The sequence below is a fragment of the Cupriavidus pauculus genome, from assembly GCF_002858765.1.
GTDB lineage: Bacteria > Pseudomonadota > Gammaproteobacteria > Burkholderiales > Burkholderiaceae > Cupriavidus > Cupriavidus pauculus_B.
Window position 1 is genome coordinate 56,638 of record NZ_PJRP01000013.1, and the last position, 57,671, is coordinate 114,308.

Consider the following 57,671-nt stretch of genomic DNA (forward strand, 5'->3'; position numbering starts at 1 on the left):
CCTGATCTGGCTGCGCGATCCCGCGGCGCTCATCGCCACGGGAGACGTGCCGGACTGGGCCGATGCGGACTGGCTGGCGCAGGCGCCGCTGGTGGTGCGCCGCGACCGGGACATCGCTGGGCGCATCGCCCGTATCCCGGTAGGCGTCCGGGGCCGCAGCCGCGCACAGCGGCACGCCGGCTGGATCGACGCCGACCAGTGCGCGACGGTGGTGTCGCCATTCGATATCGCGCGTGAAGGCTTCTGGCGCCTGCATCCACGCCGCGACGAGATTCCCGCGCTGCACGCACTGGACCCCATCGCCCGTCAACTCGGCGCACTTCCGCACCCGTGGGGCGTCACCGGCGCCGTGGGCTTCACGCTGGCCTCTGGCATCGACGTGCTTCACACCGGCAGCGATATCGACCTGCTGCTGGACGCCCCCGAGCGGCTTTCGGCCGCCACGCTGGCGGCGCTGCAATCGCTGATTTATACCGACACCGATGCCGATGTCGTGCGGCTCGACATCCAGGTGGCCACCCCGTACGGCGCCTTTGCGCTGCGCGAACGGCTGCGTACCGGGGGCCGCGTGCTGCTGAAGACCGACACCGGCCCCGTGCTCAGCGAAGACCCCTGGCGCGCCCCATGCCAACCCTGCTGACCTTTCCCGGCCAGGGCGCGCAACGCCCCGGCATGCTCCATATGCTGCCCGATCATCGGGCGGTGGCGCGCACGCTGGCCGAAGCCAGCGACGTGCTGGGCGCGGACATCCTGCGGCACGAAGATGCCGCCCATCTGGCGTCCACGGTATCGGTGCAGCTTTGCCTGCTGGTGGCGAGCGTGGCCAGCGCGCGCGCGCTGCTCGACGACGGCGCCACGGCCCATGCGGTGGCCGGGCTGTCGATCGGGGCCTACGCGGCGGCGGTCACCGCCGGCGTACTGCCGTTTGCCGATGCCGTGCGGCTGGTTGCGCAGCGTGGCAGGCTGATGGAAACCGCCTATCCCTCGGGCTATGGCATGACCGCGATCCTGGGCCTGGAACAAGGCCCGTTGGAGGCCGTGGTCGCCGCAGTGCATCGGCCCGGCATGCCGGTTTATATCGCCAACTACAACGCCGACACCCAGCTTGTCGTGGCGGGATCGGACGTCGCCATGGCGCGCGTGGCCGAGCTGGCACTGGCGGCGGGGGCTCGCACGGCGCAGCGGGTGGCGATTGCCGTGCCGTCGCATTGCGCGTTGCTGGACGAAGCCGCCGCGACGCTGCAGCGTGCGTTTGCCGACGTTCCATGCCGGCGTCCCACGCTGCGCTACTTCAGCGCCAGCGCGGCGCGCGAACTGCGCGACCCGGCCCGTATTGCCGACGACCTCGCTCGCAACATGGCGCTGCCAGTGCGCTGGCATGAAACGATGCTGCTGGCGCGTGCCTACAACATGCGGCTGGCGGTGGAAATGCCGCCCGGCAACGTGCTGACGCGGCTGTGCCAGCCACTGTTTCCACAGGCGGTGGCGCTGGCGGAAACGCGTGCGGACAGCGTGCGGCTGCTGATGGCGCGCGAGGCAGCAGACTGATCTTAGCGCCCTCTCCCACCTGCGGCTGATTGACGGTTTCTCCCCTCTCCCGCGCGGGAGAGGGGAGAAATCCAGGGCGCCTACGTACGCGGTGTCTTCAGCGTCGCCTCCACGGCCTCCCGTAGCGCCTGCAGCAGCCGGCTGTCCTCGTCCGACTTGCGCAGCACCAGCGACATCTGCAGCACCGGCGCGTCCGGCCCCAGGCGGATGCGGCGCACCGGGTAGCGGTCGACCACGGTGGGGTCCATCAGTTGCACCACCGACACCCCCAGGCCCGCGCTGACCATCGCCACAATGGCCGTCACGCTGTCGAATTCCATGGCGCTGCGCTTGTCCGGCAGCAGCCCGTGGACGTGGCGCGCCGCCATCGCCCCCGACACGGTGGCCCGGTCATAGCGAATCCAGTCGTAGCGCGCCAGCAGATCGGCCGGCGATTCGTTGCGGCTGCCCACGTCGGGCGGGGCGATCAGCATCAGTTCGCGGGTCGCCACTGGATACCAGCGCAGGCTGGCCACACGGCCCGATTCGGGGCGCGCCACCACTGCGGCATCAAGCTGGCCGGCCTTGACCATCTCCGTCAGGCCCGTGCTGCGGCCACGCAGCGGCTTGACCGTCAGACTCGGATAGCGCTCGCGCAGGTAGCGCAGCGTGCCGGGCAGCAGCACCGGCTGCATCGATTCGATCACCCCGAGCCGCACCGTGCCTTCCACCGCCACGCTGGCCCGCCGGCGCAGCGTGTTCAGATGCCGCAGCCCGCCTTCCATCGACGTCGCCACCTCGCGCGCCAGCGCATTGGGCCGCACCTGCAGCCCGGAACGGTCGAACAGCGGCTGCCCCAGGTACTGCTCCAGCTGCTTCATCTGCATGCTGACCGCGCTGGGCGTCAGGTGCATGGTGGCTGCCGCCGCCGCGAACGAGCCTTCCTCGATCACGGCCGCCAGCGTGGCGAAGGTCTCCAACTTCATCAAGATTCCTTATCAAGGACGTCAAACAACGTCACTTTTTCTTGTTGCCGGGCAAGCATAGACTGGCTTCACGACGTCGCGCAAGGCTGCACAGCCCCCGTTCAAACCCTGGCCTGACCCGATAAAGAAGACGATTCCGATGCCTGCACAACGCCCCCAAGCCTGGCTCGCCGCCGATGCCCAGCGCGACACCTCCTGGATCCTGCGCCTGACCGCCGCCGATGTGGCCAGCTTCGACCACGCCCTGGCGCACGCCAAGGCCGTCGGCAAGGCCCCGCTGGACATGAGCCGTGACGACTTTCCGCTCGACGAAGGCGCCCGCCAGGCGCTGGCACGCGCCGTCGACCTCACGCAGGGCCGCTGGGGCATGTGCCTGGTCAAGGGCTTCCCGGTGGATCGCTGGAGCGAGGACGACACCCGCCTGGCCTACTGGGGCATGGGCCTGCATATGGGCGTGGCCCGCACGCAGAACCGCGCCAGCGATTTCATGAACGATGTGCGCGACGTGGGCGCGGCCTACAAGACCACCAATGGCCGCGGCTACAACACCAACGCCGGGCTCGACTTCCATACCGATTCGGGCGACATCGTGGGCCTGATCTGCCGCCGCGCCGCCAAGTCAGGCGGCGAGAGCAAGGTGCTCAGCTCGATTGCCCTGCGCGATGCGGTGGCGCAGCGCCGCCCCGACCTGATCCCGGTACTGCAGCAGCCCTACTATTACAGCTACCAGGGCGCGCAGGACCCGTCGCAGCCGGACTACTACCCGCTGCCGATCCTGGGCAGCCACCCCTCGGCCTTCGCGTTCCGCATCAACCGCAAGAACGTGGTGGCCGCGCAGCGCGATTTCCCCGACGTGCCGCGCCTGACCACCGCGCAGACCGAGGCACTGGACCTGCTCGACACGCTGCTGAACGACCCCGAACTCTGCTTTGGCATGCAACTCGAACAGGGTGACATGCAGCTGCTGAACAACTACGTGACCGTGCATTCGCGCACCAACTTCGAGGACTACGAGGAATTCGACCGCAAGCGTCACCTGTTGCGCCTGTGGCTGGCGGTGCCCGGTTCGCAGCCGCTGCCCGATGACTGGGCCGTCTACTTCACCGATGTGCGCGCCGGCGCCGTGCGCGGTGGCCTGCGTGGCAGCGCGCGCAGCGCGGCGTTCGATACCTTCGAGAAACGCCAGGCCGCCACCCTGAGCATGCCACTGATGCCGTGGCCGGCCCATCCGGAAAGCCGCACCGCCGGCACGGAGGCTACCACCGCCTGACCAGGCAGCAAGACGGCCGGCGCCCTCCGGCCGCGACATATCCCGCACGGCGCCCGCCTGACGAGGCGCCGGCTTCAAAAAGAGAAACGGAGACAACCCATGCAACGACGCGACTTTCTGGCGCTGCTCTCTGCGGCGCTGGTGTTGCCCCCCGATCTTCACGCCGCCCCGTCCGTGACCAAGCTGCTGGTCGGCGCCACGCCGGGCGGCGGCACCGACATCGTCGCCCGCTCGCTGGCGGCCGACCTGGAACAACGCCTCAAGCACCCGTTCATCGTCGAGAACCGTGGCGGCGCGGCCGGCAATATCGCCGCCGTGGCGGTGGCCAAGGCCGAGCCCGATGGCGGCACGCTGCTGCTCAGCTACACCAGCCATGCCATCAACCCGGCCCTGTTCGAGAAGAAGCCGTTCGACCCGATCAAGGACTTCACACCGATCTCGCTGATTGCCAGTTCCCCGCTGATCTTGGTGGCGCGGCCTGGCCTGGAGGCGAACAACGTGCGCGAACTGATTGCGCTGGCCAAGGCCAAGCCCGGCAAGATCAGCCTGGCCGTGGCCGGCGTGGGCAGTGCCAACCATCTGGCCGGCGAGATGCTCAAGCACGAGGCCGGCGTCGATATCGTCAGCGTGCCCTACAAGGGTGCCGGCCCGGCCGTGGCCGACGTGGTGGGCAGCCAGGCCGACCTGCTGCTGGGCAATGTGGCGACCGTGCAGCCGCTGCTGCAGGCCGGCAAGATCAAGGGGCTGGGGGTCAGCTGCCCGCAGCGGCTGCCGGCCTTTCCGAACCTGGCGCCGATTGCCGATGTGATCCCGAATTTCGATTACCGGTCGTGGTATGGCCTGCTCGGGCCGGCCGGCATGGCGCCCGAAATGGTGAAGGAACTGGAAGCGGCCGCCGCCGCAGCCGTTGCATCGCCGGCCATGCGCAAGCGGCTGACCAGCGAAGGGCTCGACCCGGTGGGCAACAGCGCCGCGCAGTTCACCCAGTTCCTGCAGGGCGAGATCACGCGCTGGGCCAAGGTGGTGTCGGTGACGCACACGCGCCTGACCTGACGCCGCGCCAGCGCCCCTGCCGCCCGCGCGCCTGTATGCGGCGCGCAACTGCCCGTGCTTGAGCGGGATGCACGCGCTGCCATCGCGGTCGTATGATGGGGGCTTCCGTCGCCCCCGCCCTTGCCGCCATGCCACTCGGGTATCTGCGCAGTCTGACCGCCCACCGACGCAACCCAGTGTCCAACCGCCGGCTGGCACGGGTGCTCTGTTTCGTGGCCGGCGCCGCCAACGCGGGCGGCTTCCTGGCGGTGCATCAATACACCTCGCACATGTCCGGGGTGGTCTCTTCCATTGCCGACGAATTGGTGCTGCACCGCTACGGCATGGTGCTCAACGGCATTGGCGCGCTGGCGTCGTTTATCGGCGGCGCGGCCTGTTCCGCCATGCTGATCCACTGGGCCCGCCGCGCGCGGCTGCGCAGCGAATACGCCATCCCGCTGCTGTTCGAGGCGTTGCTGCTGCTGGGCTTCGGCCTGCTCGGCACGCATCTGGACGACATGGAATGGCTGTTCGTGCCCGCCACGGTGATGCTGCTGTGCTTCATGATGGGGCTGCAGAATGCGCTCATCACCAAGCTGTCGAATGCCGAAATCCGCACCACGCACGTGACCGGCATGGTCACCGACATCGGCATCGAACTGGGCAAGCTGTGCTACTGGAATGGCCTGGCGCGCACCGGTATGGCCACCGGACCGCGCTCCGGGCCGCAACCCGTCATGGCCGACCGGCAGAAGCTGCGGCTGCTGGCCGTGCTGGTGGGACTGTTCTTCCTGGGCGGGGTGGTGGGCGCGCAGGCCTTCAGCGCCATCGGCTATTCCGCCACCTTGCCGCTGGCGGCGCTGCTGCTGGTGGTGGCGATCATGCCGGTGGCCGACGACGTGCTGACGCGCGCCCTGCTGCGCGCGCACCGGCACCATCTGGTCAGGCGCGCGCGCCGCTGGGGCGCGCGACGCCAGTTCATCGGGCCGCCGCGACCACCTCGAGACTGACCAGGTTCGACACGTAGCGCCCCGCCTTGCCGTCGTTGGGGATCACCAGCCGGGCAAACCCGTTGGTGGTCAGGGGCGTGCCGTTCATCGCATAGGCCACGATATCGGGCTGGTTGCCGAAGTCGGGCGAGATTTCAGCCAGCGAGATCACGGTGCGATAGCCGTCGCTGCCCGTGGCCACCACGTAGAAGCCGAGCAGGTCGTTCTTGACCGCCGTATTGGTGGCGATGCCCGCCGCGTTGACCAGATCCCACAGGCCGACCCCCGTGTAAGTGTTGGCGCCGACCGTACGCGTGACCGGTGTCAGCGCCTGCAGCGCGGTCAGGTCGAACGTGGCTGGCCGGGCTACGGCGCCGCCCAGCTGGAACTGCGTGCTGATGCCGCCACCCGTGCCCGTGGCCGTCGACGTGGCGCTGCGGACTTCGAGCTTGACCAGCCCCGACACATAGCGGCCGCCCTTCACGTCTCCCGGCGCGGTGACGCGCAGCGGACCGTCCGGCGCAGCCAGCGCGGCGCTGGTGCCGTTGAGCGTCTCGGCGTAGACCACCTGGCTGGCGCGATTGCCGAAGTCCGGGCTCAGTTCGCCCATCGCGAACACCGCACGGTAGTTGTCGCTGCCCGTGGCCACCACGTACTTGCCCAGCATGTCGTTGTGGACCGCCGCGTTGACCTGGATGCCGGCCTGGTTCAGCACCGTCCAGAGGCTGGCGCCGGTGTAGGTATGGGTCTGCGGACCGCTGCCGCTGGAAAACGACACGGTCTGGGTGGTGGCCGGCATGGCCTGCAACTGCGAAAGCGTCAACGCGCCCGGCGTGTTCAGCTCGCCGGCCAGCCCCAGCGTGGCCTGCGGGGTGGCCGGCGTGGTGGTGGCGGGCGGGCTGGTGGACGCCGTGGCGTCATCCGATCCGCCACAGGCCGTGGCCACCGGCAACAGCGCCAGCCAGCACACGTTCAGCGCCAGTCGGCGCCAGCCAAAGACTTCCCCACGATGCAATGCCATCGAACCATCTCCTTCCCGTTGTGCGGAGCCATAGCCTTGCGGAAATATGTGGCGTGCCGCATACCGGCCGCGCCTTCTCGCAAATTGCCTCTGGTCCGTCGTTATGTAATCGTGTATATAGCGGTTAACGATGACAGAAGCTGCCCGGAAAGACAACGGGCCGCCACACGGAACCCCAACCAGGAACCCCCAGGAATCGCGATGCAAGCTGCCCCTGCCGCCCTCGATGCTGTCTCCGCCGACGACCCCTACTTCACCAAGCACACCCACTATTCCGACGCCATCGACATCCTGGGCGACCTGCCCGGTGCCCGCCGCTTCGACCGGGACGCGCTGCTGGTCATGTCACACACTTCGGTGGGCCCGGCCACGATCCAGTGCTTCACGGGCCGCCATATCCGCGACGTCCACCAGCAGCGCGGCGTGCTGCTAACCGACCTGCTGGACGTGGCCGGCATGAAGAGCCTGCCGCGCGCGCAATGCAAGCAGCTGGTCATCGCGGTGCATGCCGCAGATGGCTACGTGTGCCTGTTCACCTGGCACGAGCTATACAACTCGCCGGTCGGGCGCGGGGCAATGCTGGTGGTGGAGCAGGATGGCGAAGTCTTGCCGGCTGCCGGGGGCGGCGTGCAGCTGACCTCGCTGGAAGACCTGCGGCTGGGGCCGCGCAGTGCCGTGGCGGTCAAGGCCATCGAGGTGCGGCGCTGGGCAGCCGCGCCGCGATAGGAATCCTGTTTCGAGAAAGCCGGGCCGCTACAGCGGCTCGGATTGCGCCGTCTCCACGGCAGCGCGGATGCCGGCGGCCAGCCGCATCAACCGGGGCGCCTGTTCGCGCGCCACTTCCGCGACCGATGCGCGGGTGGACAGGCTGACGTTCAGCACATGTACGGGATAGTGTTCCAGCGCCAACGGTGCCGAGATGGCCACCACCTCGGGCTGCCAGCTGGCCGCACACCAGCCGTGCTGGCGCACGTGCGCCACGGCGGCCTCGATCTCGGCCCGCAGCGCGGGCCACTGCGCGGAGCGGCCGGATGCACGGCCAGACGCATGGCCGGACGCATGCCCGGAGAAATCCGCCATGCGTGCCGCATATTCGGCCTCGGGCGCCACTGCCAGCCAGGCGCGCCCCAGCGACGTCAGCGCCATCGGCACGCGCTGCCCCGCCACCACGCTGCGCAGCGACGCCTTGCGGCCATGACGGATCGATTCCAGGTACACCATCTCGTCGCGGTCGGCCATGGCCAGGCCCACGTTCAGATGTTCGGCCTGCGCCAGTTCGCGCATCATCGGCGCGGCCAGCTGAAGTACCGTCGAGCCACTACGCATGGCGTGCGCCAGGCTCAGCACCGGTACGCCCAGCCGATAGGCACGCAGCGCCGGGTCGTACTGCAGAAAGCCGGTGTCGACCAGGCTTTGCGTCAGGCGGCTGACCGTCGAGCGCGCCAGTCCGGTGCGCTCGGCCAGTTCACCATTGCCAAGCACTTCCGACCCCGGCCGAAACGCGCGCAGGATCTCGATGCCGCGCTCCAGCGACCGGTTGGCCAGCAGGTTGGCCGGGCGGCCCCGCGCCCGGCGCTGCGCATCGCTCGCCTCCACAGGTTCAGGCCGCCTGGCGGGCCAGCCAGTCCAGCAGCAAGGCGTTGATGGCGTCATGCGCCTCGTACTGGACCCAATGCCCGGCGCCATCGATCACCGCACCCTGACGGTGCGGCCGGCCATCGACCAGCGCCGCCAGCACGGCGGCAGGGTCGGCCGTCACATCGTGCTCGCCGTAGGCAATCAGCACGGGGCGGTTCTGGGCCTGTGTCTGAGTCTGTGTCTGGGCCTGAAAGCGGTCCAGCGCGGCGGCCAGGCCACCCGCGCGCGAAATCTGCTTGCTGCGGAAACGCGTGTGCCGGCAAGACTCGGTGTAGGCCAGCAGCGCCAGCGCATCGATCTTGTCCGGGTCCGCGATCATGAACGCCGCCACGTTGTGACGCATCGCCTCGGTCAGCGCGTCGGCATCGTCGGCGCGCCGCCAGTCCACCAGGTCGATGGTCTGGCGCCGCACGCCGCCGTGGCCACCCGGCCCCATCAGCGCCAGGCTGCGCACATTGGGCAGTGCGCTGGCCAGGTATGACGCGGTCAGCCCGCCGAACGAAAAGCCGACCAGGTCGACCGGCCCTTCCACCGGCAGTTGCGCGAAGCCGGCAGCCACGGTGGCCACCAGCGTCGACATCTCACCGGCGGCCGGATCGCCCGAGGCGCCAAAGCCCGGCAGGTCGGGGACCCAAACCGTATGCCGCGCGGCCAGCGCCTCGATATTGCGCGCCCAGTGCAGCCAGCTGCCGTGGCCGCCATGCACCAGCAGCACGTGCGGCCCCGCGCCAAAGCGGCGCCAGACGATGCGGCAGCCATCGACATCGGTGGTATGAATACGCCCGTGCTGGGTCAACTGGTGCACGAACCCGGCCGCCTGGCGCACATCCGGCGTGCCGGCGGCTGCAATGGTGTCGATCGAATCCGCTTCACTGGCCGCCACTTCCGTCATCCTGCTTTTCTCCTGTCTGTTACGCGTCGAGCACTGCCACGCCGTCCGCCGCGCGAACGCCCTGGCCCGCCGGCAGCACGAACACCGGGTTGATCTCGGCTTCCACCAGACGCGGCCCCAAGGCGGCCGCCATCCGCGAAAACGCCACGATAGCATCGACCAGCGCATCGACGTCGGCTTTCGGCCGTCCGCGATAGCCGTCGAGCAGTGGCCACGTCTTCAGCTCGCGCACCATCGACAGCGCTTCGGCAGCGGTAAGCCCGCCAGACTTCGGCAGCAGCCGCAGCGTGGTGTCCTGGAACAGTTCGGCGGTGACGCCGCCCATGCCAAGCAGGATCGCCGTGCCCAATGCGTCACGGTGCGTGCCTAGGATCAGCTCGACGCCGCCGCCCACCATCTCCTGCACCACGAAGCGGTCCGGCGACTCGCCGGTATGGCGTCGCACGTCGTCGCGCATCGCGGCCAGCAGTGCGCCGATGGTCTCCGGCGTCACGTTGACGGCCACGCCGCCGACATCGCTCTTGTGCGTGATCGACGCCGACAGGATCTTGAGCACGGCACGCCCGCCAAGATCGCGCGCGGCGGCTTCGGCACCGGCCGCGTCATGGACCACGATCTCGCGCACGCCCGGCACACCAAAACGTGCAAACAGCTGCTTGGCCGCGTGCTCGTCGAGCGATCCGGCCGGCAGGTTGCCCGGATCGACAGCCGCCCCCGTGGCATCGGGCGCAGCCGCCGGCCGCTCGCCAGCCGCCAGCATCGCCGCAAACGCCACCGCGCAGCTTTCCGGCGCGCTGAAGGCCGGCACGCCGCGCTGGTTCAGCACCGCCGCCACCTGCGGCGCGTGTGGGCTGACGTAGGCCAGCACCGGCTTGTCGCTCTCGGGCAGGCAATCGTTGATGGCGTCGGCCATCAGGTCGGGCATGGCCAGCCCGGACGATCCGACGATGATCGTCACCGCGTCGTAGCTGGGGCTGGCCAGCAGCGCGCGAATGGCGCCGCGCAGCAGGTCCGGTTGCAGACCGGCCAGCGTGACGTCGATCGGATTGCGGTCCAGCGCGGCGTGGTCGCCCTTCTGCAGCGCGCGCAGCCGTTCGGCCGTCGGTTCGTCGGGCGCGGGCGTCTCGAAGCCCGACACGCCCAGGCTATCGGACACCAACGTGCCGGCACCGCCGGTGGACGTCAGCACCGCGATGCGCCGGCCGTGCAGCACGCGCCCCGTGGCCAACGCCGCCGGGATGTCGATCAGGTCCGAGAATGTCTGCGCGCGGATCACGCCAACCTGGCGGAACAGCGCGTCGTACATGCGATCGGCGCCAGCCATGGCACCGGTGTGCGACACCGCTGCCCGCGCGCCGGCCTCGGAGCGGCCGATCTTGAACGCCACCACCGGCTTGCCGGCGGCGGCGGCCTTCAATGCGGCCGCGCGGAAGCGGTCGACGTTGCGTACGGTCTCCACGTAGAGCGCAATCACGCGCGTGGCCGGATCGTCCGCCAGATAGTCGATGAAATCAGCCAGCTCCAGATCGGCCTCGTTGCTGGTCGACACCAGCTTCGACAGCCCGATACCGCGCGCCGCAGCCCGCGACAGCAGCGCACCCAGGATGCCGCCGCTCTGCGACACCACGCCGATGCTGCCCGCCGGAAAGTGGTCCATGGCCAGCGCGCCGCTGGCCGACAGCGGAATGTTGTCGGTCAGGTTGACCAGCCCGATCGTGTTCGGCCCCAGCAGGCGCATGCTGCCCGCGGCCGCCACCAGCTCGGCTTGACGCCGGGCGCCCACGTCGCCGGTCTCCGTATAGCCGCTGGCCAGCACGATGGCCGCACCGGTGCCCCGTTCGGCCAGTTCGCGCACGGCCTGGTGCGCGCGCTCGGCGCCCAGCAGCACGATGCCCACGTCCGGCACCTGGGGCAGCGAGCCGATATCGGGATAGCAGCGGATGCCGTCGATGGCATCGACTTTCGGATTGACCGGGTAGATCTCGCCGGCAAAACCGTGGCGTGTCAGGTACGACACCGGGCGGCCAGCGGTCTTGTTCGGATCGGCGGACGCGCCGATCACGGCCACGCTGCGTGGCTTGACGAGGCGCGCGATGGCTTCGGTGGCACCGGCGGAAAAATGTGCGGCCATGATGCTCAACCCTTGTTGGCGGTCTTGGCCAGGAACGCCAGAACCGATTCGCGATGCTCGCTGCTCGTGTAGCAGATGCCCTGTGCCTGGCTGCCCTGCGCAAAGACCTGGTCTGCCGTCAGCTCGAAGGTCTGGTTCAGGATCGACTTGCCCAGCCCCAGCGCCGTGGCCGAGCCGTGCGACATCTCCGCCGCCCAGGCCACCGCTTCATCAACCAGCGATTCCGGCGACGTGCTGAGCCGGTCTGCGATGCCGAGCTTGAGGGCCTCGTCGGCCTCCACCTTGCGGCCGCCGAAGATCAGCTGCTTGGCATTGGCCAGGCCCACGCGGCGCGGCAGAAAATACATGCCGCCGCCATCGGGAATCAGGCCGCGATGGATATAGGACCACGTGAAGCTGGCGGCCGACGACGCGATCACCAGATCGCAGGCCATCGCCAGGTCAGCGCCCAGCCCGTTGGCACCGCCGTTGACCGCGGCAATCACGGGCTTGGGCATGTTGTGCAGCAGGGCCACCGAATGATGCACGCGCTGCTGGCGCGTCCAGCCGTTGAAGCCGACCTCGCCCGGCGGCGCGTCCATGCGGCGCTGCATGCCGGCCACGTCGCCGCCCGCGCAGAAGCCCTTGCCGCTGCCGGTCAGCACCAGCGCGCGGATCTTGCGGTCGGCCGTCACGCGCTCCAGCGCGTCGATCAGTTCAGTGCGCATGTCGTCGCTGATGGCATTGCGCTTCTCGGGGCGGTTCAGGGTCAGCACGGCCACGCCGTCGCGCACGTCGAGCTGGATCAGGGTGTATTGGGTCATGATGTGTTGCGAATGGGTTGCAGGGGATGGGTATCGATGGCGATCAGTTCAGCGTGATGCGGGCGTCCTTGACGACCTTGCTCCAGCGCGTTTCCTCGCCACGCACGTAGCGGCCGAAGTCGTCTGGCGTGCCCGGGCTGACGATCAGCCCTTCGGCGTCAGCGCGCTTGCGGAAGGCGTCGGCGGTGACGGCCTTCCTGGCGGCCGCGTTGAGCCGCGTCACCACGGCCGGCGGGGTGCCGGCGGGTGCGAAAAGGCCGTACCAGCTTTCTGCCGCGTAGCCGGGCACGCCGCTTTCGGCAATCGTCGGCACCTTTGCCAGGTCGGGGCTGGTGGAGCGCTGCGAGGTGGTCACCCCCAGCGCGCGCAGCTTGCCGGCTTCCAGCAGGTTGCCCACGGCCGACGCGGTGGCGAACATCATGTCCACCTGTCCGCCCAGCAGGTCGGTGATGGCCGGGCCGGCGCCTTTGTACGGAATGTGGTTCAGATCGACCTTGGCCAGGCTCTTGAACAGCTCGCCGGCCAGGTGCGCCGAAGTGCCGGGGCCTTGCGACGCAAACGAGATGGCGCCCGGCTTTGCCTTGGCCGCGGCGATCACGTCGCGCACCGACTTGTACGGGCTGTCGGCGCGCACCACCAGCACATTGGGCGAGCGGCCCACGAGCATCACCGGCGTGAACGCCTTCTCGGTGTCATAGGGCAGCTTGGGCTGCAGGCTCGGATTGACGGCATGGGCAAACGTGGCCATCACCAGCGTGTAGCCATCGGCCGCGCTCTTGGCCACGTTGTCGGTGCCGATGATGGTGCCGCCGCCGGGCTTGTTGTCGATGACCACGGGCTGGCCCAGGTCCTGCGCCATGGCCACGCCCATCGCACGGGCAATCAGGTCGGTGCCACCGCCGGGCGAGAACGGCACGACGATGCGGATGGGCTTGTCAGGGTAGGTGGCGTGCGCCGGCGTGGCTGTCACGGCCATGGCCGACAGCGCGGCGAGAGAGAATACCAGCGCGGCCAGGCGGTGCGCGGCACGGATTGCAGCGATTGCCAAGGTTGTCTCCTGTCTGTGTTTTCGTATGACAGGAGGTTAGGCCGATGGCCGGCCTGGCGCAGCCGGTTAATTCCGCTGTATGGAAATGGCTGGGAGGCAACTCCCCTCTCCCAGTTGTGGGGAGAGGGGTTGGGGGAGAGGGCAGGCTCTTCGAGATACGCGGTCGATCGACTGAACCGCTGAACCCTCTGCCCCGGCCCCTCTACCGACTTGCGGGAGAGGGGAGACAACCAGAGCGACTGGCGAAAAAGGCTTAAACTGCCGACGCTTCCTTGCCCTGCTTCACCTTGGCGTCGAGCACCGGCGGCGCGGTGACGATCGACGTGAGCGCCGGCTCGGCCGGCTTGAGCGCGGCCAAGTCTGGCAGCGGGCGACGCAGCGACGGGATCACCGCAAACGCCTGCTCCATCGCGTAGGACACCCCCAGCGTCTCGTGGTCCTTGCGGAAGCCGCCCACGATCTGCAGGCCAAACGGCATGCCTGCGTGATCGCGGCCGCACGGCAGCGACAGCGCCGGATGCGTGGTCAGCGTGACCACGTACGTCAGCGACAGCCAGCGGTAGTAGTTCTCCTGGCGCACACCGTTGATCGATTCGGCGTAGAGCGACGTCCACGGGAACGGCGACACCGGCGTGGTGGGCGACAGGATCACGTCGTAGTCGCGATACAGCTGCTGGAAGCGCTGCAGGATGCGCGTCTGCTCGGCCTGCGCCCAGGCGCTGTCCACCAGCGACATCCGCGCGCCCATCTCGTAGTTGGCCCGCGTGTTCGGGCCCAGCTTCGACGGATCGCGCTCGTAGGCGTCGCGCATGCCGGCCACGAAGCTTTCCGCGCGCAGCACGTCGAAGCAGCGGTGCGTTTCGCCCAGGTCGATATCGATGGCGTCGCAGCTGCGGAACAGGTGGCGCATCGCGGCGATCTTCTCGCGGAACGTGCGACGGATGCCGTCGTCCACATCGCAGCAGCCAAAGTCCTCGGTGTACGCCACACGCAGGCTGCCCAGGTCCACCGGGATCGGCGTCAGGAACGACAGCGGATCGAGCGGGTACGTCAGCGGATCGCCGGCCGATACCCCGGCGGACGCCGCCAGTTGCAGGCAGGCATCGGCCACGGTGCGGCCCATCGGCCCCACCACCGAAATCGGCGTCCAGCCCAGCAGCTTGCGCGAACTCGGCACCACGCCCGGCGACGGCCGAAAGCCCACCACGCCGCACTTGGCCGCCGGGATGCGCAGCGAGCCCCCGGTGTCCGAGCCCGTGCAGACCGGCAGCAGGTCTGCCGCCAGCGCGGCAGCCGAGCCGCCCGACGACCCGCCCGCATTGAGGTTCGGATTGAACGGATTGCCCGTGGCGCCCCAGACATCGTTGCGCGAATTGGCACCGGCCCCCATCTCGGGGATGTTGGTCTTGCCCGCCACGATGGCCCCGGCGGCGCGCAGGCGCGCCACCAGCACGTTGTCTTCGGCCGGCACATTGTCGCGATACAGCGGCGATCCGTAGGTGGTCAGCAGGCCGGCCGTCGCCTCCAGGTCTTTCACGCCAAGCGGCAGGCCGTGCAGCAGGCCCAGCGGCTTGCCGTCGAGCACGGCACGTTCGGCGGCACGGGCTTCTTCACGTGCGCGGTCGAAGCAGGTGGCCGTGACCGCGTTCAGGAACGGGTTCACCTGCTCGATCTGCGCGATGCAGGCGTCCAGCAGTTCGACCGGCGAAACTTCCTTGCTGCCGATCATGCGCCGCAGCTCGGTGGCCGGGCGTGCCACCAGCGTCTTCTGTGCTTCGTTCACAACTGTCTCCAGAGACCTTCTCAATCGGCCGTAATATTCGCACGCTGCGCCGTGGCGCGCATCAGCGGCAGTTCCTTGGCAATCTGCGCCGACACCGCCGCGCCGTTGCCGTCCAGCGGCTCGAAGCCGGCGTTGGTCAGCGCCTTGCGGGTTTCGGGATCGGCCATCACTTCGGCCAGCGCCTTTTCCAGCTTCAGCTTCACGTCGGCCGGCAGGCCACGCGGCGCCACCAGCGCCAGCCAGGTGTCGGCGTCGATGCCGGGATAGCCGGCTTCGGCGGCCGTGGGCACATCCGGCAGCAGCGTGGAGCGCTTGGCCGTGGTCACGGCGATGGCCTTGACCTTGCCCGACTTCACCTGCGGAATCGCGGCAGCCACGGTATCCACGGTGAACGGAATCTGGCCGCCGATCAGGTCGGTCATCGCCGGCGCGCTGCCTTTGTAGGGCACGTGCAGCAGCTTCACGCCGGCCAGGTTGAACAGCATCTCGCCGGCGAACTGCGCCGTGGTGCCGCTGCCGAACGACCCGTACGTCAGCTTGCCCGGCTGCGCCTTGGCAGCGGCCACGAGCTGCTTCAGGTTGCTGACGGGCTGGTCCTTGTTGGCCAGCAGGATCAGGCCGGTGCGGCCGGCAAACCCGATCGGCTCGAAACTCTTCACCGGGTCGTACGGCAGCTTGGCGTGGATGGCCGGGTTGACCGTGAACGTGGTGCCCGAACTGGCCAGCAGCGTATAGCCGTCCGGCGCCGCCTTGGCGACGTAGCTGGCGCCGACGATGGTGCCCGCGCCCGGGCGGTTGTCGACCACGACGGTCTGGCCAAGCTTGTCGCCAAGCTTCTTGCCGACCAGGCGGCCGATCACGTCGGTGGCGCCACCGGGCGGGAACGGAATTACTAGCTGGATCGGCTTGGACGGGAAGGTGTCCGCAAACGCCAGCGAGGCACCGGCTGCGAGGCTGCACGCCACCACGGCGTGGGCGATTCGGGAAGGCAAACGGGTCATGATGAGGCTCCGCAACGATGCAATCGAAAGATTCGGATTCGGTTCAGGGGGTCAATCAGGCGGCCAGCGCCGCGCCATGCTCGGCAAAGCGCGCGTATTCCTCGGGCGGCACGAACAGGCCGCCGGTGGTCCAGACAAGCTGGGTGGCATGGGCCATCGCGCCGTCCAGGTGGTGCTGTGTCAGGTACGCACGCCCGGCTTCGGTGCCGGTCAGCATGCCCGGGCCGCTGAAGCCGGCGGCGGCGGAAGGCTCGATGCGCAGGCCTTCGGCTTCACGCACGCGATGCAGGTCGGCGAACAGCGTGTCGTCGGCCACGGTACAGACCCCGGCCAGCAGCGGACGCATGGCCTGCGCGGCCAGTTCCGACGCTTGCGGCACGGCCAGTCCGTCGGCTTCCGTCCGGTTGGTCAGGCCCACGTCGTACACCGATGCACCGGGCGCCAGCATTTCCACGAGGAAGCACGGCGACTGCGTGGGCTCGACAAAGACCGGATGCACGTTCGGGCCATAAAGCTGGCGCAGGCCGAAGGCGATGCCGGCCGGCGCGCCGCCCACGCCGCATGGCAGGTAGACGAACAGCGGGTGCGTGGCGTCCACGCGCACATCGGCCTGGGCCAGCTGGTCGTGCAGGTGCAGCGCGGCGGCGCTGTAGCCCAGCATCAGCGACAGCGACCGCTCATCGTCGACGAAATAGCTGTACGGGTCGGCATCGGCCTCGCGCCGGCCAGCCGCCACGGCGGCGGCATAGTCGCCCGTGTGCTCCACCACGGCCACGCCGCGCGCCCGCAGGCGGGCCTTCTTCCATGCCTTGGCGTCGGCCGACATGTGAACGGCCGCACGGAACCCAAGCGCCGAAGCCATCACGCCGATGCTCAACCCCAGGTTGCCGGTGGAACCCACCGCCACCTGGTAGCGGCCGAACAACGCGCGCGCCGGCGCTTCCGCCAGCACGGCGTAGTCCGCATCGTGCGTGACCAGGCCATATTCGAGCGCCAGCGATTCGGCAAATTCCAGCACTTCGTGAATGCCGCCGCGCGCCTTGATGGAGCCGGCCACGGGCAGGCTGTGATCGGCCTTGATCCACAGCGCGCCGGCCGAGGACGGCAGGCCGAGCGCCTGCTGCATGGCCGGTGCGGGCAGCAGATCCGATTCGATCCGCCCGGCGCTGCCCTGCAGTTCGGGAAACAGGCGCGCCAGCAACGGGGCAAATCTGTCGAAGCGCGCCCGGGCGGCTTTCACATCAGCTAGACTAATGCCGCGTCCGTCTACGACGGTCGATACGGTGGCCGCGTCGCTGCGGTCGGGATTGCCCCAGAAGACCGGACGGGCGGCCTGCAGATCGGCGAGCAGTTGTTGCGGCAGTGCGGAAAAATCGGTCGGCATGAAGCAAGGGATGCGGGATGGGGTGACCCCATTCTTGTCCCATTACACCGTCGTGACAAACCATTTGTACTGATCCAAGCATTAGCCTGACTAATGGCCAATACGCTTTCTGCCTCATTATTGGGCTGGCTGCGCTGTTTTGAGGCGGCGGCCCGACATTGCAACTTCACGCAGGCTGCGGCCGAACTGTGCGTGACCCAGGGCGCGGTCAGCCAGCAGGTCAAGCAACTGGAGCAGTGGCTGGACCGGCCGCTGTTCCTGCGCACGCCGCGCGCGCTGGTGCTGACGCCGGAAGGCGAGCGCCTGCGCTTTGTGCTGCGTGAGTCGTTCCAGGCCATCGAAGGGACGCTGACCCAGCTACGCAAGCCGCGCGACAAGCAGCCCATCGCGCTGTCGTGCTCGCCGTCGTTTGCGATGGTGTGGCTCACGCCGCGGCTGGGCGGCTTTTTTCGCCAGCATCCGGACATCGGCCTGCGCGTCTATGGCGAATTTCACGCGCTCGACCGTTCGCGCATGCTGCGCGACGGCACCGAGGCCGCCGTACGTTTCGACCCCGGTGGCTATCCGGACCTGAAGGCGCACCAGTTTCTGGAGGAATGGCTGATCCCGGTGGCCAGCCCTGCCTACCTGGACGCGCACCCCGCGCTGCAATCGCCCGAGGGCCTGCGCGCCAGCATGCTGCTGCACGACGTGAGCCCGTGGGATGGCGCCGGCGAGTTCGAGGAATGGCAATGCTGGCTGCGCCACGCCGGCCTGACCCTGCCCGATGAATCGGACGGTCAGCGCTTCAACCTGTCGCAACTGGCCATCAACGCCGCGCTGGCCGGACAAGGCGTGGCCATGGGGCGCTCCGCACTGGTACTGGAAGACCTGGAATCGGGCCGCCTGGTGGACCTGTGGGGCATCCATGCGCGCAGCCACGCGTCGTATCACTTTGTCTGCGCGCACGGGCAGACCGCCCAGGTGGCCGAGGTGGAAGCCTGGCTGGTGGCCGAAGGCGCGGCGTTCGATGCCGCGCGCCGGCGTGTGCTGGGGATTGGCTAGGGCGTGTCCTGGGCGTGGCTAGGCCTGCCGCGTATCGATGCGGACTTCGGACTGCAGTGTGCGATGCACCGGGCATTTGTCGGCGATGGCCATCAGCGACGCCTGCTGCTCCGCCGTCAGCTCGCCGCTGATCGCGATGCGCCGCTCGATCCGATCCACCATGCCCACGGTGGTCTCGCAGGCAGCGCAGTCCTTCGCATGGATTTTTTCGTGCCGCAACTGCACGGCCACGTGCTCCAGCGGCAAGGCCTTGCGTTCGGCATACATGCGCATCGTCATCGACGTGCACGCCCCCAGCGCCGACAACAACAGTTCATAGGGATTCGGGCCGGCATCGTCGCCGCCCAGCGCGGCGGGCTCGTCGGCAACGAATTCATGGCCGCCCACGCGCACGGTCTGCTGGTATCGGCCCCGGTGGCGCTCCGCCACCACCACTACGCCGGGCTCGGGAATCTCGGCCTGCACGTCCTCGGCCAGCGTGGGCAGGTAGTGCTGCGACCACGCGGCAATCATGCTGGCCGCATAGGCCGCGCCGGCGCGGTTCTGCAGCAGGTGGTCGGCGCCCTCCAGCGCCACGTAGCTCTTGGGCTGCGCGGCGGCCTCGAAGATCTCCAGCCCGTTCGCCACCTCCACCGTATCGTCGGTTGGCGACTGCAGCACCAGCAGCGGCTTGCCAAGGTGGGCCACTTCATCGAGCAGCGTATGGCTGGACACATCGTCGATGAACTGCCGCGCGATGCGGAACGGCCGCCCCGCCAGCTTCACCTCCAGTTCGCCCTCGGCGCGAATGCGCTCGACGTTGTCGCCCAGCAGCCCCAGCACATGGCGCGGGTCGCTGGGCGCGGCGATCGTGACCACGGCCTTTAGCTCGGGCAGGCGGCGGGCCACGCCCAGCACGGCGGCACCGCCCAGGCTATGACCGATCAGCAGCGTGGGCGCCTGGCCGCGTGCGCGCATGTACATGGCCACCGCTTCCAGGTCGGCCAGGTTCGACGAGAAATTGGTGCTGGCGAAATCGCCCTCGCTGGCGCCGATGCCCGTGAAATCGAAGCGCAGCACGGCAATCCCCTGGGCCGTCAATGCCCGCGCGATGCGCGTGGCGGCCAGGCTGTCCTTGCCACAGGTAAAGCAGTGCGCGAACAGCGCGTGTGCGCGGACCGTGCCATCGGGCCACTCCATCCGGCCGGACAACGTGCCGCCCTGGCTGCCGGGAATTTCGATCTTTTCGACGCTCATCACCGCCCCCTCGAAACGCGTTGCGCGAACTTCCGAAGCATAGTCCACGCGCCGGCTTCGCGTGAGGGGCACCTTCGGCGTGGTGGCCTGACGCTTGCGGCTCAGGCCATGTCGACCAGGGCCGGGTCCATATAGCGCTCGGCGTAGGTGCGGTGGATGCCGGCCGCGATGAACAGGTCGAACAGCTCGGCATCGATATGCTGCTGGTCGCGCAGCCGGGTCATGATGCCCACGGCATCCGACAGCGTCTTGGCCTTCTTGTACGGGCGATCGGCCGCCGTCAATGCCTCGAAGATGTCGGCGATGCCCATCATCCGGGCCAGCGGGCTCATCTGGTCGCGCTTGAGGCCGCGCGGATAGCCGGTGCCATCCATCTTTTCATGGTGCCCGCCCGCAATCTCAGGCACGTCGCGCAGATGCTTCGGAAACGGCAGGCGCGACAGCATGATCTGGGTCTGCACGATGTGGTCCTCGATCTTGAAGCGCTCCTCGGCGGTCAGCGTGCCGCGCGATATCGTCAGGTTGTGCAGTTCGCCACGATCGTAGAGATACTGGGGGGTGCGAAGCCGGAAGCCCCAGGGATTGATGTCGGCGATGTGGTCCCGTGCGACACGTTCGATCCGGTGATCGGGCCGGTCGGCCAGCAATGGCTCCAGCACCGGCAGCGGTGCGGCGGGGACGCTGCCCCGGCGGGCCAGTTCCTCGTGCGAGACGCCAAGCCGGTCATCAAGCGTGCGCCGCCAGGTCCGCGTGGCGATCTGCCGCAGGCGCGCCTGGTCTTCGGCATCCATCTGCTCGCCGCCCACATTGCACGACGCCACGAACGCGAATTCCTCGTCGAACTGACGCAGCAGCGCATCGCGCCGCGCGCGTGCGGCCTGCGGGTCCTCGCCACCGGCCGCGGCCTCCAGGCAGTCGATCTCCGCATCGCGCTTCAGCACCTCGAAGCGCATGCGCACTTCGTGGATGCGGTCGTGCAGCGTTTCAAGCTTGGTGGCCTTGTCGATCACGTAGTCGGGCGTGGTGACCTTGCCGCAATCATGCAGCCAGGCGGCCACGTGCAGCGCCTCCCATTGGGCATCGTTCAACTGGAACGACTGGTACGGCCCGTCCGTGGCATCGCACGCGGCCCTGGCCAGCATCTTGGTCAGTTCCGGCACCCGCGCGCAGTGGCCGCCGGTGTGCGGGCTCTTGGCGTCGATGGCGCCGGCCAGCAGGCGGATGAAGGCGTCGAACAGATCGCGCTGCGCCGTGGTGAGTTCGCCCACTTCCAGCGCGCCAGCCGACAGGCTGGCCATGGTGCTGGCAAACGCCAACTGCGCGGCCTCCATCGGCGTATCGCGCAGCACCAGCACGACGCCCAGCAGCGCGTGCTGCCGGTTGATCAGCGGAATGACGGCGGCGTGTACCGGCGCGGGTCCCGACAAGACCTCGAGCCGTGCGGCGGCCACGTCGGCCGATGTCAGATGGCCGGCGCGCGCCGTGCCTTCGCGCACGGCCGTGCGCACCAGCGCCAGGGTGTCCTGCGGCAGCGTCGCGTCCATCGTGGTCACCTCGGCGCCGCTGCGGTCGAAGCCCACGGCGGGGTTCAAGCCTTCGTCATTGACCGCCAGGTACAGCGCCCCCGCCTGCCCGCCCGCTGCGTTAAGCGTTTCCTGCAGCAACAGCGGCAGCAGCCGGTCCAGGCGATGCTCGGCCGATACGGCCCGCATCACATGCAGCATGCGCTGGATGGTGCCGCGCATCTGGTCCATCGTCGCGGCCAGATCGTTCACTTCGCCAATATGCGAGCGCACCGAAACGGGCCGCACGAAATCGAAGCGGCGGATGGCGTCGGCCTCGGCGGCCAGCGATTGCAGCGGCCGCGCCACGCTGCGCGCCACCAGCCAGGTGACCGGCAACGCCAGCAGCAGCACCAGCCCCGTCAGCGCCATGCCCCAGGCGGCCTGCTGCCGGGCGTCGTGCAGCAGTTCCGCCTGCGGAATGGCCGACACCAGCAGCAGGGAATTGGGGTCCTTGACGTCCAGCACGTCAATCGACGTGTACCAGTCTTCGCCATCGGCACGTTCCAGCAGCATGGGATGCGCGGCGGCGTGCGAATCGCCGGGCGCCGCCACCTTGGCGGCAATGCCGGTGAGCACGGATAGACCGTAATCCTCGGGGCGGCCCGCAGGATTCAAGATCACCGTATCGGGCGCGGCCACGGATTCGGGCGTCGTGCGATTGATGGCCACGAGCGCGCCCTTCCGGTCGAGCAGCGCCAGCACCGCGCGCGGCGTCAGCGATTCGTGGTTCAGCAGTTGCCCCAGCGCGTCCAGCCGGAAATCGCCGCCGACCACGGCCTGGCGGTCAGCGGAGCGCACGGCCAGCGTGGCGCCGGACTCCCGGTCGGAATAGAACATGTACGGATCGGTGCGCACCACCGTTTCCGATGCCATGGCCGCGGTGTACCAGGGCCGCGTGCGCGGGTCGTAACGGGCAGCAAAGTCGGCGGCGTCGGCTTCGCCGATCAGGCGCAGGTCCGCGCCCAGATACAGGTAGCGTCCAACCACGCGCCTCGTGTCGCGTTCCACACTCTGCACCAGGAATGCCGCGCTTGGCGGCGCCTTGTAGGCGGCGCGCTCGCCTTCGTCGCGCAACGGGCGCATATAGAAGAAGCTGCCGTCCGCGTAGCCAATGAACAGGGCTTGCAGGATCGGCGAGCTTTCCAGCGCGTCGCGCATCAGCGCCATGCGCTGCTTGCGCTGCGTCTGCGACGTGGCATCGGCCAGCGAACTGTGGCTGAGCAGCCTGACGGCCATCTGGGCGGGCCGCAACAGGTTCTCGACTTCCTCCAGGCTCTCGCGGCTGACGCGTTGGGTGGTGTCGGTCACCGACCGCTCCAGCGCGGCCTTGGTCATCGCGTAGTTGATGCCGCAGACCAGCGCCCCCACCAGCAGCACCAGCGAGCCAAACCACGTCCAGATATGGAGATGGAGCGGCACGCTCCGTCGCACTGCCGTTGCCATACAGCCCTCCCGATGTGGGGTGCTTCGTGAAATGACAGTTCAGCGTCCGTCGAATCTGCGTGCCAGGCCCTTGCGCTGGAAAGCATCGACGATGAATTCGATGAACACGCGCGTCTTGGGCGGCAGCAGCTTGCGGTTGGGATAGTAAAGCGCAAGTGGGCCGTTGTCAGCACACCAGCCCGGCACCAGGCGCACCAGGGCGCCGCGTTCCAGCCACGGCGCGGCGTGCGGCATCGGCAGCAGCGCCACGCCCAGCCCCTGCATCGCGGCATGGGCCATGGCTTCCGGGTCGTCGAAGATCAGTCGGGTACGCGGCTCGGCCAGGGCTTCCTCGCCAATCTGGTTGCGCAGATTCCACAGCCGCAGGCGGCCGGTGGAGGCAGACCGGCGCACGATGCCGTCGAACGCCGACAGGTCGGTCGGATGCTTCGGCAGCGTCCGCCCTTCCAGATAGGCCGGCGAGGCTACCGCCACCACGTACGTTCGCGCCAGTTCGCGCGCCACCACGCCCTCGGTCAGTTCAATGCCGCCGCCGATGGCCGCATCAAAACCGCCGGCGATCAGGTCCACGCTCCGGTTCTCGAAATGCCAGTCCGGAACGATGGCCGGATACATCGCCAGAAACTCGCCGAGCAACGGCACCAGGTATTCGCGGCCAAACGCGACGCCCATGCTGACCTTCAGCACACCAGCCGGCTTGCCGTCGTCCTGGGCGGCGCTGGCAAACGCATCGCGCAAGGTGGAATAGGGGTCGGATACCTGTCGGAAGAACTGCTCCCCGCCCAGGGTCAGCGTGAGCTTGCGCGTGCTGCGCTGGAACAGCCGCAGGCCGAGATGGTCCTCCAGCCGGGCCACGTTCTTGCTGACCGCGGCGGGCGTCAGACCGAGCCGGCGGGCCGCAGCCGAAAAGCTGCCGCTTTCGGCACTCTGGATAAACGATTCGAGCAGGTTCAGGGCTTCCATGGCCGCAAGCTTATACCAACGGTTGAAAAAGTTGATCCGTATTTATGACTACCGGTAGGGGATCGCAAAAACCATACTTCGCTCATCAACCCCTCACCTGAAAGGAAATCGATCATGACCTCGCTCTCCAACAAAGTTGCCTTCGTTACCGGCGGTTCACGCGGCATTGGCGCCGCAGTGGTGCGCCGCCTGGCCCGCGACGGCGTTGCCGTCGCCTTTACGTACCAGAGTTCCGGCGCCGCCGCGCAGGAACTGGTGGAATCGATCCAGGCGGCCGGCGGCCGGGCCAAGGCCTACCGCGCCGACGCGGCCGACGCCGCCGCGCTCACCGGTGCCATCAACGATGCTGCCATCCATTTCGGCCGGATCGACATCCTGGTGAACAACGCCGGCGTGCTGTTCCTGGGCGCGGTCGAGGATTTCTCGCTGGATGACTTCGACAAGACGCTGGCGGTCAACGTGCGCGCCGTGTTCGTGGCTAGCAAGGCCGTGCTGTCGCACATGGGCGAAGGTGGCCGCATCATCAACATTGGCAGCACCAACGCCGACCGCATGCCGTTCGCCGGTGGCGCCGCCTACGCCATGAGCAAGTCTGCCCTGAAGGGCCTGGTGCAAGGCCTGTCGCGCGACCTCGGCCCGAAGGGCATCACGGTCAACAACGTGCAGCCCGGCCCGGTCAACACCGACATGAACCCCGAGAACTCGGACTTCGCCACGTCGCTGCACGGCCTGATGGCCTTGCCGCGCCACGGGCACCCGGATGAAATCGCGAGCATGGTCGCCTACCTGGCAGGCCCTGAGGCCAGCTTCGTGACCGGTGCCAGCCTGAACGTGGACGGCGGCTTCGCAGCGTAATACCGGTTACCGGCCGTGCAGCCCGATCAGCCCCTTATCGCCATGCGAATAAGGGGCTGACGGCCGTCATCCGGACGAGCCTCGTTGATGCCGCAATACAACAGGACAGTCCTCCGGTACGGTTACCCGTCGTCCGGCCACGACACGCAGCGCCACAAAGTTGCGAACAACAAGCGGTGTGAGACAATCGCAGGCGTTTTCCGGGCAATTTCCCGGCATACTTTTTGGCGCCCCGTACATGTCAAGCACCACCCAGCACACTCCGGTTACCCACGAAGGCATCGATCCCTGGTCGCATCTCGACGAAGCCGGCACCGGTCTGAACGTCAATGACTTCCTGACCACCATGCTGAGCCAGCTGGTGACGGCCTTGCGCAGCAGCGTGACCGAGCCCTATGCGACGCAGTTCGAGCTGACCGTGCCGGAATGGCGCATCCTGGCGCTGTTGGCGCACGGCGAGTCGATGTCTTTCGCGGAACTGGTGAAGCAGTCGACCTCGGACAAGGCGCTGGTCAGCCGCACGCTGCGATTGCTCGAAGACCGTGGCCTCGTCACGCTGGAATCGGAGGGCACGACGCCACGCAAGCGCCTGTCCTGCAAGATCAGCGATGCCGGGGCGGCCCTTCATGCGCAGGTGATTCCACTGGCGCGGCGCGGACAGGCTTCCGTAATCCGGCTGTTGACGCCCGAGGAACGGCAGGGGCTCTATACCGGCCTGCGCAAGCTGCACGGGATCTGCACCGGCGCCGGCAAGGACTAGCAGCGCGGCACCCGGTCAAGGCGCCGGCCGCGTCGACGGTCAGCGACGCCTGGTGACATGCTCCAGCACGCGATCCAGCTTGGCGTCCATCGTTGTCAGTTGCACCTCTACCTTGTTCAGGCGCTCGTCGGTTCGATCGGCTCGCACTTCCAGGCGCTCCAGCCGTTTGTCCATGGCAGCGAACATGCCGCCATAGCGCTGGTCCAGCGCAACCAGTTGGCCAGTGAACCGCTTGTCCATCTCGTCGAAACGCACATTGACCCGCTTGTCCAGTTCCTCGATGCTCCGCGTCACGGCAACCAGCTTGTCCGCCGTTGACGCGTTGATCGTGGTCGTGATGTAAAGCACGAACGTCACCCCCGCCCCAACCATGGCAAGGACGGGCGCCCACTCCGCCATGCCGTGGCGCCCGGGCCGCGGCCATTTTGTATCGCCAGATGCACGCGCCTTGCCGGCATACCGATCCGCATTGACGGCGTCGTGCGTACCGTCAGCTATCGCTGTTGCCGCTTCAAAAATCCCCATGATTGACCCCTGAACGAAGTTTGCCTGTCGGTGGCCCGCTCTGTTTTGGGCGGACTTCATCACACGGGGCAACCATACCGCAGCACCCGGCAATCCGATATCGTATTTGTCTCATCGCGCCCAGATTCAGATTGCTCTCATACGACGCACAGGCCGCAAAATGCAAGTGCGATCGTGGACTCCGAACCACCGTGCGCAAATTACAAAGGGCGGTAAGGCAGCGCTGCCATTGGCCGGATCAAATGGGCACGCGCCGCCCGCTGTCGAGCATTGGCCGCTGGTATGAAACCTGCGCCAGCAGATGTCCGCATACGCACCCAGCCAGGAGACGCCCATGGATGCCCTTGACCCCAACGACATCAACCCGTCCAACGCCCAGCAGAAGCTGCAGGCCGATACCCGGCAACTGGCCAAGGACCTGGACGATCTGCTGGCCCAATTGCCGAACCTGACCGGCGAGGCCATCCAGTCTGCCAAGCAGACCTTCCTGGCAAAGGCTGCCCAGGGATCCGACAAGCTGGCATCGATCAAGGCGTCGGTCACCGACAGCATGTCGCGTGGCCAGGAATGCGTGACCGACTATACGCACCGCGAGCCGATCAAGGCGCTGGGCATGGCCCTGGGCCTGGGCGTCCTGCTGGGCGCATTGCTATGCCGGCCGACCCGTCACGGCTACCACTACGACGAATGACGCGCGACGAATGATGCGCGACGCATGACGCGCAGACCATGACGCCAGCCTGACTCAGGCTGCCAGGGCGTCCTGCACCGGCGCGCCGGGCAGGGCGGCGCGCAGGATATCGGCAAGCCGCTCGACCTCGGGTGGCATCGCCGCCGACGCCCGCACCATGGCCAGCGACATCGACGGCAGCGCAGGCAGGCCATATTCCCCGGCCTGCAGCGCTCGCACGCCAGCGGGCAATCCGTAGCGCGACCGCACCGTCAGGCCAAGCCCCGCGGCAGCGGCGGCCCACAGTCCGCCAAGATTCGGGCTCGAAAACGTGATCCGCCAGGGAATGCCGGCGCGCTCCAGCGCAGCCATGGCGGCCGAATGAAACTGGCACGGGCGGTCGAAGGCCACCAGCGGCAGCGGTTCACCATCACCCGGCTGCCAGGGGAGCATCGCCGCCCCCTGCGCAGCGCCTACCCAGCACATCGGCACCTCGTCGATCCGTTCCACATGCCGATGCCCCATCGCATACCCGGCCAAGTCGTCGGACACGGCGGGATGCATGTCGGCCCACACCAGCGCCAGATCGCAGCGGCCGGTGTCGATCCGTTCGAGCAGGTCGGCGTTGCGTGACACCACGGCCTCGATCCGAACCTTCGGGTGGGCCCGCGCAAAGCGGCCCAGCACTTCGGGCAGCAAGCCTTCGCCGAATTCCTCCTGCAACCCCAGACGGATGCCGCCCGACAGGTCCACGCCGCGCACCGCGCTGACGGCTTCGTCATTCAACTCCACCAGGCGGCGCGCGTAGCCCAGCATCGCCTCGCCAGCGGCAGTAAGCGCCAACCCGCGCCCTGCCTTGCGAAACAGCGGCGTGCCAGCCTGTTCTTCCAGCTTGCGGATCTGGGCACTGATGGCCGACGTGGAACGACCGACGCGATCCGCCGCGCGGGCAAAGCTGCCCAGTTCCATGCCAGCCAACAGGCTGCGCAGCGCAGCCAGGTCGAGATTGGTTCGGGACATCGCAACCATCCTGTTTTATCGAACGAATCGTGAAGAATTTTCCGATTTTCAGGATGGATTCTCGGTGACAGACTGGATCGCGTCAAACGGCTCTGCAATCATCTGTCACCCATGACTTCACACACTGTTCCGCTTTCCGTACCGCCGGCCCGGCGCCTGACACCTTCCCATCGCTGGAAGGTATTGGGTGTGGGCGTGGCAGCCAACGCCAGCGTACTGGCCGCCGTGAGCGGTCTTCCAGCCACCGCAGTCTGGATGCGCACCGGCTATCAACTGGACACCGCGCAAGTCGGCCTGGCCGTCGGCGCAATCGGCCTGGGCACCGCGCTGTCCGAACTGCCCTGGGGCCTGGCCGCCGACCGTTGGGGCGACCGCCCCGTGTTACTCGGCGGACTGGCCGCGACCAGCGCGGCGTTGCTGGTGATGGCCCTGTGGCTGGCCCCCGCGCTCGGGCCGGCCTCGCACATCCCACCGCTGTCGTGGCTGGTGATGGCCATGACGCTGGTGGGGCTGGTGGGCGGCAGCGTCAACGGCGCCAGCGGTCGCGCCGTCATGCGCTGGTTCCATGAAGGTGAGCGCGGGCTTGCGATGAGCATCCGCCAGACCGCCGTGCCAATGGGCGGCGGCATTGGCGCGTTGACGCTGCCGTGGCTGGCATCGACATGGGGATTCGCCTGGGCCTACGGGTGGGTCGCGCTGCTGTGCGCCGTCTCTGCGGTGCTGACCTGGTGCTGGCTTCATGAACCGCCTGACTTCCAGGCCACGTCGGCGGCGCCGTTGCGCAGCCCCAATCCGCTCGGCCGGGCAAGCGTCTGGCGCATCGTGCTGGCCATCGGCCTGCTTTGCGTGCCGCAATTCGCGGTGCTGACATTCGCCTCGATCTTTCTCCATGACTACGCACATGCCGGGCTGGGTGCGATCACGGCCACGCTGGTCACGATCCAGGCGGGCGCCATGGCCACGCGCGTATGGAGCGGTCGGTGGACGGACCGGCATGGCAACCGCCGGGCCTATCTGCGTAGCTGCACACTTATCACTGTGGTTGCCTTCCTGTTGCTGGCCGCCTTCGTGCAGGGCAGCGCGACGGATGCCCGGCTGATGGCGCTGCTGCCCGTGGCGCTGGCGCTTGCGGGTATCGCGGTTTCGGCGTGGCACGGCGTGGGCTACACCGAACTGGCGGCCATGGCCGGCGCCGACCGCGCGGGCACCGCGCTGGGCATGGCCAACACCGTGGTGTTCTTCGGATTCTTCCTCACGCCGCTCGCATTGCCGCACTGGCTGGCGCTGACATCCTGGCCAGTGGTATGGGCTACGACGGCCGTCGTGGCCCTCGGCGTCTGGCCGCTCTTTCCACGGCCATCTGCCCGCTGAACCCGCCCTCTCCACCCCGCGGCGGCGGACCCAAAAAAAACCGGGGCGATTGCCCCGGTTTTTCTTGCTGGTTCACGCGTCCTGCTCAATTCGCCATCGAATCGTTCAGGCGGTTGTCGTGGTTCGACTGACCTTCCTCGTCCGGCCAGTTGCGGCCCACCATCCACTCGTAGAGCGTCGGCAGCACGATCAGCGTCAGCAGCGTGGCGGTAATCAGGCCGCCGATGATGACGATGGCCAGCGGACGTTGCGTTTCCGAACCGATGGCGCGCGAGATGGCCATCGGGAACAGACCCAGCATGGCCAGCATGGCCGTCATCAGCACCGTGCGCAGGCGGTCCATCGAGCCGGTCAGCACGGCCTGGCGCACCGGCATGCCTTCCTGGCGCAGCTGATTGAAGTAGGTCACCATCACCACCCCGTTCAGCACGGCCTGGCCAAACAGCGCAATAAAGCCGATGGCCGCCGACACCGACAGCGGAATGCCGGTCAGGAACAGCGCGAACACCCCGCCAATCAGCGCGAACGGGATGTTCGAGATGATCAGCGCCGCGCTCTTGAACGACTGGAAGGCGTTGAACAGCAGCAGGAAGATCAGCAGCACCGACAGCGGCACCACGATCGACAGCCGCGCCATCGCCCGTTCCTGGTTCTCGAACTCGCCTGACCAGCTGATCTTGACGTCCTCGGCGTTCACGTTCTTCTTCACCAGCGCCTGCATGTCCTTCACCACGCTGCCCATGTCGCGGTCGTGGATGAAGATGCCGATCGACGTGGTGCGCTGACCGTTTTCGCGGCTGATGTTCATCGCGCCGGACGCCGCCCGGAACGTCACCAGTTGCGACAACGGCACCTGCGCTCCATCGGCGGTCTGCATGAAGATGTTCGGCAGGTTCGGCAGTTCGCGCTCGCCCGGCTTCAGGCGCACCACCACGCTGAAGTGCTTCTCGCCCTCCCACAGTTCGGTGGCGGCCTTGCCGGCCAGCGCGCTTTCCATCAGGTCCTGCACGTCCGCCACGTTGATGCCGTAGCGGGCCGCCTGGGCGCGATCGAACTCCAGCACGTACTGCGGCAGTTCACCATCGCGGTCGATGAACGCGCGCATCACGCCCTTGACCGACTGCACGTTCGCCAGGATCTGGTCGGCCACCTTCTTGTTGTGTTCAAGGCTGTCGCTCTGCACCTTGATCACGATCTGGCCCTTGATCTGCGAGATGCTTTCCAGGATGTTGTCGCGCACCGGCTGCGAGAAGTTCGGCTCGATGCCCGGCAACTCGCGCAGGTTGTGGTTGATCTCGTTGATGATCTTGCGCTTGTCGAAACCCGCGCGCCATTGCTTGTCGGCCTTCAGGTCGACCAGGATCTCCACCGTGTTGATCAGCTTCGGATCGGTGCCGTCGTCGGGGCGGCCCACCTTGGAAATCGTGGTGTTCACTTCGGGCGTCTTGCGGATCACGTTGCGCAGGATGCGAGCCTGGTCGCGTGCCTCGTCCAGCGACACCGAAGCCGGCAGGTCGAAGCTGACCCACATCGAGCCTTCGTCAAGCTCGGGCAGGAATTCGCTGCCCAGGAACTTGCCCACGCCCACGGTCGCCACCAGCAGGCCCAGTGCAATGCCCACCACCGTCTTCTTGTTGTCCAGCGCCCAGGCCAGCATCGGCTCGTAGATGCGCTTGCAGTAGCGCACCACGAAATTGTCGTCGTGGGCGATGTTCTTGGTCAGCAGCAGGTGGCACAGCAGCGGCACCACGGTCAGCGACAGGATCAGCGAGCCGATCAGCGCCCCGGTCACCGTGTACGCCATCGGCGCGAAGATCTTGCCCTCGTGGCGCTGCAGCGTGAAGATCGGGATGTGCGCCGCGATGATGATGATCATCGAGAACACGGTCGGCCGTCCCACTTCGGTGGTGGCCTGCAGGATCGCGTAGAGCCGCGCCTTGTTGTCCTTGATCTGATGTTCCTTGAGTTCGCCCAGCCGCTTGAAGATGTTCTCGACGACGATCACTGCGCCGTCGACGATGATCCCGAAGTCCATCGCACCCAGCGACAGCAGGTTGGCCGGAATGCCCACCCACGTCAGGCCGATGAACGTCGACAGCAGCGACAGCGGAATCACCAGCGCCACGATGGCCGCCGCGCGCACATTCGCCAGGAACAGGTAGAGCACGGCCAGCACCAGCAGTGCGCCTTCCACCAGGTTGCCGAACACCGTGTGCAGCGTCTTGTCGATCAGCGTGGAGCGGTCGTAGTACGGCACGATCTTCACGCCCTTGGGCAGGATCTGCGTGTCCAGCAGCTCGATCTTCTGCTTCAGTGCCTCAAGCACCACCGACGGGTTCTCGCCCTTGCGCATCACCACGATGCCCGAGACGATGTCGTCCTCGTTGTCCTGGCCCATCAGGCCCTGCGGCGGCGCCGAGCCGATCTTCACCTCGGCAATGTCCTTGACCAGGATTGGCGTGCCGTTGTTCTCGGCCACCACCACGTTGGCGATATCGGCGGACGAGCGGAAGCTGCCCAGCGAACGCAGCAGGTACTGCTGGCGGCCATGCGCCACGGCCCCGCCGCCGGCATTCGAGTTGCCGCGCTGCAGCGCCGTGAACAGTTGCGACAGCGAGATCTTCGCGTCGCGCATGCGGCCCAGGTTGGGGTTCACCTCATACTGCTTGATCGAACCGCCAATCGTCACCAGGTCGGCCACGCCCGGCACCTGGCGCAGGTTCTTTTCCACCACCCAGTCCTGCAGCGTGCGCAGTTCCTGCGCCGTATAGCCCTTGCCGGTCAGGCGGAAGCGGAAGATCTCGCCGATGGCGGTGGACAGCGGCGCCAGTTCCGGCTGCACGCCGTCGGGCAAGTCCACGCTGCGCAGCCGTTCGATGATCTGCTGGCGCGCGGTGACGTCGGTGGCCTTGTCATTGAAGGTCACCATCATGAACGACAGGCCGAACTGGGTGTGCGAGAACACGCGCACCGAATTCGGCGTGCCGGCCAGGGCCGTTTCGATCGGAATCGTGACCTGGCGCTCCACTTCCTCGGCGGCGCGGCCCGGGTACAGCGTGATGATGTTGACCTGGATGTCCGAGACGTCCGGGAACGCCTCGATCGGCAGGTTCTTGAAGGCGGCCAGGCCGCCCGCAATAAAGATGATCAGGCCGAGCCAGACGAACAGCTTCTGGTGCAGCGCGAAATGAACGATACGTTGGATCATCGGGCCGCCCTTATTGCTTGGCGGTCGCGCGCGCGGCATTCACCGCGGTGGCGTCGCGCAGGATGTCCTGCAGATACAGATTGCCGTCCGTGATGACCACGTCGCCGGCCTTCAGGCCCGACACCACCTCGGTCGTGCCCGGCAGCGACACGCCCAGCTTGACCTCGCGGCGCTCGAACACGAACGGCGTGGCCGACGTGCGCACGAACACGTAGTTCTTGTTGTCGGCCAGGAACACCGCCTTGGACGGCACCGCAATGCCCTGGAACGACGCGGCCTGAAGCTTGGCCGTCACAAACATCTCGGCCTTCAGGCGACGGTCGGCGTTGGGCACCGCCAGGCGCACCTTCACGCTGCGCGACGCCGGATCGACATAGTCGGCGATCTTGACCACGGTGCCCGTGAACGTCTCGCCGGGATAGGCGGCGCTGACCAGCTGGACGTTGATGCCCGGCTTGAACAGGCCAAGGTCGGCCTCGGCGGCATCGAGCTGGGCCCACAGCGTGCTGGGATCGGTAATCAGGAACAGCGGCGAATTGGGCTGCTGGTCCGGGCGCACTTCCATGCCCGGGTTGATATTGCGCTCCACCACCAGGCCTTCGATCGGGCTGCGCAGCGCAAAGCGCTGGTTCACGGCATCGCCGCCGCCCGCGCCATACATGCGCAGCGCGGCCTGGGTGCGCGCCAGGTCGGCGGCGGCCCGGGCGTTGTCGGCCTGCGACTGCTCCAGGTCCTTCTGGGCGATCACGCCAGCCTGGTACAGCTCGCGCTGGCGGGCCAGGGCCTTGGCGGACACGGCGCTGTCGGCCGCGGCCTTGCGGGCGTCGGCCTGGGCCACGCCGTAGTCGGGCGACGTCAGCATGGCCAGCGCCTGGCCGGCCTTCACCGTGGCACCTGGCTGCACCATGATTTCCATCACGCGGCCCGCGAAGGGCGTGGCCACGCGCACGGTCTTGTCCTCGTTCCAGACCAGACGACCCGGCAAGCTCAGCATGCGGTCGCCACCGCTTTGCACGGGCTGCCCCACAACGCCGGACAGGGCCTTGACGCTGGCCGGATACGCGACGGTCTGGCCGCTGATCTTCGGCTCGTCATCGTTTTCCGGGACTTCCTTCTTGCCACAGCCGGCCAACGCCAGCGCGCACAGCGACACCACGGCGGCCATGCGGAAACGGCCGGAGAGAGACGGGAAATTAAGGGCGCGACGCATCAGTACGAACCTGGGGAAGCTTGTTGATATCGGATTGGGTGGATTGCAGCGCGGTCAGGTAGGCCGACAGGGCCTTGGCATAGTTGCCCTGCGCTTCCACGGCATCCACACGGGTCTGGCGCAGCGCGCGGCGTGCGTCCAGCAGGTCCAGCACGCCGCTGGCCCCCTTGGAATAGGCGAACTCGGCACTGTTGGCCACGCTCTCGGCGGCCGGCAGCACCGATTCACGCATCTGCTGCAGCGACGCCCGGGCGGCGTCCAGCTGCGCACGCAGCCGGCCGATCTCGTTCTGGGCTTCAAGCAGGATACGGTTCCGGTCATCCAGCGCGGCGTAGTAGTCGACCTCGGCACGGCGCGCCTCGCCACCGAAACTGTGGCGTACGAACAGCGGGATCGACACGAACGCGCCGTAGCTGTTGCCGCTCCCGGTGGTGTTGGCCTCCGAGACCGGATAGTGCTCGTACTGCACCCCGACGGTCACATCGGGCACGCGGCCGGCACGGGCCAGGTCGCGCTGCGACGCCGCCGCGGCCAGTCGGGCTTCGGCGGCGGTCACGTCCGGACGGCGCTGCAGCACCTCGGGATCGAACGGCGGCACCGCTGCATCGGGGGCCGGCCAGTCCGCCACCAGGCGGTTATCCATCAGCGTGCCGGGCACACCCATGGCCGCGGCCAGTGCGGCCTTGTCGCTGCTGTGGTCGGCAATCGCGGCGCGCAGGTCGGTCTGGGCGCGCAGCGTTTCAAGTTGAAGCTTGGTCACGTCGGCGCGCGACACATCGCCCGCCTTGAGCCGCGTCTCGTTGGCCTGCTGCGTCCGGCCGTAGAGCCCGACCGTCTCGGTCAGCACCTCCACGCGGGTCTGGCTGACCACCGCTTCGTACCAGGCCTGGTCCACGGCACCCAACTGCTGGGCCACCACGGCCTGGGTCTGTTCGCCGGCGGCGGCGCTGGCCTTGCGGGCAGCCTCGGTACGCAGGTTGCCCTTGTTGGCCGTCTCGATGACCTGGTCCACGCGGACAGTCGAATCCACCGTCTTGCTGCGCGGACTGCCAGCGCCCACGCCCAGGTGCGGATTGATATTGGCCACGCCCAGGCTCAGCACCGGGTTGGGCCGCTGGGAAGCAATCTGGATGTCGGCCTGGCTGGCCTCTTCGTTACGGCGCGCGGCGATGATGTCGCGGTTGCAGCGCAGCCCGTCAAGCCGGGCCTGCGCCAACGTCAGGGCAGCCTTGGCCGGCGGTGGCACGCAGGGGCCGTCTGGCGGCATCGGCTCGCTGGCGGCGTGAACAGCACTGGCCACCAGGGCAAGCAGCGTTGCCGCGGCGGCACGGGAAACAGGAAAATGCACGATCGGTCTGGCTCAATTCGACTTGCGGTCTGCAGTAAACGACCGTGCCAGCCGAATGGTGGACCGGGTAAGTGACTTTTATCGTTCTGTTTTACCCGGTGACCAGCCAATGATTCCCGCATGCATGGCGGCGCACGATCTCCCATGCGCATTTGACAGCAACCTGATTACAAACGGCTTTCATCCTGCCGATAAATTTCGACATTTGCATCGAACCCACCGGTCAGGGAAAACACCGATTGGCGCATTACCGATGCAAATGGCTGCATGGATGTTTTATTAACGGAACATTAACGAAGTGCCGCCGCGACAATACGCTGCGCACGTTCCAGCACCGGCCGGTCGACCATTTTCCCGTCCACCGCAATCGCGGCGCCCTGCGATGCGGCTGCCTGCTCCACCACGCGGCGGGCCCATGACAATTCGGTGTCCGACGGCGCCAGCGCTTCATGCACGCCGGCCACCTGGTTCGGATGGATCAGCAGCTTGGCGCCAAACCCGAAGCGACGCCCACGCAACGTATCGGCGGCCAGCGCCGCGGCGTCGCCAATGGCCGTGCAGACGCCATCCACCGGGGCCGGCAGGCCAGCCGCGCGGGACTGGAGCACCAGCGCACTGCGGCAGTAATGCAGCGGCAGGTCGTCGTCGCCCACGTCCAGGTCGAACATCAGGTCGATGCTGCCGAAGAGCAGGCGGGTGACGCCTGCCGCACGCGCCACATCGGGCAGGTCGGCAAACCCGGCGGCGGTTTCCAGCAAGGCGTGGCAGGGCGTATCCGGCAACACGGCACGAAGTGCGTTAAGCGACGCATTGCCGGCCTTGGGCAGCACGACGGTCTGAACCCCCTGCTTCCGGCAAAACGCCAGATCGTCGGCAAAGTACGTCGTATCCGCGCCATTCACGCGCAGCAGCAGCGCCACGCCAGCCGCGTCGGCCTGTTGCTGAAGTGCGTGCCAGGCATCACGCAATCCGTCACGCGCCGCTGCCTTGGCATCGGGGGCGACGGCATCTTCCAGATCGACGATCACGGCGTCGGCAGCCGCCGCGATGGCTTTGCCGATGCGCTCCGGCCGCGACGCCGGCACAAACAGATAGGTGCGCGGGACGCGCGCCTGGGCAGGAGTTGCGCTCATGGGCCCTCCCTCCTCAGACCACGCCATCGGCGTGCAGGCTGGCGATCTGCGCCGCGCTGCAGCCCACTTCGGCCAGGATGGCGTCGGTATGCTGGCCGACCCCCGGCACGGCATCCATCCGCGCATCGGTCATGCCCGGCGGCAGCAATGCCGGAATCGGTCCGGCCGGCGTGTCCACCTGGCGCCAGCGCTCGCGGGCGGCCAGTTGCGGGTGATTCCAGACATCGGCCATGGTGTTGACGCTGGCGTTGGCGATCCTGGCCTCTTCCAGGCGCTGCACCACCTCGGCGGCGCTGAGCCGGCCGAAGGCCTCGACGATGCGGGCGCGCAGCTGGGCGCGGTTGGCGCTGCGCAGGCTGTTCGTGGCAAACGCAGGTTGCGTGGCCAGATCCGGCTCCTGCAGCACCACCTTGCAGAACACCGCCCATTCGCGCTCGTTCTGCAGACCCAGCATCACGGTCTTGCCGTCGCCGGTCGGGAATGGCCCGTAAGGATAGATCGTGGCGTGGGCGGCACCTGCACGCGGTGGCGGCTCGGCACCCTCGAACGCGTAGTACATCGGAAAGCTCATCCATTCGACCATCGATTCGAGCATCGACACGTCGATGCGCTTGCCGCGCCCGGTCTGGCCCCGCTCGATCAGCGCCGCCAGCACGTTGCTGTAGGCGTACATGCCGGCGGCAATATCGGCCACCGAGGCGCCCGCCTTGACGCCTTCGTCCGGGGTGCCGGTGACCGACACGAAGCCCGACTCGCTTTGCACCAGCAGGTCGTACGCCTTCTTGTCGCGGTAGGGGCCGTCCCCGCCGTAGCCCGAAATATCGCAGACGATCAGGCGCGGATAGCGTTTCGACAGCGTTTCATAGTCAAGCCCCAGCCGCGCCGACGCCCCGGGCGCCAGGTTCTGCACCAGCACATCGGTCTTTTCCAGCAGCGCCTCCAGCACCGGCCCGGCGCCGGGCGCCTTGACGTCCAGCGTCAGGCTTTCCTTCGAGCGGTTGGTCCAGACGAAGTGCGACGACAGCCCTCGCACCCGGCCATCGTAGGCACGCGCGAAGTCGCCGGGGCCGGGACGTTCGATCTTGATGACGCGCGCGCCCAGGTCGGCCAGCTGGCGGGTGCAGAACGGCGCGGCAATGGCCTGTTCGAGCGAGACTACGGTGATGCCTTCAAGCGGTCTGGACATGGCAGTGTCGGGGGCGAAAGATGCGCATGGCGCGATGCCGACAATCTACCTGCCGGCGCCAGCCGTGTGAAATAGGGATTGCGGAAGGCACCATAAGTAGAATCAATACCCTGGCGTTTTCATATCTGATAAGTCGAGGGGGAGATCCGCAATCATGGACATCCGCGCCATGCGCTATTTCGTGGCCATCGTCGACCACGGCAGCCTGACCCGGGCCGCCGAGGTGGTGTGCGTGGCACAACCCGCGCTGTCACAGCAGCTGGCCGCACTGGAGGACGAGTTCGGCGTGCCGCTGGTACATCGCGGCGCCAAGGGCGTGCGCCCCACCGAAGCCGGCAAGACGCTCTACCGGCACGTGCGCAATATCCTGCGCCAGATCGAGATTGCCGGCGCCGACGTGCGCGTGGCCGGCACCGAGGTTTCGGGCACCGTGGCCATCGGGCTGCCCACCACGGCTGCCGCCGCCTTCGGCATGGCCCTAGTGCGTGCCGTGCGGCAGCGCTATCCGCAGGTGCGGCTGCAGCTGTTCGAGAGCATGAGCGGCTATATCTCCGAACTGCTCAACCAGAACCGGCTCGACTTTGCCATCCTGTTCCGCGACACGCCGTCGCGGGCGGTGGAACCCGAACCGCTGGCCAGCGAACCGCTCTACCTGATCGGCACGCCGCCCGGCCCGGCGCCGCGCGGCAAGGCCGCCGAGACGGTGGCGCTCAAGGCGCTCGACGACGTGCCGCTGGTACTGCCCAGCGGATCGCAGGGCCTGCGCGAGGTGGTGGAGCGGCGCTTTGCGCAGGCCGGCATCGGCCTGAACGTGGTGGCCGACCTCGATTCGTTGCCGTTCCTGCTGGCCGCCGCCCGCGAGGGGCTGGCCTGCACGATCCTGCCGGCCTCGTCGCTCGACGAAAGCGACGCCACCGTGCCGCGCCGGCGCATCGTGCCCGAATTGCGCCGCACGCTGTCGCTGTGCTGGCCGCGCGCGCTGCCACGCTCGAACGCGGCGGAAGCCGTTGCCGACGTCCTGCGCGACATCGTCAAGGAAAGAATTGCAGAAGGCGGTTCGTTGGCGCCACCGGCATTGCCATCCCGCTAGCACCCGGCGCCCGCCCGGCACAGCGCCCCCGGCCCCGCGCTTGCCACGGGCCGGTTCCTCCCGCATCATCGCCACATCCCACGTCGTTCGTCGACTGCCCGTTCGTCGCCTACCCAGTCAGCCATGGCAACTGCCAGCTACGAGTTCAAGCCGCATGAACGGCCGTCGATGCCGGGGTCGCCCGCCACGCCGGACCACCCCACGCCACGGCGCGTGGCGTACTTCTGCGTCGGGGTGCTGATCGGACTGACCGGCGGCTTCGGCAACGCGCTGGTGGTGGCCAACCTCAACAACATCCAGGGGGTGTTCGGCCTGTACAGCGACGAGGCCGCGTGGTTGTCCACGGTCTATGTCATGACCAATGTCTGCATGTCGATGCTGGTGATCAAGTTCCGCCAGCAGTACGGCCTGCAGCGGTTCACCAAGGTCTTCCTGCTGTCCTACGCGCTGATCACGGGCGCGCACCTGCTGACCCACACCTTCGCCACCGCCCTGCTGGCGCGCGCCGCCAATGGCATCGCCGCCAGCGGCATGTCCACGCTGGCGCTCTACTACATCATCCAGTCACTGCCGGCGCGGCATCGCATGCGTGCCGTGGTGATCGGCTTCGGCGTGCCGCAGCTGGCCACGCCGCTGGCGCGGACGTTTTCCACGGGCATGCTGGAAGCCGGCAACTGGCAGACGCTGTACCAGTTCGAGTTCGGCCTGTCGCTGCTGTCGCTGGTGACGGTGGCCCTGCTGCCGCTGCCGCCCAGCGAGCGGACCAAGGCCTTCGAGCCGCTCGACTTCGTCACCTTCGCGCTGTTCGCGCCCGGCATGGCGCTGCTGTGCGCGGTGCTGGGCCAGGGGCGCATCCTGTGGTGGACCGAGGCGCCCTGGCTGGGCTATGCGCTGTGCGGCGCCGTGATCCTGATCGCGGCGGCGCTGTGGATCGAACACAACCGCGTGAATCCGCTGCTCAATACGCGCTGGCTGGGCAGCATGGCGATCATCCGCTTTGCCGTGGTGGCCACCTCGGTTCGCATCCTGCTGTCCGAACAGCCGTATGGCGCGGTGGGCCTGCTGACGGCGCTGGGCATGGGCAACGACCAGCTGATTTCGCTCTATATCGTCGTGTCGATGGCCACGGTGGCGGGCATCGCCGCCAGCGCCCTGACCCTGAATCCGCAGAACCTGGGGCGGCCGATCCGCATCTCGCTGATCCTGATCGCCATCGGCGCGTTCATCGACGCCGGCGCCACCAACCTGACGCGCCCGCAGAACATGTACTTCACGCAGTCGCTGATCGCGTTTGCCGCGGTCTACTTCCTGGGGCCGACGCTGCTGATCGGCATGGGCAGTGCGCTGCAGCGTGGCATGAGCCATTTCGTCAGCTTCTCGGCGCTGTTCAGCATCACGCAGTCGCTCGGCGGGCTGGCCGGGTCTGCGCTGCTCGGCACGTTCCAGACCTGGCGCGAGAAATTCCATTCGCATGCGCTGGTGCAGGGCATCAGCCTGTCCGACCCGCTCGACGCCGCGCGCATACAACTGCTGGGCAACGTCTACAGCCGCGTGCTGGCCGACCCCGTGCTGCGCCAGACCGAGGGCGCCATGGTGCTGGCGCAGCAGATCACGCGCGAAGCCAACGTGCTGGCGTTCAACGACGTGTTCCTGGTGATCGGCATCCTGTCCACCGTCACCTTTGTCTGGCTGCTGGCGCTGTACCTGAACAGGGTGGTGCCGGGCCATGTTCCAGAAAAGAAGCCACCGCCACCGTCGTCATCCACGGAGAAAGGCACTTGACCCCACCGCCCGACTCGCCCGGTCCGTCCGACGCTTCACGTCCGCCGGGTGCTCCCGACCGGCCGGATCCGCCCGATCGTCCCGCCGCCCCGCCGCCTGGCCACAAGCCCGAACGGCTCGAAGACCCGGTGGAAATCGAGGCCGCACCCAAGGGCTGGGCGCCGCCGCGCGGGTCGCGCCGGCTGACCGTGCTGATCGTTGTCGGGGCACTGGTCAGCGTGCTGATCATCCTCTACGCATGGGGCCTGCCGCCGTTCTCGCCGTCGATCCAGAGCACCGACAACGCCTATGTGCGCGGCCAGACCACGATCATCAGCCCGCAGGTGAGCGGCTATGTGACCGAAGTGGCGGTGCATGACTTCGACCTGGTCAAGACGGGCCAGGTACTGCTGCGCATCGACGACCGCATCTACAGTCAGCGCGTGGCACAGGCGCGCGCATCGCTGAACACCCAGATCGCCAACCTGGCCAATGCAGACCAGACCCAGCGCGCCCGCGAGGCCACCGTGAAGTCGCAACTGGCCAATGCCGACAACGCCCGCGCCCAGTTGCTGCGCGCCCAGGCCGACATGAAGCGCGTGGACGAGCTGGTGGCCGACGGATCGGTGTCGCTGCGCGAGCGCGACCAGACCCGTGCCGCGCTGCGCCAGGCCGAAGCCGCCGTCGAGCAGTCGCGCGCCGCGGTGGAGATTGCCCGCCAGGACGTGGAAGCCATCATCGTGGGCCGCGAGGGCCTCAAGGCCGCCGTGGAGCAGGCGCGGGCCGCCCTGCAACTGGCCGGGATCGACCTGTCGAACACCATCGTCAACGCGCCCCAGGACGGCCGGCTCAGCCAGATTGGCGCGCGCCTGGGCCAGTACGTGACATCGGGTACGCAACTGATGTTCCTGGTGCCGCCGCAGCGCTGGGTCATTGCCAACTTCAAGGAAGCCCAGACCGCTCACATGGCGCCCGGCCAGCACGCCACATTCCGCGTGGACGCGCTGGACAACGCGCGCCTGACTGGCCGCGTGGAGCGCCTGTCCCCGGCAGCCGGTTCCGAATTCGCGGTGATCGTGGCCGATAACGCCACGGGCAACTTCGTCAAGGTGGCGCAGCGCATCTCGGTGCGCATTACCATCGACCCAGACCAGCCGATGGCGGAGCGCCTGCGTCCGGGCATGTCGGTGCAGGCCGAAGTCGACACCAGCACCAACCGGCCGCCAACGCGATGACACACTGGCCCAGCCCGTCTCGTTGCACCGCGCTGCGCGTCACGCGCCGCGTCGTGCTGCCCGCCATCGCCCTGCTGCTGGCCGGATGCATGGGCCCGCGCCCGCCCGTGCCGGAGCCCCTTGCGCCGCCGCTTGCCTGGCGCGTGGACCCGGGCCCCACCGCCACCATCGAGCGCGAATGGTGGCAGACCTACGGCGACCCGGCGCTGACCGCGCTGGTGGCCCAGGCGCTGGGTCAGAACGACGACATCGCCATCGCCGTGACGCGCGTGCGCCAGGCCGATGCGCAGGCGCGCATCGCACGTGCCGAGCTGTTCCCGACGCTGGACTTCACGGCCGGCGGCACGCGGGCCCGGGCCATCAACGCATTCGGGGTGGCCGGCACGGTCAACACCGGGCAGCTGGTGTTCGATGCCTCCTACGAGGTCGACCTGTTCGGCCGTATCCGCGATGCGGTGGGCGCCGCGCGCAACAGCCTGCTGGCCAGCGAGGCGGCGCGCGACACCACCATCCTGTCCGTGTCGGCCGCCGCCGCGCGCGGGTATATCACGCTGCGGGCGCTCGATGCCCAGCTCGAAGTAGTGCGCCAGACGCTGACATCGCGCGCCGACGCGCTGCGGCTGGCGCGCGACCGCGCCCGGTCCGGCTATACGTCCCAACTCGAATACGAACAGGCGCGGGCGGAATATGAATCGACCGCCCAGGCGGTGCCTCAGGCCGAACTGGCCGTGGCACGGCAGGAAAACGCGCTGGGCGTGCTGGTCGGCAACCCCGATGCGGGCGCCATCGCGCGCGGCCTGCCGTTGCAGGCGCTGCAGCAGCCGTCCGTACCGGCGGGCCTGCCCTCCGAACTGCTGCGGCGGCGGCCCGACATTGCCCAGGCCGAATACACGCTGGCGGCTACCGATGCCAGCCTGTCCGCCGCCCGCAAGGCCTACCTGCCGCGCATTCCGCTGACGGCCTCGGGCGGACTGGTCTACGCGACCGGGCTGGCCAATCCGATCCGTATCTGGACGCTCGGCGGCAGCGTGCTGGCACCGCTGTTCGAGGGCGGGCGCATCGTGGCCGGCGCCGACGCCGCCGCCGCGCAACGCGACGAGGCCGCCTATGCCTACCGACGCGTGGCGCTGACCGCCTTCCGCGAGGTCAATGACAACCTGGCCGCCGTGCAGAAGCTTGGCGAGCAGGAAGCGCGGCTGCGCGAGCAGCGCGACGCACTGGCAGCCGCGCTGCGCCATGCCACCAACCGCTACCGCGCCGGGTACTCGCCCTATCTGGAACAGCTCGACGCCCAGCGCCAGCTGTTCAGCGCGGAACTGAACCTGATCCAGACCCACGCCGACCGCCTGAATGCCAGCGTGGCCTTGTACCAGGCCATGGGCGGCGGCTGGCAGCCGGCACAGGACGCCACCGCCACACAGTAGGGCGCGCGGCCAGCCAATAAGAAAAGCTTATGGCACCAGTCGCCGATTGAATTTCTCCTGCGTGCGGGGCTGGGCTAGAGTGAGCGCCACAACACCCGGCAAAACCCCATAACACCGGCCGGGCCGCATTCATCAGGAGACAGCATGACCCGTACCCTTCGCGCCCTGGCAGGCCTGGCGCTGGCGGCAGCCGCCATCGGCCACGCCCAGGCAGACACTTATCCATCGAAGCCGATCCAGATGATCGTGCCGCAGGCACCCGGTGGCTCCAACGACATCGTCGCGCGGCTGGTGGCGGCCGACCTGTCGCAGCGCATCGGCCAGCAGGTGGTGGTGGAAAACCGCCCCGGCGCCGGTGGCAACATCGGCACGCAGACTGCGGCACGCGCCACACCCGACGGCTATACGCTGCTGATGACCATCAGCAGCACGCAGGCCATCAACCCGTCGCTGTATCGCAGCGTGCCGTTCGACCCGGTCAAGGATTTCGAGCCGATTTCGCTGGTGGCCACCGTGCCCAACGTCCTGGTGGTGAATCCGGCGTTCCCGGCCAAGTCGATGTCGGAACTGATCGCCATGGCCAAGGCCAAGCCTGACTTCTATCGCTACGGCTCGGCCGGCAACGGCACGCTGAACCACCTGCTGGGCGAGATGCTGAACACGACGGCCGGCATCAAGCTGGAGCACGTGCCCTACAAAGGCGTGGCGCCGGCACTGAACGACGTGCTGGGCAACCAGGTGCCGATGGCGTTCGCAAGCCTGCCGTCGGTGCTCTCGCACATCAAGGCCGGCAAGGTGCGCGCCCTGGGCGTCAGCTCGGCCAAGCGGTCGCCGTTCGCGCCCGACATCCCGGCCATCGGCGAGACCGTGCCCGGCTATAGCGGCGACCTGTGGGTCGGCCTGTTCGCGGTGCGCGGCACGCCGAAGGAAGTCGTCCAGAAACTGTCCACGGCCATGCAGGCTGCGCTGGCCGACAAGTCGCTGCGCGACAAGCTGGCCGCCCAGGGCGCCGAAACGCTGGGCGGCACGCCGCAGCAGCTGGCCACCACCCTGCGCACCGATATCGACAAGTGGGCGAAGATCGTCAAGCAATCGGGCGCCCAGGTGGACTGAACCGCCGCCCCATCGACGCACAAATCCCTTAATGCCGCAACCACGGCCTGCCGTGGTTGCGGCATTGTCGTTTTTGCCTGACGGCTGTCACCAGATCAAACGACACCGCTGTGGCAAATCACGCAATTTCCAGATTTCCCGCTCGGCACGGCTCGACAAAACTTTAGGTCTTGCTACCATCCGCACAAAATTAAAGACAGACGCGTGTGCGGGAGCCAAAACGCACAACCAGAAGTAAAAGATCGCGCTGTTTCAACGGGAAAACGGGAAACACCTCAAATGAATACGGCAACCACGCTGCGGGGGAGCAGCGTTGCTGGCGCGCGCCCGCGCCATGGCTTCGTGCGTCCTTTGCCCGTGCTGGGCATCGTCGCGGCGGCCATCCTGACCGCCTTCCATGGCAGCGCCCAGGCCCAGGCCAATCCGGCGGCAGTGCTGGATCGCCAGAACCAGATCATCGAAAGCCAGCAGCGTGACCGCCTGCGTGAAGACCAGGAACGGGCGCTGCGTGCATTGCCGCCACCGGGGGGCACCAACCTCGACACCATCAAGCCGCAGGTGCAGGTGCCGGACATCGGCGTGGCGTGCCGCGATATCCGCGAGATTGAGTTCAAGGGCGACGCCGACCGCGTGCCCGAATACCTGCGCCGCGACATCACGCGCGATTACGCCGGCCGCTGCCTGGCGGCCACCGATCTCGAAGCCATCCTGGCCGCGCTGACCAAGAGCTTTATCGACCGGGGCTTCATTACCACGCGTGCCTACCTGCCGGCGCAGGACCTGCGCACCGGCAAGCTCGAAATCACCGTGGTCGCCGGCCGCATCGAGCGCTACGAGATCGAAGACGGGCGCAAGGGCGCGATCTGGCCGCACGGCGCGTTTCCGGGCAATCCCGGCGACCTGCTGAACCTGCGCGACCTGGAACAGGGCATCGACCAGATCAATTCGCTGGCGTCGAACAACGCGCGGCTTGACCTGCGCCCCGGCAGCCAGCCCGGCCAGACCGTGGTGGCGGTGCAAAACGCTTCGACCTTCCCGGTGCATCTGTATGGCTCCTACGACAACCTCGGCACCGAAGCCACCGGCCGCAATGCCGCGTCGGCCACGGTGACGCTGGACAGCCTGCTGGGCCTGAACGAACTGTTCGCGGTGACGCGCCGGCAGTCGGTGTTTCCGATGAGCGGCGGCCACAAGTCGGACTCCACCGGTGTCCATGCCCAGCTGCCGTATGGCTACAGCACCTTCACGGTGGACTACAGCCAGTCGAACTACACGAATACCCTGTCGCTACCGAGCGGCATGACACTCAAGGCCACGGGCAAGACCGACACCTGGAGCGTGGGTGCCGACCGCGTGGTCTTCCGCAATCAGGCCAGCCGCGTGGCCGTATCGGCCCGGCTGACCACACAGGACAGCAAGAACTGGCTGGGCGGGGAATTCCTGCAGGTCAGCAGCCGCACGCTGACCTTCCTCGACGTCGGCGTCAATGCCTTCACGCAGGCCTACGGCGGCATCTTCAACGGCCGGCTGGCGATGGTGCAGGGCCTGTCGCTGCTGGGCGCGCTGCACGATCCGTCCGAGTTGCCGCGCGACCTGCCGCATGCGCAGTTCAACAAGTTCACGCTCGACCTGGGCTACAACCGCCGCTTCACCATCGGCGGCACCGGGCTGACGTTCTCGACGCAGTTCAGCGGCCAGGCCGCCAACGACACGCTGTACGGCACGCAACAGATCCTGATCGGCGGCCCATCGTCGGTGCGCGGATTCCAGAACTTCACGCTGGCCGGTGACAACGGCTACTACATGCGCAACGAGCTGGGCCTGCCATGGCAGGTCAGCACCGACGCCACCGGCACGCTGGCCGGCCGCATCTACGCCGGCTTCGACTTCGGCAACGTCACCAACCGCGCGGCGGGTGTGCCATCCGGTTCGCTCTCGGGCGCCACGCTGGGCGTGGGCCTGTTCTGGAAGACGGTTGCCGTCGATGCCTTTGCCTCGCGCGCCGTGCGCGCCCCGTCGTCCCAATTCCGCGAAGGCACGCTGTTCAGCCTGCGCCTGTCCGCTTCGATCTGAGAGCCACCGCCATGAACCACATCTATCGCGTCATCTGGAATGCCGCCACAGCCACGTGGACGGCGGTTGCCGAAACGGCCCGGGGCCACGGCAAGAGCAAGAGCGAACGCCGCGCCGTCCGCGCGGCGCTGGTCGCCGGCACGCTGGTGGCCGCCACGCCGCTGGGCCTGCAGGCCCAGTCGGTCTCGGTCGCGGCAGGCAGCGGCAAGACCAACGTCTACGTGGCGCCGAACGGCGCCACGGTGGTCAACATCGACACGGCCAACGGCGCCGGGCTGTCGCACAACCGCTACAACAGCTACAACGTCAACGACAAGGGCGTGGTGCTCAATAACACCACGTCCGCGCAGATCGCCTACCAGTCGCAACTGGCCGGTCAGGTCACCGCCAACTTCAACATGACGAACACCGCCAGGGTGATTCTCAACGAGGTGGTGTCCAACAACCGCAGTACGCTGGCAGGCTTCACCGAAGTGCTGGGCGGCCGCGCCGATGTGATCCTGGCCAACCCGTACGGCATCACGTGCTCGGGCTGCGGCTTCATCAACACCGACCGCGTCACGCTGACCACCGGCGTGCCGTACCTCAATGGCAATGGCTCGCTGGGCGGATTCACCGTCAACCAGGGCGACATCCTGATCAACGGCAACGGCCTCAACGCCACGGCGCAGCAGATGCTCGACCTGGTGGCGCGCACGGTCAGGCTTGACGGCACCGTCAACGCGCAGGACCTGTCGATCACGGCCGGCGCCAATCGCTACGACTATGCCAGCCGGTCGGTCACCGGCGCCGTGCCGGGCGCCGGCACCACGCCGGCCTACGCCATCGACAGCTCGGCGCTGGGCGGCATGTATGCCAACCGCATCAAGCTGACGGCCACCGAAGCGGGTGTGGGCGTGCGCATGCTTGGCGATGCCGCCGCATCGTCGGACGACTTCACGCTGTCCGCAGCGGGCCGCATCGAACTGCAGAACCGCATCTCCGCGCAGCGCGATGTACTGATCGCCAGCACCAGCAACGAGGCCACCGCACTGGCGCTGACCAATGCCAGCATCTCGTCGGGACGCAATACCTCGCTGGAAGCGGCGCAGGGCGGCGCCAACGTGGCCGGCGGCGCCATCGTCGCGGCCGGCAATCTGGCGGTCAATGCCGCTTCGCTGATCGACAACGCCACGACGGCCACGCTCGACAACAACAACGTCCGCAGTGCAGGCGGCACGCTCGGGCTGACGATTGCCGGCGCTGCCGGCGTCAGCGGCACGCGCTGGCAAGCCATCGGCAACTGGCAAGGCGTGTTCGGGAGCCTGACGACGGGCGCCGGCACGCGCTTCCAGTCGGCGGCGGCGCTGTCGGCCAACACGACGTCGGGCGACATGAACCTGGGCGTGGCCGCGCTGCAGGCCAGCGGCGACCTGCTGCTGACGACGGTCGGCAAGCTGTCCACCGCGAAGGACGCCGCGCAGGGCATCGAAAGCCTGACCGGCAATGTCGGCCTGACGGCCGCCCAAGGCCTGGACAACGCAGGCACGGTCACCGCCGACAAGGGCAGCACGATGCTGCGCGTCGATGGCGCCATCACGAACAGCGGCACCGTGCATGCGGGCACGACGCTCGATATCGCCGACAGGAATGGCGCGGGCGCGCAATCGGTCACCAATAGCGGAAACCTGCTGACCGACGGCAACCTGGCACTGAAGGCGGGCGCGATCCGCAACACGGCCACGGGCTGGATCCAGGCCGACACGGGCAGCAAGATCAACGCGGACAGCCTCGACAATGCCGGTGCGATGCTGCTGTCGCAGCAGTCGACGGCTGCGGACCAGATCACGCTCACGGGCAACCTGACCAACAGCGGCACGCTGCAATCGAAGGGCAGCGCGACGCTGGCCGCCCAGGACGTCACGAATTCGCGCACGCTGCTGGCCGCCAATGCACTCGCCATCAACGCGGTGGGCAATGTCTCCAACGCCGCCAATGCGATCACGCAGGCCGGATCGATCGACACCCGGGCCGGCGGCAGCATCGTCAACGACACGGGCGCAACGCTGCGCGCCGACACCGTCGCCCTGACAGCCGGCGCGGGCCTGACCAACAACGGTCTGGTCAGCGCCGATCACGGCGCGGCCACCCTGCGCGTCGACGGCACGCTCAAGAACACCGGTACGCTCCAGTCGAGCCAGACGCTCGACATCGCCGACGCCCACGCTGGCGCCACGCAGGCGCTCGACAACACAGGCGTCATGCTGTCCGATGGCAATATCGCCATCCAGGCAGCCTCGGTCACGAACGCCACCAACGGCACCGATCCGAACAGCGGCTGGATCCAGGCAAACACGGGCACGAGCGTGCAGGCAGGCTCGCTCAACAACAGCGCAACCTGGCTGCTGTCGCAGCAATCGACAGCCAGCGATACCGTCACGCTGACCGGCGACCTGACCAACAGTGGCGCGCTGCAGTCGAAGGGCAGCGCCACGGTCTCCGCCCACGACGTGACAAATTCGGGCGCGCTGTATGCCGGCAACAACCTCGGCATCAGCGCATCCGGCAATATCGCCAACACCGGCGGTGGCCTGCTTCAGGCAGCCCAGACGCTGGGCGTCACCGCCGCCGGCAGCGTGACGAACCGCGATGCCACATCGGCACTGAAGGCCGCGAACGTCAACGTCACGTCTACCGGACTGACCAACGGCGGCATCGTGACCGCCGATACGGGCACGGCTACGCTGCGCGTCAACGGGACGCTGACCAATACCGGCACCATCAACGCCGGCACCAGCCTCGACATCGCCGACCGCAGCGGCAATGGCACCGAGAACGTCGACAACCGCGGATACCTGCTCAGCGATGGCACGCTGGCCATCAAGGCAGCGGCCATCACCAACAACCCGGCAGCGGGCAATGCCCAGAGCGGCTGGGTCCAGGCGAAGGCAGGCAGCTCCGTTTCGGCCGCAAGCCTCGATAACAGCGGCACGTGGCTGCTGTCGCTGCAGTCGGGCGGCATCACGAGCCTGACGCTCACGGGCACGCTGACCAACAGCGGCACGATCCAGGCCAACCAGGACGCCACGCTGCAGATGGCGAAACTGGTCAACCAGGCCAACGCCGCCCTGCGCGCCGGGCGCGATCTGACCGTTCTGCTTGGCACAGGAAACGCGCTGACCAACGCGGGAACGATCCAGGCAGCGGCCGGCACGCTGGGCATCACCGCCAGCGGCGCCACGCTGGCCAACAACGCCGGCGGCAAGCTGCTGGGAGACAAGCTCGCCGTCACCGCCGCTACGCTCAACAACACGGGCGTGATCCAGGGTGGCGCCAATGCCGCGAGCAGCATTACGCTATCCGGCACATTCCTGAACGATACGGGCGGCACCACGACGATGGCCGCCACGTCGGCTGGCGCCGGCACCGTCACGGCCAACCAGATCACGAACAAGGGCACCCTGCAGTCCGTCGGCGGCATGACGCTGGCCGTCGGCACCGGCGGGCTCGACAGCACGGGCAGCCTGCTGGCCAACGGCGACCTGAGCATCGGCGCACGCGGCGCCAACAGCTACACGGCATCGCTGGGCGGCACCGTCCGGGCCGGCGGCAAGCTCGCCGTGCAGCAGGGCAGCGGCAGTTCCACGCTCGCCATCGCGGCCGGCAAAACCGTGACCGGCGGCACCGTCGACATCGACATGAACACCGTCACGCTGGCCAAGGATGCCGTGCTGTCTGCGACGGGAAACCTCGATCTCGACGCCGCGTCCCTGACCCTGGCGGGCGACAGTACCAGCACCGCGCGCGTGATGGCCGCCACCAGCGGCACCGGCACGGGCAACGTCCGTGTCAGCGGCAATCTCACGAACAATGGCCTGCTGTTCTCGCGCCGCGACCTCAACGTCACGGCCCCGAATATCACGAACACAGGTACCGGCGGCATTGCCGCCCTGCATGACCTGACCGTGACGGCCAACGCCGGGGCGCTCGACCTCACCGTAGCCGCACCGGCAGCCGGTGCGGGCAACCTGACGAACAACGGTGCGATCTACGCCGGCCACTCGATGACGCTGGTGGCCAACGGCACGCTGACCAATACCGCCACGATCAGCACCGACGGCGCCACCGACGGAACGTCCGAAGGCATGATGAAGCTCCGCGCCAACACGCTAGTCAACAACTACGACATCGTCAGCAACACGAATATCGACATCGTCGCCGCCACGCTGCGCAACGAGGTACCTGGTGGCGATACGCGGACGTGGGGCGCCGACAGCACCCACAATACCGTTTCCGACGGCGGCAGCTACGATGACGGGGGCTCCGGCGGCAACAAGGACTGGGGCCGCGACTTCATCACCACGTGGACCGTATCCCAGGGCTATTTGAACGGCACGCCGACACACGCGCCGCAGATCCTGGCCACAAAGACACTGACCGTCGCGTTCCATGAGGGCAAGAACCTGGGGGGCATCCTCTGGGGCGGCAATTCGGTGACGATGCAGGGCTTCTCGGCCGACGCCTCGCAGGCCAATGGCAACCTGTACCGTGCCAAGGGCATCTACGACGATGCGGGCCACGGCTTCGTGCTGTCCGGGGCGACCTTCACGAACGACAACCTGGCGCTGGAAACGCGCAGCTACACGCAGCACTACAGCGAGACCCGCAAGGAAATCGGCCCGGCCGGTGGCATCGAGGACTACGACTGGTCGTTCTGCAGCAGTTCCGGCGGCAACCGCTACGATTCGATCTGCCACTACGACGGCTACAAGACGTCCTACACAAGCACGTACAACAACGTACTCAAGGCCGGTATCTACACTGCATCGCTGAGCGGCACCGGGTTCGCGCTGAACAACAACGGGGCTGTCTCGACCAACATCACCGACAGCGCCAAGACCGGCACCACGAAGCCCAATGCCACCGCCATCACCGCACTGCCCGACCGGGCCGGCACGTCGCCCACTGCGCTGATCGACCGCGCAACGGGTGTGACCGGCAAGGACGGCACCACCGCGACCACGGCAGGCGGCACCGCGCTCAAGGGCGGCGTATCGTTCGTGGCCGGCAACATCGCCAATGGCGTGAACGGCACGGCGTTCGGCGGCATCAACATCCCGCTTCCGACCAACCCCAACGGCGTCTTCGTCATCGCCCGCGAGCCGGGCGCGAAATACCTGGTCGAGTCCAACCCGCTCTACATGAACGGCACGGCCACCTATGGCTCGGACTACCTGACCAGGATGCTCGGCTACAGCACGGATGAAATCGGCCTGCGCCTGGGCGATGCCAGCTACGAGAACTACCTCGTCAGGCAGCAGCTGATCGCGCAGACCGGCAACGTGCTGCTGGCCAGCTTCCAGAATGCCGATGCGCAGATGCAGGGCTTCTTCGACAACGCCACGGCGCAGAGCAAGAGCCTGGGCCTGGAGTTCGGCAAGGCGCTGACGCCCGAGCAGCAGGCCGGCCTGAAGCAGGACATCGTCTGGATGGTGCAGACCGTGGTGGACGGCAAGACCGTGCTGGCGCCGGTGGTCTACCTGTCGCAGAGCACCAAGGCCAGCATCGCCGGCGGCGCGGTGATTTCGGCGCAGGACGCCAACCTGAACCTGACATCGCTGACCAACACGGGCGGCACCATCGTCGGCGGCAAGTCGCTGGTGGTGACTACTGCCGGCGATATCACCAACACGTCCGGCATCATCAAGGGCGGCGACGTGAGCCTGACGTCGACCGGCGGCAGTATCGTCAACAAGACGTTCAGCTCCGGCAACGGCACCGACCAGTTCTACCAGACCACCGTCGGCCAGACCGGGTCGATCCAGTCGACCGGATCGCTGTCGCTCGATGCGAAGAAGGACATCACGAACCTCGGCGCCAGCATGACGGCCGGCACCGATGCGTCGCTGAAGGCCGGCAACAACATCACCTTCGACACGATCGAGAACAAGAACACGGCAAGCGTCGGTTCCAACCGTGGCCCCGATGGCGGCAAGGGCAGCACGCTCACCACCACCACGACGGTGGAACAGGTGAAATCGGGCCTGACCGTCGGCGGCAACCTGTCGGCACAGGCCGGCAACGACATCACGCTGGCGGGCACCGACGCAAAGGTGGGCGGCAACGCGGACCTGAACGCCGGCAACAACGTCAACATCGTGGCGCGCGAGAACACGACGACCACGCACACGACCAGCACATCGAGCGGCTTTGGCCAGAACAACTCGCTCTATGGCTCGACCACCGTGACGACGGATTCCACTTCGGTACGCAACGTCGGCAGCACGCTCGAAGTGGGCGGCAATGCCGGCATGACCGCGAAGAACGACGTCACGATCCAGGGGTCGAACGTCGACGTGAAGGGCAACGGCCAGATCAACGCCACGAACGTGAACGTGCTGGCGGGACGCAACTACGACGAGACGCACACCACCACCGAACGCAGCGGCGTGCTGCAGGTCAGCGCATCGGGCGGCGGATCGTCAGGCGCGGAAGCCTCGGCATCGGCAGCCTCGGGCCGGGGCAGCGCCGCGGCGGCGGCCAGCGCATCGGCCGAAGCCACGGGCACCGGCTCGGCCGGCCTGGCGTTCAGCAGCACCACGAAGACGCAGACCGACACCACGGACCTGCGCCACGTCGGCTCGAACGTCAACTTCGGTGGCGACGTCACGATCAACGCGTCGAAGGACGTCAACCTGCAGGGATCGAACGTGAAGGCCGGCGGCAACGCCACGGTCAACGCGCAGAACGTGAACCTGCTGGCGGCCGAGGACAAGAAGACGTCCACCACGACGAGCACCACCACCACCGTGGGCCTGATGGCCAGCAGCAACAACAAGGCCGAGGCGGAAGCCAATGCCAGCGCCAACGCGGCGGCCGGCAAGGGCAATCCGAATGCGGCGGCCAATGCATCGGCCAGCGCGTCGGCCAATTCGGAAAACCACCTCGACCTGGTGCAGCACAGCACCAGCACCACGTCCACGCTCGACACCACGCATCAGGGCTCGTCGATCAGCGCCGGTGGCAACCTGAACGTCAAGGCATCGAACAACCTGACGCTCGAAGGCTCGCAACTGGCCTCGGGCGGCGACATGAACCTTCAGGCGAAGGACATGAGCTTCAAGGCGGTCGACGACGTGCACGAGACACGGTCGAGCAGCAGCACGACCACGGCCGGCTTCTACGCCAGCGGCAATGCCAGCGCCGAAGCGAAGGCCGGCGGCGGCGTTGGCCTGGGCGCACAGGCAGGCGCATCCGCCGAGGCGTCGGCGCGCGGAGAAGTGGGCCTGTACGGGTCCAATACGCGTACCAGCAGCGTCGACGGATCGACCACGGCGGTTACCTCCGGCATTTCCGCCGGCGGCAACCTGACGCGCACGGCAACCAACAGCATCAACGACGTCGGCACGCAGATCGACGTGGGCGGCAACCTGACCCAGTCGGCGAAGACGATCACCAGCCAGGCGGCTGCCAACACGACCTACAGTTCGTCGAGCACGGCCACCGATACGGCCAAGGTGGGCGCTTACGCCGAAGCGTCTGCGGGCGCGTCGGCCAGCGCGTCGGCCGGGCCCGGCGCAAGCAAGGGGACCAAGACCGAGACGTCGGCCGGCGCCGGCATCACGGCCAGCTACCAGCACGACGACGAATCGTCGACGTCCAATACCAGCAACGCCGTGGTGTCGAACATCAGGGTAGGCGGCAGCGTCAGCAGCACGTCGACGAACGCCACGACGCTGGAAGGCACGACGATTTCCGCCGGCAAGGACGTTGCGCTTAACGCCGGCTCGCTCGACTACCGTGCCGCCGCCAATACGTCGAGCAGCAGCAGCAACAGCACCAGCGCGGGCGGCAAGGTCGACGTCGATATCGTCAACAAGAGCGTCGGCGTGGGCGTCGGCTACCAGGGCGACAAGTCCAACGACAGCAGCAGCACCGCCGTCGTGGGTGGCATCAGCGCGGGCGGCAACCTGTCGATCAATACCAAGGGCGACACCCGCCTGGAAGGCACCAACGTGGCCGCCGGCGGCAGCGCCAGCGTAACCACGGGCGGCAAGCTGACGGTCGATGCCGCCAAGAACACCAGCAGCTCCAGCAGCCAGAGCGTCGGCGTGGAAGTCGGTGTGACGGCGGGCAAGGGCGAAGGCAGTGCAGAGGTGGGTGTCGGCGTCGGCAAGGCATCGAGCAGCGGCAATACCGACGTAGCAGGCAGCATCGCCAGCGGCGGTCCGCTGACGATCAAGAGTGGCGGCGATGCCACCTTCACCGGCACGGCACTGTCCAGCGGCGGCGACGTCACCGTGGCCGCAGGCGGCAATCTCGCCTTCAACGCTGCGCACGACAAGCAGAGCAGCCAGTCCACCACGGTAGACGTCAGCGCCGCGGCTTCGGGCGGCAAAAAGGAGAATGTTGGCGGGACCAAGGGTGCCGGCGGCAAGAAAACTGGCGGCAAGACCATGGACGAGCGTAGCGGCGAGGCCAGCGTCGGCGTGGGCGTACAGAACGCGCAGAGCGACACCGCCACGGGCGCGTCGATCAGCAGCGGCGGCAACATCAAGCTTTCGTCGGGCGGCAACACGACGCTGGAAGGCACCCAGGGCGCCGCCGCAGGCAGCATCGCCGTGGCGGCGGGCGGCACGGTCACGCAGAAGGATGCCGTCAGCACGTCCAGCTCCGTCGATGTCAATGTCTCGGCCTCCGGTGCGGGATCGAGCCTGTCGACGCCGACGAAGAAGGCCGGCTCGGGTTCTTCGGGTTCGGGTTCGGGTTCGGGTTCGGGTTCGGGTTCGGGTTCGGGTTCGGGTTCGGGTTCGGGTTCGGGTTCGGGTTCGGGTTCGGGCGGTTCCGGCGGATCTGGCGGTTCCGGTGGCGCTTCCGGCTCCACAGGCAGCGGCGGTGGCGCCGGCAATGCAGGGTCGGGAACTGGCACCGGGGGCACGGGTGGCACGGGTGGTACCAAGCCGCGAGACCCCTACGCCCAGCAGAAGGGCAGCGGCGTCGCCAATGTCGGCGTGGACGTTCAGAACTCGACGACCTCGCAAAAGACGAACCTGAGCGGCGGACAGGGCGTGACGATCACGTCCGGCCAGAAGTAGGCCCGGTACCGCATCGCCCGTCACCACAATGTTCCGCGCTCTTCCGGGAGCCGCGGAGCAACGTGGTGATCCTCGCCTGGCACGACCGGCATCGTGTCGGTGATTTCCCGAATGTCTGCTCCATGTCGGCGTATCATCACGCGCTTGCCTGTTCCGTACCACGCCCCCGATTCGCCATGCCTGACCATTCGTTGTTGTCCGCCCTCCTCATCTTTGGACTTGGAGGGCTACTCGGTGGCGTCGGCGGCCTGTTCGGCATCGGCGGCGGCCTGATCGCCATCCCGGCGCTTGGCCTGCTGTACGGCATGGACCAGCAACTGGCGCAAGGCACGTCCCTGGTCATGATCGCGCCCAACGTCGTGATCGGCTTCTGGCAATACCGCAAGCGCGCCGACATCGACCTCAAGACAGCCATCGTCCTTGGCCTGTCCGCCATGTTGTCCACCTATCTGTCCGCAAGACTGGCCACGTCGATCGATGCCGCGCTGCTGCGCCGCATCTTCGCCGTGTTCATGATCGGGCTGGCCCTCTACTTCCTCTGGCGGCTGCTACCCGGCCGTGCCGCAACGCATCAGCAGGCACGGGTGTCCGCATCCTGGATACCGGCGGTTGGCGTGGTCGGCGGCGCGTTCTCAGGCTTCTTCAGCGTCGGCGGCGGCGTAGTGGCCGCCCCTGCCCTGGTCGGCCTGTTCGGCATGCGCCAGGCCGCTGCCCAAGGACTGGCCCTGGCCCTGGTCACACCCGGCGCGGTAGTCGCCCTGCTCACCTACGCGCACGCCGGTCACGTGGACTGGTACAGCGGCATCCCGCTGTCGCTCGGCGGCATGCTCACGATCTCCTGGGGCGTGGCGCTGGCCCATCGCATGCCGGAGCGGCGCCTGCGCGCCGCGTTCGCGGTGTGCCTGATTGCGACGGCGGTCGTGATGCTGGTGCGCGGCTAGACGGTCTGCCACGCGCCATGGCTACCGGCAGTCCTGTGGTAGATAGCACGGATCGCGGCACAGTTCGCGGTGGAACGGCATATCCCCAAAGCGCATGGTGCGTATCGTGATCGCGCGCCGCCAGTCGCTCAGGTACCCCGAATGAATGGCAATGGCGCGAATGATTGCGCAGCCGCCTTGATGGATAACGTATGCCTATGGCGCCCGTACGTTCATGAAGTTCGGCAAGAACGTGGTGCAATTCGACGCCGAAGTGCTGGCACCAGGTGTAGTTGGAATCGGATATCCGGTCGTATATACCGAGTCGTGCCGCCGTTGAACCACCCAGGTCCAACAGCCGGAAGTCATCCTCCAGTCTGAAGAGCACCACCAATCCCTCCGTGACCGCACCCCGCTCTACGCAGAAAAATCCTGGCCACCGGACGCTGAGCCTGCAGAAGCGCCCCTCCCATACTGCAGTGGTGAGATCTTCGGCAAAGTACACCCAGTGAAACGGGAACGGTGCTTCCCTCTTCCCCAACGCTTGTGGCGGCCCCCAGCGATAGGTGTGGGCAACGGATTCCGGCAATACCGACGACGGCGTCCAGGCCGCTCTTGCCAACCACGTGCCACGGTGCAATTTACACACGCTGTCAGCAAGCACTTCCTTCAATAGCGCCCGCGGCGGCATCCTGATTTCGCTATGCCTGGTCCTGACTGAGATCATCCGAGGGTGCCTCGGCGTTCTGACACCAGCAGGTCATGCATCGTCAGCACGACCCGCTGACGTTCGATATCTGGCATGGCCAGATAGTCGGCCTGGTCGATCGACACAGAGCGGCGCGCAGCAAAAAGCTTGCCGCTCAACAACTCCGCCGGGGTCAGGTCTGCAATCTCACCGAACTGCGATTCCCAGAAATCACACGGGTCGATGCAATCGGCGGCAAGCAATACGTCCATGACCGCTGGCATCAGCTCGGATACCGGTTCCACGAATTGCCACGCCGGGAACAATCGGCGCTTCGCAATCCCGTCATAGCTGGCCCAGAGCCGGCCTGCCGCCACCTCATGCCACAGTTCGTCCGGCGGCACATCAACACATTGCTGCTCGATGACTTCCTCCGGGGTCAGCCCGCTGACAGGCAATCGGGCAATCTCACGCATTGCGTTCAACAGATCGGCAGCAATGCTGACGGACTGGATTCCACGCGCGATGTCATGCAGATCGCGGGGCGGGATGAGGGCTACGGCTTCGTATTCAGCTACGGCTTCGGCAAACATACTGACCTCCTGGTTGAATCACCACGAGGCCAAGGCTACGCACACCGTTCAGGCCGCTCAATCACCGCAACAGGAATATCGCAATCCTTAACCCTTCCACAACATTCCGTTGCGCGCCGCCCTCAACCGGCCTTGCGGAACACCAGGCTGAAGTTGTTCGCCGGCATGGGAATCGGCTCTGCACAGGTCAAACCCTGCGCCGCACCCAGGGCGATGACGGCTTCCATGTCGCGCACGCCCCAATCGGCGTCGGCCACGCGCAGTTGGCGGTCGAAGGCTTCGTTGCTGGGTGCGGTATGCGCGCCGTTGCGGCGGTATGGGCCGTAGAGATACAGCACGCCGCCAGCGGACAGGCGGCGACCGGCGCCGGCGAATAGCGCATCGGCGGCGGCCCATGGTGCGATGTGGATCATGTTGATGCAGACGATGGCATCCACCGCGTCAATGCCCCAGGGCTCCTGCCTGACATCGACGGCCAGCGGCGGCCGCACGTTTGCGACCTTGTCGTGGGCGGTCCAGGCCGCAATCGATTCGCGGTGCGTGGCATCGAGGTCGCTGGGCTGCCAAGTCAGCCCAGGCAGTGCGGCCGCGAAGTACACCGCATGCTGGCCGGTGCCGCTGGCGATCTCGAGCACCGTGCCGGTCTTTGGCAGGGCGT

40 protein-coding genes and 1 pseudogene (2 of these 41 only partly in view) are annotated in these 57,671 nt (G+C 67.5%); 19 read left to right on the plus strand and 22 right to left on the minus strand.

Going from position 1 to position 57,671, the window contains the following annotated elements; all coding sequences use genetic code 11:
- Together CYJ10_RS23380 and mdcH are read left to right on the plus strand one after the other, a co-directional pair.
- A protein-coding gene (locus CYJ10_RS23380; protein ID WP_101683841.1) for a malonate decarboxylase holo-ACP synthase crosses the window boundary here: on the plus strand, positions 1-640 show its 3' portion. Its footprint begins 20 nt before the window's first position; 640 of the gene's 660 nt are visible here — the last part of the coding sequence; the start codon falls outside the window, past its left edge; the stop codon is at positions 638-640.
- Positions 625-1,548: a malonate decarboxylase subunit epsilon gene (mdcH, locus tag CYJ10_RS23385; RefSeq protein ID WP_101683842.1), complete on the plus strand. Its 924-nt coding sequence runs from the start codon at positions 625-627 to the stop codon at positions 1,546-1,548. Before CYJ10_RS23380 ends, mdcH begins: the two co-directional genes overlap by 16 nt.
- An 80-nt stretch (positions 1,549-1,628) precedes the next feature.
- Here the strand turns inward: mdcH and CYJ10_RS23390 are convergent, their stop codons facing one another.
- Positions 1,629-2,513: a LysR family transcriptional regulator gene (locus CYJ10_RS23390; protein ID WP_101683843.1), complete on the minus strand. Its 885-nt coding sequence runs from the start codon at positions 2,511-2,513 to the stop codon at positions 1,629-1,631.
- 139 nt (positions 2,514-2,652) lie between these two features.
- Between CYJ10_RS23390 and CYJ10_RS23395 the strand changes: the two genes are divergently transcribed.
- The 3 genes and pseudogenes from CYJ10_RS23395 to CYJ10_RS23405 all read left to right on the plus strand — a co-directional run.
- A complete protein-coding gene (locus tag CYJ10_RS23395; RefSeq protein WP_101683844.1) occupies positions 2,653-3,783 on the plus strand; it encodes a TauD/TfdA family dioxygenase in 1,131 nt (376 codons plus the stop codon).
- A 99-nt stretch (positions 3,784-3,882) separates the two neighbouring features.
- Positions 3,883-4,836 (plus strand): tripartite tricarboxylate transporter substrate binding protein, encoded by a 954-nt coding sequence (locus CYJ10_RS23400; RefSeq protein WP_101683845.1) that lies wholly within the window; start codon positions 3,883-3,885, stop codon positions 4,834-4,836.
- A gap of 128 nt (positions 4,837-4,964) precedes the next feature.
- Positions 4,965-5,777 (plus strand): annotated as a pseudogene (locus tag CYJ10_RS23405) (YoaK family protein); the annotation flags it as partial.
- Between the two features lie 16 nt (positions 5,778-5,793).
- Here the strand turns inward: CYJ10_RS23405 and CYJ10_RS23410 are convergent.
- On the minus strand, positions 5,794-6,825 hold the full coding sequence (locus CYJ10_RS23410) for a molybdopterin-dependent oxidoreductase (protein WP_101683846.1): 1,032 nt from the start codon (positions 6,823-6,825) through the stop codon (positions 5,794-5,796).
- Between the two features lie 201 nt (positions 6,826-7,026).
- On the opposite strand from CYJ10_RS23410, the gene CYJ10_RS23415 reads away from it, so the two are divergent.
- Positions 7,027-7,551, plus strand: a complete 525-nt coding sequence (locus CYJ10_RS23415) for a hypothetical protein (RefSeq protein ID WP_101683847.1) — start codon at positions 7,027-7,029, stop codon at positions 7,549-7,551.
- A 27-nt stretch (positions 7,552-7,578) separates the two neighbouring features.
- On the opposite strand, the gene CYJ10_RS23420 is transcribed toward CYJ10_RS23415, so the two are convergent.
- The 8 genes from CYJ10_RS23420 to CYJ10_RS23455 all read right to left on the minus strand — a co-directional run bounded on the left by CYJ10_RS23420 (position 7,579) and on the right by CYJ10_RS23455 (position 17,505).
- Entirely contained in the window at positions 7,579-8,421 is an 843-nt protein-coding gene (locus tag CYJ10_RS23420; RefSeq protein ID WP_101683848.1) for an IclR family transcriptional regulator, read from the minus strand.
- Positions 8,422-8,425: 4 nt separating this feature from the next.
- Positions 8,426-9,355: an alpha/beta fold hydrolase gene (locus CYJ10_RS23425; protein ID WP_101683849.1), complete on the minus strand. Its 930-nt coding sequence runs from the start codon at positions 9,353-9,355 to the stop codon at positions 8,426-8,428.
- Between the two features lie 19 nt (positions 9,356-9,374).
- Entirely contained in the window at positions 9,375-11,486 is a 2,112-nt protein-coding gene (locus CYJ10_RS23430) for an acetate--CoA ligase family protein (RefSeq protein ID WP_101683951.1), read from the minus strand.
- A gap of 5 nt (positions 11,487-11,491) precedes the next feature.
- Entirely contained in the window at positions 11,492-12,289 is a 798-nt protein-coding gene (locus CYJ10_RS23435; protein WP_101683850.1) for an enoyl-CoA hydratase/isomerase family protein, read from the minus strand.
- Between the two features lie 43 nt (positions 12,290-12,332).
- A complete protein-coding gene (locus CYJ10_RS23440; RefSeq protein ID WP_101683952.1) occupies positions 12,333-13,265 on the minus strand; it encodes a tripartite tricarboxylate transporter substrate binding protein in 933 nt (310 codons plus the stop codon).
- A gap of 325 nt (positions 13,266-13,590) precedes the next feature.
- Positions 13,591-15,066, minus strand: a complete 1,476-nt coding sequence (locus CYJ10_RS23445) for an amidase (RefSeq protein ID WP_101683953.1) — start codon at positions 15,064-15,066, stop codon at positions 13,591-13,593.
- A 74-nt stretch (positions 15,067-15,140) separates the two neighbouring features.
- The gene (locus tag CYJ10_RS23450; protein ID WP_101683851.1) at positions 15,141-16,121 is read right to left on the minus strand and encodes a Bug family tripartite tricarboxylate transporter substrate binding protein; all 981 of its coding nucleotides are present in this window, start codon (positions 16,119-16,121) and stop codon (positions 15,141-15,143) included.
- Between the two features lie 55 nt (positions 16,122-16,176).
- Positions 16,177-17,505, minus strand: a complete 1,329-nt coding sequence (locus tag CYJ10_RS23455) for a D-serine ammonia-lyase (RefSeq protein ID WP_101683852.1) — start codon at positions 17,503-17,505, stop codon at positions 16,177-16,179.
- A gap of 93 nt (positions 17,506-17,598) precedes the next feature.
- Between CYJ10_RS23455 and CYJ10_RS23460 the strand changes: the two genes are divergently transcribed.
- Positions 17,599-18,549, plus strand: coding sequence for a LysR family transcriptional regulator (locus CYJ10_RS23460; RefSeq protein WP_101683853.1), 951 nt, complete (start codon positions 17,599-17,601; stop codon positions 18,547-18,549).
- Positions 18,550-18,567: 18 nt separating this feature from the next.
- On the opposite strand, the gene CYJ10_RS23465 is transcribed toward CYJ10_RS23460, so the two are convergent.
- The 3 genes from CYJ10_RS23465 to CYJ10_RS23475 all read right to left on the minus strand — a co-directional run bounded on the left by CYJ10_RS23465 (position 18,568) and on the right by CYJ10_RS23475 (position 23,756).
- Complete coding sequence (locus CYJ10_RS23465; RefSeq protein ID WP_101683854.1) at positions 18,568-19,785, minus strand: bifunctional alpha/beta hydrolase/OsmC family protein; 1,218 nt, start codon at positions 19,783-19,785, stop codon at positions 18,568-18,570.
- 101 nt (positions 19,786-19,886) lie between these two features.
- On the minus strand, positions 19,887-22,793 hold the full coding sequence (locus CYJ10_RS23470) for an HD domain-containing phosphohydrolase (protein WP_101683855.1): 2,907 nt from the start codon (positions 22,791-22,793) through the stop codon (positions 19,887-19,889).
- Between the two features lie 39 nt (positions 22,794-22,832).
- Positions 22,833-23,756 (minus strand): LysR family transcriptional regulator, encoded by a 924-nt coding sequence (locus tag CYJ10_RS23475; protein WP_101683856.1) that lies wholly within the window; start codon positions 23,754-23,756, stop codon positions 22,833-22,835.
- Between the two features lie 114 nt (positions 23,757-23,870).
- On the opposite strand from CYJ10_RS23475, the gene CYJ10_RS23480 reads away from it, so the two are divergent.
- A complete protein-coding gene (locus CYJ10_RS23480; RefSeq protein ID WP_101683857.1) occupies positions 23,871-24,611 on the plus strand; it encodes an SDR family oxidoreductase in 741 nt (246 codons plus the stop codon).
- A 238-nt stretch (positions 24,612-24,849) separates the two neighbouring features.
- A complete protein-coding gene (locus CYJ10_RS23485) occupies positions 24,850-25,371 on the plus strand; it encodes a MarR family winged helix-turn-helix transcriptional regulator (protein WP_101683858.1) in 522 nt (173 codons plus the stop codon).
- Between the two features lie 39 nt (positions 25,372-25,410).
- On the opposite strand, the gene CYJ10_RS23490 is transcribed toward CYJ10_RS23485, so the two are convergent.
- Entirely contained in the window at positions 25,411-25,896 is a 486-nt protein-coding gene (locus CYJ10_RS23490; protein ID WP_146002102.1) for a hypothetical protein, read from the minus strand.
- A 334-nt stretch (positions 25,897-26,230) separates the two neighbouring features.
- On the opposite strand from CYJ10_RS23490, the gene CYJ10_RS23495 reads away from it, so the two are divergent.
- A complete protein-coding gene (locus CYJ10_RS23495) occupies positions 26,231-26,587 on the plus strand; it encodes a DUF883 family protein (RefSeq protein ID WP_180863037.1) in 357 nt (118 codons plus the stop codon).
- Between the two features lie 54 nt (positions 26,588-26,641).
- Here the strand turns inward: CYJ10_RS23495 and CYJ10_RS23500 are convergent, their stop codons facing one another.
- Positions 26,642-27,586: a LysR substrate-binding domain-containing protein gene (locus CYJ10_RS23500; protein ID WP_101683954.1), complete on the minus strand. Its 945-nt coding sequence runs from the start codon at positions 27,584-27,586 to the stop codon at positions 26,642-26,644.
- Between the two features lie 111 nt (positions 27,587-27,697).
- Between CYJ10_RS23500 and CYJ10_RS23505 the strand changes: the two genes are divergently transcribed.
- Positions 27,698-28,957 carry an MFS transporter gene (locus CYJ10_RS23505; RefSeq protein ID WP_101683861.1) on the plus strand — a complete coding sequence of 420 codons (1,260 nt, stop codon included), beginning with the start codon at positions 27,698-27,700 and terminating at the stop codon, positions 28,955-28,957.
- A gap of 85 nt (positions 28,958-29,042) precedes the next feature.
- On the opposite strand, the gene CYJ10_RS23510 is transcribed toward CYJ10_RS23505, so the two are convergent.
- The 5 genes from CYJ10_RS23510 to CYJ10_RS23530 all read right to left on the minus strand — a co-directional run bounded on the left by CYJ10_RS23510 (position 29,043) and on the right by CYJ10_RS23530 (position 37,042).
- Positions 29,043-32,165 (minus strand): efflux RND transporter permease subunit, encoded by a 3,123-nt coding sequence (locus CYJ10_RS23510; protein WP_101683955.1) that lies wholly within the window; start codon positions 32,163-32,165, stop codon positions 29,043-29,045.
- A 10-nt stretch (positions 32,166-32,175) separates the two neighbouring features.
- On the minus strand, positions 32,176-33,375 hold the full coding sequence (locus CYJ10_RS23515; protein WP_101683862.1) for an efflux RND transporter periplasmic adaptor subunit: 1,200 nt from the start codon (positions 33,373-33,375) through the stop codon (positions 32,176-32,178).
- Positions 33,359-34,723: a TolC family protein gene (locus tag CYJ10_RS23520; protein ID WP_374703298.1), complete on the minus strand. Its 1,365-nt coding sequence runs from the start codon at positions 34,721-34,723 to the stop codon at positions 33,359-33,361. The genes CYJ10_RS23515 and CYJ10_RS23520 overlap by 17 nt, the downstream gene beginning before the upstream one ends.
- Positions 34,724-35,013: 290 nt before the next feature.
- Positions 35,014-35,856 carry an HpcH/HpaI aldolase/citrate lyase family protein gene (locus CYJ10_RS23525; protein ID WP_101683863.1) on the minus strand — a complete coding sequence of 281 codons (843 nt, stop codon included), beginning with the start codon at positions 35,854-35,856 and terminating at the stop codon, positions 35,014-35,016.
- A 13-nt stretch (positions 35,857-35,869) separates the two neighbouring features.
- Positions 35,870-37,042 carry a CaiB/BaiF CoA transferase family protein gene (locus CYJ10_RS23530; RefSeq protein ID WP_101683864.1) on the minus strand — a complete coding sequence of 391 codons (1,173 nt, stop codon included), beginning with the start codon at positions 37,040-37,042 and terminating at the stop codon, positions 35,870-35,872.
- Positions 37,043-37,196: 154 nt separating this feature from the next.
- Between CYJ10_RS23530 and CYJ10_RS23535 the strand changes: the two genes are divergently transcribed.
- The 8 genes from CYJ10_RS23535 to CYJ10_RS23570 all read left to right on the plus strand — a co-directional run bounded on the left by CYJ10_RS23535 (position 37,197) and on the right by CYJ10_RS23570 (position 55,753).
- Positions 37,197-38,132: a LysR substrate-binding domain-containing protein gene (locus CYJ10_RS23535; protein WP_101683865.1), complete on the plus strand. Its 936-nt coding sequence runs from the start codon at positions 37,197-37,199 to the stop codon at positions 38,130-38,132.
- Between the two features lie 123 nt (positions 38,133-38,255).
- Positions 38,256-39,914 carry an MFS transporter gene (locus tag CYJ10_RS23540; protein ID WP_101683866.1) on the plus strand — a complete coding sequence of 553 codons (1,659 nt, stop codon included), beginning with the start codon at positions 38,256-38,258 and terminating at the stop codon, positions 39,912-39,914.
- Positions 39,911-41,128, plus strand: a complete 1,218-nt coding sequence (locus CYJ10_RS23545) for an HlyD family secretion protein (protein WP_257993486.1) — start codon at positions 39,911-39,913, stop codon at positions 41,126-41,128. The genes CYJ10_RS23540 and CYJ10_RS23545 overlap by 4 nt, the downstream gene beginning before the upstream one ends.
- On the plus strand, positions 41,125-42,552 hold the full coding sequence (locus tag CYJ10_RS23550) for an efflux transporter outer membrane subunit (protein ID WP_101683867.1): 1,428 nt from the start codon (positions 41,125-41,127) through the stop codon (positions 42,550-42,552). The genes CYJ10_RS23545 and CYJ10_RS23550 overlap by 4 nt, the downstream gene beginning before the upstream one ends.
- Positions 42,553-42,696: 144 nt before the next feature.
- The gene (locus CYJ10_RS23555; protein WP_101683868.1) at positions 42,697-43,665 is read left to right on the plus strand and encodes a tripartite tricarboxylate transporter substrate binding protein; all 969 of its coding nucleotides are present in this window, start codon (positions 42,697-42,699) and stop codon (positions 43,663-43,665) included.
- Between the two features lie 279 nt (positions 43,666-43,944).
- Positions 43,945-45,738, plus strand: a complete 1,794-nt coding sequence (locus CYJ10_RS23560; protein ID WP_257993487.1) for a ShlB/FhaC/HecB family hemolysin secretion/activation protein — start codon at positions 43,945-43,947, stop codon at positions 45,736-45,738.
- 11 nt (positions 45,739-45,749) lie between these two features.
- Positions 45,750-54,812, plus strand: coding sequence for a beta strand repeat-containing protein (locus tag CYJ10_RS23565; protein ID WP_101683869.1), 9,063 nt, complete (start codon positions 45,750-45,752; stop codon positions 54,810-54,812).
- 176 nt (positions 54,813-54,988) lie between these two features.
- Positions 54,989-55,753, plus strand: a complete 765-nt coding sequence (locus CYJ10_RS23570) for a sulfite exporter TauE/SafE family protein (protein ID WP_092596732.1) — start codon at positions 54,989-54,991, stop codon at positions 55,751-55,753.
- 702 nt (positions 55,754-56,455) lie between these two features.
- Here CYJ10_RS23570 and CYJ10_RS23580 read toward each other — a convergent pair.
- Positions 56,456-57,013 (minus strand): hypothetical protein, encoded by a 558-nt coding sequence (locus CYJ10_RS23580; protein WP_101683870.1) that lies wholly within the window; start codon positions 57,011-57,013, stop codon positions 56,456-56,458.
- A gap of 122 nt (positions 57,014-57,135) precedes the next feature.
- A protein-coding gene (locus CYJ10_RS23585; protein WP_101683871.1) for a DUF938 domain-containing protein crosses the window boundary here: on the minus strand, positions 57,136-57,671 show its 3' portion. 88 nt of this gene lie beyond the right edge of the window; 536 of the gene's 624 nt are visible here — the last part of the coding sequence; its start codon lies beyond the right edge, outside the window; the stop codon is at positions 57,136-57,138.

Coding starts and splice junctions, on each gene's coding strand:
- mdcH (WP_101683842.1), top strand. CDS start 625: ATGCCAACCCTGCTGACCTTTCCCGGCCAGGGCGCGCAACGCCCCGGC.
- CYJ10_RS23390 (WP_101683843.1), bottom strand. CDS start 2,513: ATGAAGTTGGAGACCTTCGCCACGCTGGCGGCCGTGATCGAGGAAGGC.
- CYJ10_RS23395 (WP_101683844.1), top strand. CDS start 2,653: ATGCCTGCACAACGCCCCCAAGCCTGGCTCGCCGCCGATGCCCAGCGC.
- CYJ10_RS23400 (WP_101683845.1), top strand. CDS start 3,883: ATGCAACGACGCGACTTTCTGGCGCTGCTCTCTGCGGCGCTGGTGTTG.
- CYJ10_RS23410 (WP_101683846.1), bottom strand. CDS start 6,825: ATGGCATTGCATCGTGGGGAAGTCTTTGGCTGGCGCCGACTGGCGCTG.
- CYJ10_RS23415 (WP_101683847.1), top strand. CDS start 7,027: ATGCAAGCTGCCCCTGCCGCCCTCGATGCTGTCTCCGCCGACGACCCC.
- CYJ10_RS23425 (WP_101683849.1), bottom strand. CDS start 9,355: ATGACGGAAGTGGCGGCCAGTGAAGCGGATTCGATCGACACCATTGCA.
- CYJ10_RS23430 (WP_101683951.1), bottom strand. CDS start 11,486: ATGGCCGCACATTTTTCCGCCGGTGCCACCGAAGCCATCGCGCGCCTC.
- CYJ10_RS23435 (WP_101683850.1), bottom strand. CDS start 12,289: ATGACCCAATACACCCTGATCCAGCTCGACGTGCGCGACGGCGTGGCC.
- CYJ10_RS23440 (WP_101683952.1), bottom strand. CDS start 13,265: ATGGCCGTGACAGCCACGCCGGCGCACGCCACCTACCCTGACAAGCCC.
- CYJ10_RS23445 (WP_101683953.1), bottom strand. CDS start 15,066: ATGATCGGCAGCAAGGAAGTTTCGCCGGTCGAACTGCTGGACGCCTGC.
- CYJ10_RS23450 (WP_101683851.1), bottom strand. CDS start 16,121: ATGACCCGTTTGCCTTCCCGAATCGCCCACGCCGTGGTGGCGTGCAGC.
- CYJ10_RS23455 (WP_101683852.1), bottom strand. CDS start 17,505: ATGCCGACCGATTTTTCCGCACTGCCGCAACAACTGCTCGCCGATCTG.
- CYJ10_RS23460 (WP_101683853.1), top strand. CDS start 17,599: ATGGCCAATACGCTTTCTGCCTCATTATTGGGCTGGCTGCGCTGTTTT.
- CYJ10_RS23465 (WP_101683854.1), bottom strand. CDS start 19,785: ATGAGCGTCGAAAAGATCGAAATTCCCGGCAGCCAGGGCGGCACGTTG.
- CYJ10_RS23470 (WP_101683855.1), bottom strand. CDS start 22,793: ATGGCAACGGCAGTGCGACGGAGCGTGCCGCTCCATCTCCATATCTGG.
- CYJ10_RS23475 (WP_101683856.1), bottom strand. CDS start 23,756: ATGGAAGCCCTGAACCTGCTCGAATCGTTTATCCAGAGTGCCGAAAGC.
- CYJ10_RS23480 (WP_101683857.1), top strand. CDS start 23,871: ATGACCTCGCTCTCCAACAAAGTTGCCTTCGTTACCGGCGGTTCACGC.
- CYJ10_RS23485 (WP_101683858.1), top strand. CDS start 24,850: ATGTCAAGCACCACCCAGCACACTCCGGTTACCCACGAAGGCATCGAT.
- CYJ10_RS23490 (WP_146002102.1), bottom strand. CDS start 25,896: ATGGGGATTTTTGAAGCGGCAACAGCGATAGCTGACGGTACGCACGAC.
- CYJ10_RS23495 (WP_180863037.1), top strand. CDS start 26,231: ATGGATGCCCTTGACCCCAACGACATCAACCCGTCCAACGCCCAGCAG.
- CYJ10_RS23500 (WP_101683954.1), bottom strand. CDS start 27,586: ATGTCCCGAACCAATCTCGACCTGGCTGCGCTGCGCAGCCTGTTGGCT.
- CYJ10_RS23505 (WP_101683861.1), top strand. CDS start 27,698: ATGACTTCACACACTGTTCCGCTTTCCGTACCGCCGGCCCGGCGCCTG.
- CYJ10_RS23510 (WP_101683955.1), bottom strand. CDS start 32,165: ATGATCCAACGTATCGTTCATTTCGCGCTGCACCAGAAGCTGTTCGTC.
- CYJ10_RS23515 (WP_101683862.1), bottom strand. CDS start 33,375: ATGCGTCGCGCCCTTAATTTCCCGTCTCTCTCCGGCCGTTTCCGCATG.
- CYJ10_RS23525 (WP_101683863.1), bottom strand. CDS start 35,856: ATGAGCGCAACTCCTGCCCAGGCGCGCGTCCCGCGCACCTATCTGTTT.
- CYJ10_RS23530 (WP_101683864.1), bottom strand. CDS start 37,042: ATGTCCAGACCGCTTGAAGGCATCACCGTAGTCTCGCTCGAACAGGCC.
- CYJ10_RS23535 (WP_101683865.1), top strand. CDS start 37,197: ATGGACATCCGCGCCATGCGCTATTTCGTGGCCATCGTCGACCACGGC.
- CYJ10_RS23540 (WP_101683866.1), top strand. CDS start 38,256: ATGGCAACTGCCAGCTACGAGTTCAAGCCGCATGAACGGCCGTCGATG.
- CYJ10_RS23550 (WP_101683867.1), top strand. CDS start 41,125: ATGACACACTGGCCCAGCCCGTCTCGTTGCACCGCGCTGCGCGTCACG.
- CYJ10_RS23555 (WP_101683868.1), top strand. CDS start 42,697: ATGACCCGTACCCTTCGCGCCCTGGCAGGCCTGGCGCTGGCGGCAGCC.
- CYJ10_RS23560 (WP_257993487.1), top strand. CDS start 43,945: ATGAATACGGCAACCACGCTGCGGGGGAGCAGCGTTGCTGGCGCGCGC.
- CYJ10_RS23565 (WP_101683869.1), top strand. CDS start 45,750: ATGAACCACATCTATCGCGTCATCTGGAATGCCGCCACAGCCACGTGG.
- CYJ10_RS23570 (WP_092596732.1), top strand. CDS start 54,989: ATGCCTGACCATTCGTTGTTGTCCGCCCTCCTCATCTTTGGACTTGGA.
- CYJ10_RS23580 (WP_101683870.1), bottom strand. CDS start 57,013: ATGTTTGCCGAAGCCGTAGCTGAATACGAAGCCGTAGCCCTCATCCCG.